The organism is Microbulbifer okhotskensis (assembly GCF_023895975.1).
Taxonomy (GTDB): Bacteria; Pseudomonadota; Gammaproteobacteria; order Pseudomonadales; family Cellvibrionaceae; genus Microbulbifer; species Microbulbifer okhotskensis.
The window spans coordinates 1-46,641 of record NZ_JALBWM010000029.1 but is presented as its reverse complement, the minus strand read 5'-3'; the positions used below and the strand labels follow the sequence as shown (position 1 = coordinate 46,641).

General features: G+C 46.0%; 30 protein-coding genes. 5 read left to right on the top strand and 25 right to left on the bottom strand.

Going from position 1 to position 46,641, the window contains the following annotated elements:
• Positions 1-183: 183 nt before the first annotated feature.
• The 5 genes from MO867_RS09090 to purU form a co-directional block, all read right to left on the bottom strand.
• Complete coding sequence (locus tag MO867_RS09090) at positions 184-1,596, bottom strand: glycosyl hydrolase family 18 protein (protein WP_252466050.1); 1,413 nt, start codon at positions 1,594-1,596, stop codon at positions 184-186.
• Between the two features lie 235 nt (positions 1,597-1,831).
• The gene (locus tag MO867_RS09085) at positions 1,832-4,639 is read right to left on the bottom strand and encodes a TonB-dependent receptor (RefSeq protein WP_252466049.1); all 2,808 of its coding nucleotides are present in this window, start codon (positions 4,637-4,639) and stop codon (positions 1,832-1,834) included.
• 383 nt (positions 4,640-5,022) lie between these two features.
• Positions 5,023-5,754: an AraC family transcriptional regulator gene (locus MO867_RS09080; RefSeq protein ID WP_252466048.1), complete on the bottom strand. Its 732-nt coding sequence runs from the start codon at positions 5,752-5,754 to the stop codon at positions 5,023-5,025.
• A 128-nt stretch (positions 5,755-5,882) separates the two neighbouring features.
• The gene (locus tag MO867_RS09075) at positions 5,883-6,296 is read right to left on the bottom strand and encodes a hypothetical protein (protein WP_252466047.1); all 414 of its coding nucleotides are present in this window, start codon (positions 6,294-6,296) and stop codon (positions 5,883-5,885) included.
• Positions 6,297-6,372: 76 nt separating this feature from the next.
• Complete coding sequence (gene purU / locus MO867_RS09070; RefSeq protein WP_252466045.1) at positions 6,373-7,212, bottom strand: formyltetrahydrofolate deformylase; 840 nt, start codon at positions 7,210-7,212, stop codon at positions 6,373-6,375.
• Positions 7,213-7,295: 83 nt separating this feature from the next.
• On the opposite strand from purU, the gene pepQ reads away from it, so the two are divergent.
• Together pepQ and MO867_RS09060 are read left to right on the top strand one after the other, a co-directional pair.
• Positions 7,296-8,597 (top strand): Xaa-Pro dipeptidase, encoded by a 1,302-nt coding sequence (gene pepQ / locus MO867_RS09065; RefSeq protein WP_252466043.1) that lies wholly within the window; start codon positions 7,296-7,298, stop codon positions 8,595-8,597.
• A 338-nt stretch (positions 8,598-8,935) separates the two neighbouring features.
• The gene (locus MO867_RS09060; protein ID WP_252466041.1) at positions 8,936-10,987 is read left to right on the top strand and encodes an amidohydrolase family protein; all 2,052 of its coding nucleotides are present in this window, start codon (positions 8,936-8,938) and stop codon (positions 10,985-10,987) included.
• A 70-nt stretch (positions 10,988-11,057) separates the two neighbouring features.
• On the opposite strand, the gene metE is transcribed toward MO867_RS09060, so the two are convergent.
• Positions 11,058-13,292 (bottom strand): 5-methyltetrahydropteroyltriglutamate--homocysteine S-methyltransferase, encoded by a 2,235-nt coding sequence (gene metE, locus MO867_RS09055; protein WP_252466039.1) that lies wholly within the window; start codon positions 13,290-13,292, stop codon positions 11,058-11,060.
• 168 nt (positions 13,293-13,460) lie between these two features.
• Here metE and MO867_RS09050 point away from each other — a divergent pair, with 168 nt between their 5' ends.
• A complete protein-coding gene (locus MO867_RS09050; protein WP_305884240.1) occupies positions 13,461-14,438 on the top strand; it encodes a LysR family transcriptional regulator in 978 nt (325 codons plus the stop codon).
• 206 nt (positions 14,439-14,644) lie between these two features.
• Entirely contained in the window at positions 14,645-15,184 is a 540-nt protein-coding gene (locus MO867_RS09045; protein WP_252466038.1) for a cytochrome b, read from the top strand.
• A gap of 94 nt (positions 15,185-15,278) precedes the next feature.
• On the opposite strand, the gene MO867_RS09040 is transcribed toward MO867_RS09045, so the two are convergent.
• From MO867_RS09040 to MO867_RS08950, 19 genes are all read right to left on the bottom strand, one after another.
• Entirely contained in the window at positions 15,279-17,042 is a 1,764-nt protein-coding gene (locus tag MO867_RS09040; protein ID WP_252466036.1) for a DEAD/DEAH box helicase, read from the bottom strand.
• 200 nt (positions 17,043-17,242) lie between these two features.
• Positions 17,243-18,484 (bottom strand): capsule polysaccharide biogenesis protein, encoded by a 1,242-nt coding sequence (locus tag MO867_RS09035; protein WP_252466035.1) that lies wholly within the window; start codon positions 18,482-18,484, stop codon positions 17,243-17,245.
• Positions 18,485-19,368: 884 nt separating this feature from the next.
• Positions 19,369-20,424 carry a phytanoyl-CoA dioxygenase family protein gene (locus tag MO867_RS09030; RefSeq protein WP_252466034.1) on the bottom strand — a complete coding sequence of 352 codons (1,056 nt, stop codon included), beginning with the start codon at positions 20,422-20,424 and terminating at the stop codon, positions 19,369-19,371.
• A 108-nt stretch (positions 20,425-20,532) separates the two neighbouring features.
• Positions 20,533-22,461, bottom strand: coding sequence for a capsule polysaccharide biogenesis protein (locus MO867_RS09025; RefSeq protein WP_252466051.1), 1,929 nt, complete (start codon positions 22,459-22,461; stop codon positions 20,533-20,535).
• Between the two features lie 104 nt (positions 22,462-22,565).
• A complete protein-coding gene (locus MO867_RS09020) occupies positions 22,566-23,495 on the bottom strand; it encodes a glycosyltransferase family protein (RefSeq protein WP_252466032.1) in 930 nt (309 codons plus the stop codon).
• Positions 23,496-23,501: 6 nt separating this feature from the next.
• The gene (locus MO867_RS09015) at positions 23,502-25,235 is read right to left on the bottom strand and encodes an SLC13 family permease (RefSeq protein ID WP_252466030.1); all 1,734 of its coding nucleotides are present in this window, start codon (positions 25,233-25,235) and stop codon (positions 23,502-23,504) included.
• A 109-nt stretch (positions 25,236-25,344) separates the two neighbouring features.
• Entirely contained in the window at positions 25,345-27,546 is a 2,202-nt protein-coding gene (locus MO867_RS09010; protein WP_252466028.1) for a glycosyltransferase family 2 protein, read from the bottom strand.
• A 111-nt stretch (positions 27,547-27,657) separates the two neighbouring features.
• On the bottom strand, positions 27,658-29,010 hold the full coding sequence (locus MO867_RS09005) for an alginate O-acetyltransferase AlgX-related protein (RefSeq protein ID WP_252466026.1): 1,353 nt from the start codon (positions 29,008-29,010) through the stop codon (positions 27,658-27,660).
• A 582-nt stretch (positions 29,011-29,592) separates the two neighbouring features.
• Positions 29,593-30,666 carry an alginate O-acetyltransferase AlgX-related protein gene (locus MO867_RS09000; protein ID WP_252466025.1) on the bottom strand — a complete coding sequence of 358 codons (1,074 nt, stop codon included), beginning with the start codon at positions 30,664-30,666 and terminating at the stop codon, positions 29,593-29,595.
• Positions 30,667-30,829: 163 nt separating this feature from the next.
• Entirely contained in the window at positions 30,830-33,661 is a 2,832-nt protein-coding gene (locus tag MO867_RS08995; protein ID WP_252466024.1) for a glycosyltransferase, read from the bottom strand.
• Between the two features lies 1 nt (position 33,662).
• Positions 33,663-34,730, bottom strand: a complete 1,068-nt coding sequence (gene rfbB, locus MO867_RS08990; RefSeq protein WP_252466023.1) for a dTDP-glucose 4,6-dehydratase — start codon at positions 34,728-34,730, stop codon at positions 33,663-33,665.
• A 59-nt stretch (positions 34,731-34,789) separates the two neighbouring features.
• Positions 34,790-35,683 (bottom strand): dTDP-4-dehydrorhamnose reductase, encoded by an 894-nt coding sequence (gene rfbD, locus MO867_RS08985; RefSeq protein WP_252466022.1) that lies wholly within the window; start codon positions 35,681-35,683, stop codon positions 34,790-34,792.
• Positions 35,684-35,819: 136 nt separating this feature from the next.
• Entirely contained in the window at positions 35,820-36,368 is a 549-nt protein-coding gene (gene rfbC, locus MO867_RS08980) for a dTDP-4-dehydrorhamnose 3,5-epimerase (protein WP_252466021.1), read from the bottom strand.
• A 138-nt stretch (positions 36,369-36,506) separates the two neighbouring features.
• Positions 36,507-37,445 carry a glucose-1-phosphate thymidylyltransferase RfbA gene (gene rfbA / locus MO867_RS08975; protein WP_252466020.1) on the bottom strand — a complete coding sequence of 313 codons (939 nt, stop codon included), beginning with the start codon at positions 37,443-37,445 and terminating at the stop codon, positions 36,507-36,509.
• Between the two features lie 294 nt (positions 37,446-37,739).
• Positions 37,740-39,374, bottom strand: a complete 1,635-nt coding sequence (locus MO867_RS08970) for a polysaccharide biosynthesis/export family protein (RefSeq protein ID WP_252466019.1) — start codon at positions 39,372-39,374, stop codon at positions 37,740-37,742.
• A 95-nt stretch (positions 39,375-39,469) separates the two neighbouring features.
• Positions 39,470-40,708, bottom strand: coding sequence for a KpsE/RkpR family capsule polysaccharide export protein (locus MO867_RS08965; RefSeq protein WP_252466018.1), 1,239 nt, complete (start codon positions 40,706-40,708; stop codon positions 39,470-39,472).
• A 9-nt stretch (positions 40,709-40,717) separates the two neighbouring features.
• Positions 40,718-41,428 carry an ABC transporter ATP-binding protein gene (locus MO867_RS08960; RefSeq protein ID WP_252466017.1) on the bottom strand — a complete coding sequence of 237 codons (711 nt, stop codon included), beginning with the start codon at positions 41,426-41,428 and terminating at the stop codon, positions 40,718-40,720.
• The gene (locus MO867_RS08955) at positions 41,425-42,216 is read right to left on the bottom strand and encodes an ABC transporter permease (protein WP_252466015.1); all 792 of its coding nucleotides are present in this window, start codon (positions 42,214-42,216) and stop codon (positions 41,425-41,427) included. Before MO867_RS08955 ends, MO867_RS08960 begins: the two co-directional genes overlap by 4 nt.
• A 1,661-nt stretch (positions 42,217-43,877) precedes the next feature.
• Positions 43,878-44,531, bottom strand: a complete 654-nt coding sequence (locus tag MO867_RS08950) for a class I SAM-dependent methyltransferase (RefSeq protein ID WP_252466013.1) — start codon at positions 44,529-44,531, stop codon at positions 43,878-43,880.
• An 836-nt stretch (positions 44,532-45,367) separates the two neighbouring features.
• On the opposite strand from MO867_RS08950, the gene MO867_RS08945 reads away from it, so the two are divergent.
• Complete coding sequence (locus MO867_RS08945) at positions 45,368-45,682, top strand: hypothetical protein (RefSeq protein WP_252466012.1); 315 nt, start codon at positions 45,368-45,370, stop codon at positions 45,680-45,682.
• Positions 45,683-46,641 lie beyond the last annotated feature (959 nt).

Below are 46,641 nucleotides of genomic sequence, written 5' to 3'. Positions count from 1 at the left end.
CCGACTACCAATAATCCACTAGCAAGAGCGGTTACACAGAATTATTTACACCCTCGCCAATCGGGCTGAATTCTTGTGTGCCAGTTAGAGATTGCTCACATCACTGCCAGTCTTAGCGTTAGAGCTTCCCCGTTTCATCAGATCACACAAGATTCCACGGGGCGCGCCATCATAGTTTTATATTTACTGAAGACAATTGGGTACCTCAGTAGTACCAGGCCATACTGTAGAAAGATAGCTGACAGAATCTTTAGTAACATTAAATATCATTGTGCCGCCACCCAGAGCGTTACTCTCATTGCATGTTGCGAGGGCACTCGCCGCAGTAGCACTATTCAAGACAGTAGAGGCCCCAACACCCAATTTGGATTTATCAACCCCCAGATTGATGTACTTCTGAATTCGAGAGGTGCAGCTTGAACCCTGCCAATAACTCATCTCCCAACCGTAGGTTAACTGATCACCCAACTTCTTACCGTTCCATTCCGCCTGAAATGCGTCGGTGTCACTCCAAAGTGCCTTGGAAATGATTTTATTGGGCATTTTTTCACGCAATGCGCTGGTGACCTTAACTAAGGAATCGGAGTAAGTTTGGCTGCATTGTGAATACTCATCATCAATATCAATGCCGTCCAGTCCATATTGGTCGACGGCCTCTTTCAATTGCTGAGCAAAGTCATCTGCCGATTGCTCATCTGCGAAGCAGGACCAGCCAGCGTTTTGTTGATTCCCGAGCACACTGAGGACTACCTGCGCACCCTTGGCCTGAAGGTCTTGCACTGCACTCAAATTATTGTCAAGTAGCTCCGACACCTGATCGTTGAAATGTAAAATGGCTTTCTGACCATCATAATTAATATTTGCCGCAAAAATTATGGCAATATCGAATAGTTGACTACCATCACTTTCTGTAAAACAACCGGCATTGGCAATATCATTATTATTAACTTCCACATAAGCCACTTTTGGTAGAGACTCACTTTGCTGAAGGACATCGGATTTACACAGTGTTGCGCCTAAAGTACGAACTTCATTTTTACGTGAACCACACCCGTATCCGCTACCATCCATAGAGGCATTACCAGCCAGATTAGCGATTTCCCAGTTGCCCAGTAGCGAACACAATTCGTCACTATAGATTTGCGCTTCAATATAGGTCACCGGATTTGTATCAGATGCACAGCTACTTCCACTAACAATATGTGGCGTAGAGGGCTGAGACTTACACAGCATTTTCGTTAGTTGACGACCATCGCTACCCGATAGCTGGCAACTTGAGATCACTTTCTCAATTGAAGCTCCGCTTGACAAGCCCACCACATCGCCACTGCTAAGCAAAGCACAAAAATCATCCGGATAATTTAGAGCTTCGGCATAACTCACTGCTGAAGCCGTTGAAGGACAAACATCGGAGTTAACCACTTCAATATTCGCATATGCACCGACCTGAAAGACAAGATAGACGCAAGCAACCTGAATCGTCTTTAAGCATTGTTGTTTCATATGAAAATCCACGTTTATTATATATTTGTAAGAAAAGATGATTTCTAATAACATCGACCATTGATCTACAATATAATTGTCAATTTCAACCAACAGAAAAATCTTTTATAATTGCAGAACGATAACAACAACTTCAAATAGTAATTTACCTTTCAACAGACACCTACACCCTCAGTCACACCCGGCCTTAACCAATAAAATTTGGAGTTAGGTGGACTAAAAGAGTATCAACATAATAGCTTTCTGCACTGACCGCCAGAAAATCAAAAATATAAAAAACGGACACAGTAGATAACTACCATGCCCGAGAAGCACGATCAACGAGGTATTAAAATTTATAATTAGCGCCGATATATAAGCGCCGGCCGGAGTAGTTATAATAGGTCATCCGGTTTTCCTGCTTCCAAAACCCCTCCGACTTCTCCTCCGTTAAATTAATAATAGATGCATTGAAACTTAGACTATCGTTAAAGCTGTAGCTGGCATTAATATCAACCTGACCATATGCTTTATCATACAAATTATAGCCCTGGTGCAGACCGCCAGCTCGATCATCCTTCCAGTTATAAGATACACGAACTGCATAAAAATCGCTCTCATAGTATCCGGATAAATTATACTGGTGCTCTGCTGTTCCAGGGATTTCCGCTTCCGTTTTTTCGCCATTACTAAGCACGCTCGAAGTACTAGTATCTGTGTAGGTGTAATTAGCTAGCACACCGAAACCACTCTCAAATCCATGCTGAGCAAATAACTCCAAGCCTCTAGAGGTTGCCTTTCCACCACCTTTTTGAGTAGTCATCTCGACTTCTATCGGACCATTGCAGCAACTGTGTGTACGCTCAACAATCTCAGTAACCGTAATAGGTAAGTTGCTAATATCTTTGTTGAACAAAGTCGCCCCAAGAGCGGAGCCCTCAGTGTAATACCACTCGACTCCCAGGTCATACTGGTTAGACAGCATGGCCTCTAACCCAGTATTCGCAGAAGTACCAGTCCCTCGACCGGTCCAGGAATCCGGAGAATTGATATTAACTGGAGGGCCATAGGACTCCGCCTGCCCTAGATCTGCGTAGCTGACCCGAGACATTGTTTTTGCCGCTGCAAACCGTACTACAAGATCGTCGGTCAGATCCCATGCGACATTCAAACTAGGCAGGAGATTTTCGCTATCAGCACTACGGTTGTTGGCGTTGGTCACATCTGTTTCTTGACCAAGGATGTCATCATATGTCGAGGTTGTTAAATCTGTATTGACATAGCGAACGCCAAAGTTACCGCGGAAAGCTTTCCATTCAAAGTCTGCCTGAGCATATAAGGAGAATATCTTTTCCTCAATAGTGTAAGTACCTGACAGAACAGGAACCACAGTACGCGTGAAGTTATCACTGACATACTTTTTTAGGGCATCTATATCAAAAGGTAAATAATCGATAGCACCGGTACCACCCGCACCGTTATCTATAACTCCATCACCAAGAAGAGTTGATGTATCGGGATGGAAGTCTGGATTGTGGAACCATTCAGACCCAGATAACCAACCACGGTAACCCCCGTTATCAGAGACTCCATCATCCCACAGGAATGTATCTCTCAAAGATTTGGCTTCATGATCACGGTACTTTGTTCCAACATACACCTTGTTGATAGCGCCCCAGTCGGTGTTAAAACTAAGGTCGAGCTGATAATAGTCCTCCCGGTCCCGATTTTGGGTAGCATCGGAGCTGAACCAGTCGTAGTAGGGGTAAGCCTCCTGATCAGAAGTGAGATCAGTAGAAATTTCATAGCTTGGTTTGCCATCGGCGATAGACCATAACCAGCTATTCACCGAGCCATAACGAGCATCCATGTTTGCCATAACTCGCTCAGAGACGCCACCCTTCGCTGAACTACGCCCAACATTGACGGCTGCAGAGTAGGAATCACCCTCGTACAGTACTTCGAAATCGAAGGTGTGAGACTCAGATTCCCCAGAACTATCCTGCCCCGTCAACTGTGGAGACATTAAACCACGGCGTACCGCCTCTCCACCGTTGACATCAGAGTCACCCCAATTGTCTTCGTTGAGTAGACCGTTATCTCCGAAGCCATAAGCAACTACGGTATCTCCCTCTAGCTCCACGCCAAAATAGGGGTTGTGGTTATCATTCCATTCCGCCAGTGTGAGATTTTGGCTGCGAGTGTCATATCCCAACTGAGAGCCGAAGTAATTAAAAGCAAGCTCCAGGCGCTCTATGGGTCGCCACTGGGTAGTGATCTGATAACCGTCCCGGGTTCTGTCCTGCTCGTGATTGCCGATACCCATTGCCCTGGGCGCCCACACATTGTTGTAAACCTCACCGGTATCTTGATCAACAATCGCGGGACGTTCGGCACCTTCTACGGTATCAGAGTGGAATCGCCAGTGGCTGGCATAGTTTTCAATTGAGGTAGCAGTTCTATCCTGTTTGGTATAACTGGCCAAAATACCAAAAGTTTCATCTTCATTTTTCCAAGAATAAAAAGCGCTGTACTGAGGCTCCCATCGCTCACTGGTATCTGAGTAAGTAGTTTCAGTCGTAATAACACCTTCACCTGCCTTCATATCCAAGGGCTTATTGCTATATAAAATAACAGTACCCCCAATACCACCTTCATCAATTCTAGCTTCCGGGCTCTTATAAACTTCTACTTTTCTGATCATGTTAGCGGGCAGTAAAGCGTAATTGAAACTACGAGATGGCGCACCGCCATCTGAAGTAGAAATATAATTTCCGTTTAATTGAGTTAAAGTCCAATCAGCACTAGTTCCGCGAATGCTAACACGGCTTCCCTCTCCTCCGCTGCGCGTAATCGTTATACCCGGCACCCTCTGGAGGGCGTCAGCAACATTCTTATCCGGGAACTTGCCAATTTCTCCTGCGGTAATCGCGTCTACAATAGCATTGGAATCTCGCTTGATTTCAATATTCCGAGTATTACTCTCGAAAATTCCAATTACCTCGATATGCTCCATCGGCTTATCCTTGTCGGATGATTCGTCTGCGATCACCATGCTACTCACGACCAACGAGATAGCAGAGACTATCGACTTACGCTTGAAACCCCGATGCCAAGTATTAACCCTTTTTCGGTTATTTTTCTTCAATATTTTCATAGCTTCCCAACTTTCTATTCTTCTTATTAAATTTCAAAAAGTGCCAGCCCCCAAAGAGGGCTGGCGAAAAACTGCCAGGGGGACCCTAAACCCCACATACACAGTTCATTTGTTGAGCACTAAAACCCTAAAAAAAAACCTTGTCACAGGGGTAATCAAAACTGGGACAGTAATGACACAAAATCGGCGTTTTGAAATTTCAGAAAAATAACAGGAGATCAAAGAGAAGCTCTCGACCAAAGAATCGCCTTTTTAGGACCAAAACCGAAAAAAGGTGAAAACAATATTGTCTAGATGAATGAAATAGGTGGCTTCTACTTGGTAGAAGAAGACTTTATCGAGGCGATTTTATGGGGCAGCTTGGAGAGTAACGTGCTTAATATTCAAATCTGAGACTGAACTTCATCACGATAACTGGCTGGAAGCTGGCCAAACATGTCCTTAAAATGCCGACTGAAATAACTATGAGAGGTGAATCCGACACGATAAGCAATTTCTGATACGGGGCTTTGTGTTTCCACCAGCATACGGCGGGAGTTTTCCAGCCTTACCTCCCGCACAAACTGCATAGGCGTTTTTTCCAGATATTTTTTAAAACGTCGCTCTAACGCGCTGACCGATAAACTGGCCACCTCGGCCAATTGCTCTACAGTGATCGGCTGACTGTAGTTATTTTTTATATACTCTACAGGCTTATTCAGCTTATCCATTCTAGAAAGTGTTTTAACCGTCTCCTTAAGGTCCCGCGCCACACCATAAGTCCCTATAACGATTCCATTGGGACCTTTCAGAGCGCGCTTTGAAGTTGTAAACCATACCAGTTCTCCGGATTTTCCAATATTAAGCTCCAGACGATCGGTAATCATCTCACCGGCTAACACTCTCTTATCATCGCGCATATAGTTTTTAGCAAGGTAAGAGGGAGAGAAATCCAAATCCGAACGACCGATGACCTGATGTAAAGACCGGCAACCAACATGCTCGATAAATTCCCGATTACAATGGACCACATAGCCAGACTCGTCTTTTATCCAAAAGATAATATCTGATATCAGATCAAAAACTGCAATTATCTGTTGCGTAGAGACCTGCTCCAACACTGACTTGTACTTCATTATTTCTATCTACGTATTTAAGCACCAAACCCACAACAGTACCAACTCCACACCTTGGCGAGCACCAGGACACATCCGTGAAATGAATTTACAGAGAATACTAAAAATCGAGATACATTGATAAAATACTAAAAAGCACCTTCCCGACACTCGCCACGCACTTCAGCACCATAGACGGAAACAACGCGTTCAATCTCAAAGTAGCCGCGCTCACAAAAGCCGGTTTCCAGCATTTTTTGTTCAAGCGCCCAATTGAAATAATCTTCGACTCGACGACTTGAAGCACCGCCTATGCCTCCGGCTCTTTGCTGCATCCGCCGCTGAGAACTGGGCTGTGATGATGCGGGCGGGGGGATATCACGCTGCTCTCGCTCAAGGGTAAAAGTAAAGCGCTTGGCACCATTCGGGGCAATCTCAGTAATAAAGGATTCCTTCATGCCAGGAATAGGTTTATTGCTGGAACATGCTGCAAGAAAAACAGAAAGCACCAAACAACCCGCAATGCGTGACAACAAATAAGGAACAGTTTTTTTATTATTCACCTAAACAACTCCACCTGAATGACAGCCATTGTAATTAGCAATATGACAGCCTACGTTTTCGCAATTACTTTATTGCTTACTTAAAGACAACGGTTTTATTGCCATGAATAAATACCCGCTCCTGTAACACCAATTGCAGGGCTCGCGTTAGCACCTGCTTTTCTACATCTCGGCCGGCATCCGCCATGGTTTCTGCCGAATAGGCATGATCCACATGAATCACATCCTGCTCAATGATCGGCCCTTCATCCAGGTCATCGGTAACGAAATGTGCTGTAGCCCCTATGATTTTCACTCCACGCTCATAGGCCTGCTGGTAGGGCTTAGCGCCAATAAAAGCCGGCAGGAAGGAGTGGTGGATATTAATAATACGACCACTGTAGCGGGCCACAAAATCGGAGGTAAGCACTCGCATGTACTTAGCCAGTACCAGGTAATCCGGATTGTACTCGTCCGCCAGTGCGGCCACCTGCTGTTCGTGCTCGCTTCGCTCCAGTCCCTCTGCCGAGATACAGTGGAAAGGAATATCAAACTTCTGTACCAATTTCCCCAAATCCGGATGATTGCCTATCACTGCAGCAATCTCTACATCCATCGCAGCGGAATAGCACTTCATCAGAATATCGCCCAGACAGTGAGGTTCGCGGGTAACCATCAGTACCAGGCGCTTCTTGCCCTCGGCGGAGACCAAACTCCGCTCGGCGCCTCGTGGCAAGGTCATATCCAGATCTTCGAGGAAAGTCTCATCATTGAAGATCCCTTCCAGGGCTGTACGCATAAAAAAGCGGCCCTGCTCCCGATCCACGAACTCATCGTTCTTGGTGATGTTCAACTGGTGCTTGTAGCAAATGTTGGTAATCTTCGCGATCAGACCCTTATCATCGGGGCAGTCGGTCAGCAGTATCTTCTTTTCCATGGTCAAAATTCAGGCCAAATATCCAGAAGCCAGACTATACACTATGCCGACTTAACGATTCAGCGATCCACTCCGGGGAGAACATGGATAAGAACCTTTACGCCGATCATATGGCCACTTTGTGCTACCGCTACGACGAAATACTCGAACAAAGCGGGTTTGATACCCTCAACGTATTCAGTGGTGCCCCCAGGGTGCAGCTCCTGGATGACAACTACTATCCCTTCAAGGTAAATCCCCATTTTAAGGCGCTGGCCCCCATCACTGACAACCCCCACAGCTGGGTCATCTACCGACGTGGGCAGAAGCCGAAGCTTTTGTTCTATCGACCTGTCGACTTTTGGCACTATGTACCGCCTGCTCCGCAGACATTTTGGAGTGAGTTCTACGATATCGAGCTTCTGAGCAAGCCCGCCGATGCGCAGGAATTCCTGAACGCAGAGAATGCTGCCTTTATCGGCGAAAGTGAAAAGCTAAAGGGCTGGTCCCTCGGGGACGAAAACCCGGAACTTTTGATCAACCGCTTGCACTGGGCGCGCGCTTACAAAACACCTTACGAAGTAGCCTGCTTGCGTGAGGCCAATCGCATTGCCGTAGCGGGTCACCGCGCCGCCGAACAGGCCTTCCGCGGCGGTGACAGCGAATTTGAAATCAACCAGGCTTACCTCGGAGCTACCGGTCAGGGCGAAAACCGTATGCCCTATGGCAATATCGTTGCCTTAAATGAACACGCTGCGATCCTGCACTACACCCACCTGTCCACCACTCGCCTGCCTGAAGCACAATTGAGAAGCTTCCTGATTGATGCCGGGGCCGATTGCAACGGATACTGTGCGGATATCACCCGCACCTATGCCTACGCCAACACCGAATTCGCTCAGCTGGTAGCGGCTATGAATGAGAAACAGTTGGAGCTGGTGGATGGGCTTAAGCCCGGCCTGCCCTACCCTGAGCTACACCGCCAGTGCCATTTGAACGTCGGTGAACTACTCGCCCGGTTTGGCATTATCAAAACCTCCGCCGAAAGCGCGGTGGAATCCGGCCTGACTCGCCCATTTTTACCTCATGGCCTGGGTCACTTCCTCGGCCTGCAGGTCCACGATGTGGGCGGTTTCCAGAGCGAACCCGACGGTGGCACTACACCCCCACCAGCAGAGTACCCCTTCCTGCGTACCAGCCGGACTATCGAGGAAAACCAAGTCTTTACCATAGAGCCAGGACTCTATTTCATCGATAGTTTGCTCGCGGAACTGAAGAACTCAAATCTCGCCACAGAAGTACATTGGGATAAAGTCGACAGCTTCCGTCCCTACGGCGGCGTACGTATTGAAGATAATGTGGTGGTGCATGCAACGGGCAATGAAAACCTATCCCGCATAGAGTAAGCCATATCCTGCAGCGATAGTATGAGCGAGTTTATTCAAAGACTCACTCCCTATCGGGTTGCCAAGAAGTCACTCGGCAGCTTACTCAAGAAGCTGCCGAGTACTGAATAGCTCAGCAACCAGAAGGGGGACTTTACCTTCAATCTGATTGCTGAGGACCCACAATAAAAATCAAAAAAAATCGATTGTTCGCAGACTCTTCAAACGCCCTACCGCTCTTACTTCTCCCTCTATCGAATCCCTCTAACCAACCCACTTTTCACTACCCCATGTCCCTTGCCTTAATATAAAAAAACATCCAACCTCCGCCACGGAAAATACAAAAAAAGGCAAATCCCATGAGAAAAAACATACTGGCGGCGTTGATCGCCGCCACTGTATTAACAGCCGCCAACTCTGTCTCTGCGAAATCGATCGAGTATGTTTTTTACGATAAAGAGGGTATTGCCGGCACTGAAATTATTGAGCAAGAGGGTTCGAAGGTTTCCGGCGAATTAAAACTCGGATGGAATAACCGCCGTCTAAACCTTAAAGAGAGCTTTACTATCGGTGATGCAGCGATACCCGAACGGTTATCCATCGAAGGTGTCAGTCCTTTCGGCGCTCCCGTCAGTGAAGAGTATTCTATAGAAAATGGCATTGCCCGCTGGCAGGGCTCCGATGAGCATGGCAGTGCAAAAACCTCCGAAGCCCAATTTTATATCCCCAAAAACAGTACTCTCGCCGTACAAGCGCAATTAGTCAAAGCACTACTTGCCGATGCAGACCAAAATATCAATTTACTACCTCAGGGAAATGCACGCCTGCATAAACTCGATCAATTAACCCTGCAACAAGACGGCGAGAAAAAAACGATTTACCTCTACGGCATTAGCGGCCTTGGATTTACACCCGATTTAGCTTGGTACGATGAAAGTGGGAATCTGTTTGCCGCTGATGAAGGCGGCTGGTTCGCCATTCTGCGTAAAGGCTGGGATAAATCACATCTGGAGGCACTGAAAACCCGACAAGTCGCAGCGGCAGACCAGTACCTGCAGGAGCTTGCCGAGAAACACACTCATACTTCAACCCAACCGGTCCTGATCAGCAATGTTAACCTGGTCGATATCAAAGCGGGCAAGCTGCAGAAAAAACGTCATGTATTAGTTGAAAATGGAAAAATCGCACAGATCAGTAAAAAGCCGATCAAGCTGAAAGGTGCAACAATTATTGATGCCCGTGGCCATACACTGATTCCCGGACTCTGGGATATGCATGCACACTTATCTCCCACCGATGGCACACTGAATATGGCCGCAGGTATTATCAATGTGCGCGATATCGGTAATACCCACGAAAATATTTCACGTATCTCCGGCCTGTTCGAGTCTGAGCAGATTATCGGTGGTGACCTGTTCCGCGCAGGCTTTATGGACCGGGAAAGCGAAAATTCCATGCGCATGGGCAAGACCGCCGATAGCCTTGAAGAGGCCAAAGAAATTGTCGAATGGTATGCGGAGCGCGGCTACCAACAAATTAAAACCTACAGCTCTATGGAACCTGAGTGGATCGCCCCACTGGCGAAACATATTCACGAAAATAATATGCGCTTATCCGGCCATATCCCCGCTTTTATGACTGCAGAAGAAGCGGTAGATGCCGGCTTTGATGAGATCCAGCATATCAATATGCTGTTCCTCAACTTTATGGGCAAGATCGATACGCGCAAGAAATTGCGCTTTACCGAACTCGGAGAACACGGGCACGAACTGGACCTGAACAGCAAGGCAGTAGCAGTTTTCCTCGATAAACTGGCCAAAAAGGGCACAGTAGTAGATGCAACTACCACCGTATTTAGCTCTATGCTGTTGCGCCAACAGGGCAAGGTGGACCCGGAATTCGCCGATATTACCGAGCATCTGCCGGTCAACATTCAGCGCCACTTTGTCGGTGCCGAGCTGGATGTTAAACCGGAACACCGGGATGATTACGACCTATCAGCAAAAGCCCTGCTGGAAATGATGCGCAAGCTGTATGAACATAAAGTCACTATGGTAGCAGGTTCCGATGGTATTCCCGGCTTCACCCTGCTGCGTGAGCTGGAACTGTATGCCAAAGCGGGTATCCCCAATATCGACGTGCTACGCACCGCCACCCTGGTACCGGCGCAAGTGATGGGGGCCGATCAATACACCGGCAGTATTGAAGTGGGTAAAAATGCAGACCTGGTGTTGCTGGAAGGAAATCCGCTGGAGGATATCACGGCATTACGTCGCACGGCATTGGTCCTTGAAGGGCAAAACCTGTATCGCCCCGATGAACTGTACACAGCCCTGGGTATTAAGCCTTTCCATCCATCAGTGCCTTTTGAGTTAAACAGCATTACAACGGTTGTGGCCAAATCCGAATAACAGGACAAATTAACTCAGCACAAAAAAACCGGCAATCAGAACGATGGCCGGTTTTTTTATCAAACGGCTATTAAGCCAATTCGGTGCGCACTGCGCGCGCAGCCTCAACCATATTCAGCAGGGATGAACCCACCTCGGCCCAATTACGGGTCTTAAGACCGCAATCCGGGTTCACCCAGAGTCGCTCAACCGGTACCACCTCGGCAATTTTTTTCAACCGTTCCACCAACTCCCCTCGCTCCGGCACATTGGGAGAGTGGATATCATAAATACCCGGGCCAATTTCATTGGGGTAGCCACCGACTTTTTTAGCAAAGGCACTGAGCAGGCGCAAGTCGGAACGGGCCGACTCGATGGTAATCACATCGGCATCCAGCGAGACAATCGCATCCATAATTGCATTGAAATTGCTGTAACACATATGGGTATGGATCTGTGTCTCCGCTTTCACCTCGCTACAGGTATAACGGAAACAACCCACTGCCCAGGCAAAATAATCCTCGTGCTCAGATTCTCTCAAGGGCACACCTTCACGCAGGGCCGGCTCATCAATCTGGATAATGCCTATCCCTGCCGCTTCCAGATCCAACACTTCTTCACGGAGCGCTTCGGCAATCTGTAAACAACTCTCACTGCGGTGAATATCCTCCCTTGGGAATGACCAGTTGAGAATAGTGACCGGCCCCGTCAGCATGCCTTTTACCGGCTTGCTGGTTAGGCTCTGAGCGTAACTGCTCCACTCTACCGTCATGGCCTTGGGGCGGGAGATATCAGCAAAAATGATCGGTGGCTTCACGCAGCGGGAACCATAACTCTGCACCCAACCGTTACCGGTGTGGACAAAGCCATCCAACTGCTCACCGAAGTACTCCACCATGTCGTTGCGTTCGGCTTCGCCATGCACCAACACATCCAGGCCGAGGATTTCCTGGCGGCGAATTGCTTCGCCAATCTCGGCACGCAGGTGCTCACGATAATCCTTTTCGGTAATTTCATTGTTGCGATACTTACGACGCACACCGCGTAAAAGGTCGGTTTGAGGGAATGAGCCAATCGTCGTGGTGGGCAACAACGGCAATTGCCAGCGCTGCGCCTGCACCGGCGAGCGTTCCAGGTAGCGCTGCTCACGCCAGGTATCCTGCAGGCAAGCAGCGACAGATCGGCTAGTTTGCAGAATTTCTTCATCAGACACGATGGCTGCCGCTGCCGCCTCCAGCTGCTGCTGCAAGCGGCCCAACTCTTGGAGCTTCTCGCGACTATAAGCGAGCTTTTGCCTCTGCTCCTTCGGCAGGGAAACTTCTGACTCCAAGTCCACCGGGCTGTGCAACAGCGAGCAACTGGCAGACAACCACAGGCGATCGCCCAATTGCTCTGCCAAAGGCTTTAAAGTGCGCTGCCATTTTTCCAGGTCGGCTCGCCATACGTTGCGCCCATTAATTACGCCGGTAGACAACACCAGGTGCTCCCCCGCTAATTGAGCGGCGGTCTCCAGTTCTTCCGGCGCGCGCACACAATCGATATGGACGCCGGAAACCGGCAGGGAGAAAGCCAATTGCAGGTTTTCGCGCAGGGGAGAAAAATAGGTGGCCAGCAGTAATTTCAGCTCTGCGGCAACGCCGGAAATTTTCTGATAGACACTATCAAATGCGCCGCGCCACTCATCTGGCAAGTCAAGGCCCAGTATCGGTTCATCCAGCTGTACCCAATCTACGCCCAACTCAGCGAGCTGAGACAGCAATTCCGCATAACAGGGCAAAAGTTTCGGCAGCAACTCCAGGCCGCTGTCTAAACCCCGTCCAAGCCACAAGTAAGTCAAAGGTCCAATCACAACCGGCTTGGCCTTGTGTCCCTGAGATTGGGCTTCACGAACCTCGGTAAGTAACCACTCACTATCCAGAAGAAATTCCAGATCACTGGAAAGCTCTGGCACCAGATAATGGTAATTGGTGTCAAACCACTTAGTCATAGCGCACGCCGCTACCGGTTGCCCCGAGGGCGCACGGCCGCGGGCCAGACGGAAATACTGGTCCAGCTTGTTGTCCGCAGCACCTTCAGCAAATCGCTCACCCACCACACCAAACATCAACGAGTGATTGAGCACCTGGTCATACCAGGCAAAATCACCCACGGCCACACAGGCCAGGCCGGCATCGCTCTGCGCCTGCCAGTTTGCCCGGCGAATCTCAGCGCCCACCGCCAGCAATTCCTGTTGAGGGATATCTCCACGCCAATAGGCCTCTTGGACCTTTTTAAGTTCGCGGTCGGCGCCAATACGCGGATAGCCGAGAATATGTGTCTGCACCATGTTCGTTTTCCCAAGTCCATTCCTGTGAGGGGCCCAACACCCCAAAAACAATCACCCGCACTTGCGATGACCGGGTCACCACCGTTTACGGAAGTTCTGACTTGATTGTGTCCGCACAGTGTTGTTCAATCAATTTCATATTTTTTGTATTAAACATGAATAAAACTCATGATGATTGAATTGCGTCATTTACGCGCATTGAGCCTATTGCGGGAAACCGGCAGCCTGGTGCGGGCTGCGGAGCGCCTTCATCTAACGCAGTCCGCCCTGTCACATCTGTTTCGCGAGATGGAAGACCGCCACGGACAAGAACTTTTTGTGCGCAAGTCACGGCCTTTGCGCTTTACCAGTGCTGGGCTTAGGTTACTGCAACTGGGCGATGACATATTGCCGAGAGTGGAAGTAGCACAACGCGACCTGGCACGCCTGGCATCAGGACAAGCCGGCAGGTTGAATATTGCGATTGAGTGCCACAGTTGCTACCAGTGGCTGATGCCCGCCCTCAACACCTATCGCGATGGCTGGCCCGAGGTGGAACTGGATCTTTGCAGTGGCTTTCACTTTGCCCCCCTGCCAGCATTGGTGCGCGGCGACCTGGATTTGGTTGTAACCTCCAATCCGGACCCGGAGCTCAAGGGATTACATTATGAACCGCTTTTCAGTTTTGAGATGTGCCTTGCCATAAGCCTCAAGCACTCTCTGCTACAGGAACTTAAGCGACGCTGGGTGGAGCCACAGGAATTAGCCAAAGAGGTTCAAATTACTTATCCCGTAGAGCGGGAGCGGCTGGATATATTCCAGCACTTCCTCGACCCCGCAGGCGTGGAGCCCGCCGGTATCCGCACCGCAGAACTCACCGTAATGATGGTACAGCTGGTCGCCAGTGGCCGTGGGGTTTGCGCCTTGCCCAATTGGGCTCTATACGAGTATCTGCAAAAGGGATTTGTCGCCCAATTACAGCTCGGCAGAGAAGGCCTCTGGAGCACGCTTTACGCGGCGGTAAGGGAAGATCTGCGGGAGCAGCCCTACTTGGCTGATTTCCTCAAAACCGCGCGCAATACCTGCTTCGCCAATCTGCAAGGTATCCGCACCGCCAGGGCCAGGGCCAGGGCCAGGGCCAGCCCAACAATGACTGAAGCCACTTAATAGGCGCCCACGCCTTACAAAAGTTAACTGGGCAGGGAAAATCAACCCATGAATAATACGAAAAGCAGGCACAACACCATTCGATAATTCACACAAGATCAAACTTTTGCAATACCCGGCGAGGCCGGTAAAACCACTCGACAAATAAGTACACGTAATACTGGCTGACTGCCAACCAAAGAGTAGAATTTTGTAGGAGACGCTCTATGTCAAACTCAGTGAAACGATGGAATCCGGTGAGCAAAGGGCTGCATTGGCTTTTTGTATTCCTTTTAATTTCGGTTTGGGGGGCTGTCGAACTGCATGAGTTTTATGAAAGGGGAGACCCTATGCGCGGCTGGTTTATGCAACTGCACTTCTCGCTGGGCATCGGAGTCTTGCTCTTACTGACCCTGCGCCTCTACTGGCGCACACGGCACAAACGCCCGCAACTTAAGGGCAATCAATGGCAAAAAGCACTGTCCGGCTTAACCCACTGGGGGCTTTACCTGCTAATTATTGCCATGCCGGTATCGGGCATCGCTATGCGCCAGCTATTTGGGCGGAGTAGCGAATTTTTTGGGCTTTTTGCAGTGCCTGAATTACTGACAAAAAATCCAGATTTGGGCAAACAGATCGCCTTCCTGCACAAAGAGGTTCTGTGGCCTTCGCTACTGATATTGGTAGGACTTCACATCGTCGCTGCACTCTGGCATCACTTCGTGATACGCGACAACACGCTTAGTCGCATGCTGCCCCAACGATAAAAGGAGCTTGGAAAGGGAAAAATAAGAAAGGGGCGTCACATTCCTGTGCGCCCCTCCTGAATCACCTAAGCAGCCTGTAACAAAAGACCCTAACTCACTTGTCGCTATTGCCACGAGTGAACTTTGGCTTACCTTTTGGCTTACCTTTTGGCTTGCTCTTGGGCTTGCCTTTTGGCTTCACGCCCGCCTCATCAAAGCGGGTGATTTTCATCGGTTTGCCTGCAACGCGCACTTTCTTGAGGTGCTCGAAGATCTCTTTTGGCATTCCTGAAGGCAAATCTACGGTGGTGAAATCCGTGTAAATTTCAATGCGGCCAATGTGGGAACTGTCCAGATCTACTTCATTGGCAATGGCACCGACAATGCTACCGGGACGCACCCCCTGATCGCGCCCCACCTCAATCCGAAAACGCTCCAAGCCCTCATCGGGGGGCGACATCTTACGGTCCTTCTCGAAACTTTCCTTCTTGCGGCGACGCCCATCAAAATCTTCGTCCCGCTCGCGTCTCTCTTTGCGCGGCCGCTGCTCATTTTCTTGAATCAGCAGAGGCTGGTCTCCCTGGGCCATAGATGCCAGCGCTGCACCAACGTCTAGTGGATCCACGTCGTTCTGAGCCAAAAATTCCTCAACCAATTGACGGTAAGGAGCCAAATCGGTCTGGCCTTCCAAGGTCGCCGTGATGCGCTCGCGGAAGCGTTGCATACGGGCGCTGTTGACCACCTCCGCACTGGGCAGCTCCAACTTTTCGATAGCCTTTTTGGTGGCCTTCTCGATCACGCGCAGCATACGGCGCTCACGCGGCGCCACAAACAGAATCGCATCGCCCTCGCGGCCAGCACGGCCAGTACGGCCGATACGGTGGATGTAAGCTTCGGTATCGTAGGGAATATCGTAGTTAATTACGTGACTGATGCGCTTCACATCCAGGCCGCGCGCCGCTACGTCGGTAGCCACAACAATATCCAGCTTGCCTTTCTTGAGTTTATCGATCACTCCTTCACGGAGGTTCTGTGCCATATCCCCGTTCAGCGCGGCGCTGGCAAAACCTCGAGCCGCCAGCTTATCAGCCAGCTCTACGGTACTGTTCTTGGTGCGAACGAAGATGATCGTGGCATCTACCGGCTCCGCTTCCAGAATACGGGTCAGCGCATCCAGCTTGTGCAAACCACCAACCGGCCAATAACGCTGGCGAATAGTCTCCGCAGTCTCGGTCTTAACCCGAATTTTCACCTCTACCGGATCGCGCAAATGCTCACGGGCGATCCGGGCAATTTCTTTGGGCATGGTGGCAGAAAACAGGGCGATCTGGCGCTCCTCAGGAATCTGCTCAAGCACCCACTGGACATCGTCGATAAAGCCCATGCGCAGCATCTCATCGGCTTCATCCAGCACCAGAGTACTCAGGTTCGACAGGTCCAGGGAGCTGCGACGCATGTGGTCCATCACCCGCCCAGGTGTACCCACAACCAACTGCACGCCGCGCTTCAACTGCTGCATCTGTCCGCGGTAATCAGCACCGCCGTAGATCGGCGCTACATGAAAGCCCTTCAATTTTGAAGCGTAGGACTGGAAAGCTTCGGCCACCTGGATGGCCAATTCACGGGTCGGCGCCAGCACCAGTGCCTGAGGGCGGCGGTTGTTGAGGTCCAGCTTGGCCAGTAGCGGCAAAGCAAAAGCTGCTGTCTTGCCAGTACCAGTCTGGGCCTGACCTAGTACGTCACGCCCCTCCATCAGGGACGGAATTGTCTCAGCCTGAATCGGGGATGGGGTCTCGTAGCCGAGCTTTTCGATGGCACTGAGGAGTTCAGGCGGCAGACCCAACTGGTCAAAGCCGGCCGCTTTAGGGGTATCGGTCATTTCGGAAGTCACTTGAAGCCAAAGTCCCAATCGCGGGACCGGAGCGGTAGGTAAAAGGCCGCGCAGTCTAACAGGTTAGACGTTCCAGATCAGCCTATTTTTTAAACAAAAGGTAGCCATACCAGATGGCAACCTACAAACGCCCAGGCCCAAAGCGAAGCCTGGGGCTAACAGGACGTAAGACAGCTTAGACCACAAAGCTAGCTTGCATCCTTACTACTGGCGCCGGATAGCCCGAACAGGGATCCCCCCACCGCAACACCCTGCAAGCGTTTTGCCACCCCATCAATTGTGAGGCGCGCAGCCCGAGAAAAGCTGCCATCTACCTGCGTTTGCTCATAAAGGTAGGTATGGAAACGCTGGAACAAGGTGAAATCTACCGCCGCCGGCTCAGACCAAAAACTCGAAAGCACACCTTGATGGGTCAAGCCAGGCATATCATACAGCGCCCGACCAAGCACTTTGGTCGGCACTTTATGTAACAGCGCAGAAATACCGACGGTGCTATTGATAGTCACTACACCGAGCGTGTGGTCGAGCAACGTGGGCAGGTGCAAATCATGACAGTAGATTACCCGGCCCTGAATGCTATAGCGCACTTCCAAAATATCGATCAGCTTTTGATAGTGGCAAAAACCGCGATCCATGGGGTGATGCTTTATCACTATCACCGCATCATTTGGGGCATTTTCAGCAAAAGATTTCAGCACCCCATCAATCGCATTCTCAATTGAGAGTAAATCAGAGTGTTCTCGCAGCTGGAAGTCATCGCGTGTTTGCAAGGGAAACAAAAAGAAGCGCCGGCTAAATTCGCCAACTAACCTGGGGGTCAAAGAGCGCTCCGTCGCTTTATACAGCGCTTTGCGAGCAAAGCTTCGCAACCAGCAAATGGCCTCAGCTTTCCAATCCCGGTTGCGGTGATGGTGATACTGCGGGAATCTCGAATTCGCTAAACGCATTGCCGCGTAATAGCCAATCGCAAAGCATGCGCGATGCCAAAACGTTTGCCCCACCGGTAGCCCAGGCTGACGACCACTTGGCTCGTACCTTTCTATAGCCTCTCGAGACCAATTCACTTCAGAAAAAGCATTGACACCACCCCACTCCAGGGTCACAAAATCTGGTCGCAAATATCCTTCTTCGAACACAGCAAAAGCAATGTTCAAAGACTCGCAAACAGCGCGAGCTTTAGAGTGGTAACTGCGGCAATCACCATAAACAAATACCGCCTCAACGCTGTGCTCTAAAAGGTAAGCCCGAAAAAAGGATGACCAGTCACCCTCGCATCCACCGAAGTCACTCTGAAAATCTGCCCAACCAAAATAGCGATCGCCACCATTGAGGTTAATTTTGTGCGTAATTACGCCCCGCTGTGAGAGCCTCTTCGCTAACTTCGCGAAAAACGGACCATGAGGTCCCTGTAAAAAGACTGCCACAGACATGGTGTGTCGTACCCCTGGAGTTCAGTTATCTGGTGCATCGCGACTTGAGCATGCATGAAAAATGGACGAAGAAAAATTGCTGTCCTCCACACTTTGGATACCGGACTCACTGACGCAGCGGAATGCACCACTTCCTTATCCCGGCAAAACCAACTGGAAAGCCCGACAATTAAGTCAGAAACAAAAAGCACAGGGGTGCCAGTTGGCGCGGAATTCTACCAAATAGAATTATATTCTTCTACAGTAACAATCTCTATCTAGCATTACTGGTACCAACCAGCATAAATCCGCCATAAATATCGACCATCAAAGATTAATCAGGGAGGCCCCTCATACATATAGAGCATCAAGCAAAGAGAGTACGGCTTAAAAAGCCACTAGCATCTATAACGTACCAGATACCGACCAAATTTTAAGCGCCTCATGGTATACGAAGAAAAAAAATATGCCAGCCTAAATAACCACGCTAGATACGCTCAATTTCACTAACAGACAAACAGTTCCCGCCCTGGGTACATCGCAAAAATAAAGCTAGGCATCCGATCTATTAATATCTTACAGGGCAAAAAAAGCACCTTTGCAGGACTGAAATTCTCATTAAGGCACTTTAGACACCTAGCTGTAATCGCCCCAGGTGAGCCGATCTCTTCCCCACCAAACCCAGATACCGGAAAAAATCCAGTCAGCAAATCACAGATAATACAATGGGAGCAAATTTTCGCTTATCCACTTGAGGTCGAGGCGTATATATTTCTGATCATAATAAATAACACCGTGAACCGGCATAATAAGACCCATAGTACTCATCAAAAATAATTTACAGAAAAGACATAAACCTCGTTTTAAGAGATGATCCCTCCTGTAAATTCACACAAAATGTCTAGCTAGTCGACCGTCTCTTCCTCACGAAGCCGAGAAAGACGGCCATAGTAGTTACGCTGCTCTCCACTCTTCACCTTCCCCCGGTCAAGCCGGGTTAACGCCTTCTTCCAAACCCCCTCAAAGGCTTTCGCGGTTATCTTGGGAAATGGAGTAAACAAGGGGTTAAATGGATTATCGCGAGCCTGCATCCAAATTGTCATCCGGTTAGATTTTTCAAGTGCCTCTCCACGACAATGAAAACCATAGACATTCCCCACCACCAGAGTATTACCCGGAACAGACAATTTCTTAACCTGGCAGCCCATTTTATCAAGGTCTTCTTTATTTATTCGAAAGGACCCATCCCAATAGCGTCCAGATGCTCGCTCAACCCCTTTCTTACAGGCTTCAAGGCTCTCTTTGTACTCCCACGTCAACCTTTGCCAGGTAAGCCGCTGAGAGCCTGATACGTAAACGTAAGAACCATTTTTGTCGCTGGTATCATCTATATAGAGCCAAGCCTTTACGCAAGGATGAAAAGTATCTGCATGGAGATCGCGTTGCGGATCTGGCCGTGGGTCCACATTTTCATGATTACAAAGATTTTCAATATAGAATAACGGTGGACGGTTCTTTGACGAACAAAATCGCATTAACCGATCCAGTTTTTCATTTCTCACAAATCTCTGAAACTCAGGTGCTCTTTTCCTTTCTTCGAAATCCATGAAAATTCTCTGAGTGACCGTTGTCCCCTCAATTACCTCCCTAACCGGCCCCTCAAATTTATTCAGTTCCTCAACCAATCTAGTAAATTGTACTTGCGGCAAAAAATTTTCTTTTAGGATATAACCATTATTAATGAATTCTCGACGACACTCAGATGACACCAAAGGCGAAAGAAGAAGCAGGCGGAATCTGAATAAAAAATGAGCCAACAGCACCCTGAAAACATGCAGGCCGCAACGATTTAGCCAATAATTGCCTAAGATAGGATTGTTCTTGAAGCTCTTCCCCCAACTAAGTAATTCAAATAACCACTTTGGTATTTTCCAAGTCAAATGTAATATGGACCGCAGCATAACTGCCTCCTTAAAAATCCAAAAGAATATTTATGCTCGCAGGTCAACCAAGGGGATTAGCATCTAATCTAACCCCAGATGTAGGCAGCGGGAATAACCACCCTGCTATCAATACTGTAAAAATTTCCTTCGATACCAATAAAAAAACTTAATCAAAAGACTCTTTCGGCGTTTCGAAGCTCGCTCTCTTTCAAGTAACTCAACCGTAGTTTTCGCATCAATGTAATCGCCAGACGTATTATCCACATACACCGGATATAACAGTAAGGTGCCTGCTATTAGCTGGTCTAAAGTGAGCCTGCGCCCTCTACGGGCACTGAAATCTTCAAGGTCTGCTTTTATCTGCCCTCGCCTGGAAAGCAAGACGTCATGGGTCAATCCCCAGCCAGCATAAAAAGGCAAACCGTAGGTTACAACCTTAATTCCACGCAACAGGGCTTCAAACCCAGCTAGTGAACTCATTGTGTGTACTTCATCAACCCGGTCAAGAAGGAGAGATATATCCCCTTCATTGACGAGCGTGTCATAAACTGGCTTGGCCCCTGACGGCAATGCTCCAAGACGAGCACCGGCGACAACATCAGGGTGAGGTTTATAGACGATATATGCATCCGGATTCGCCTTTCTTACCTGCTCCAAAAGAGATAAATTACTCTTTACAACAGGAGAGCCACAGGCAATAGATGCATCACTTTCCACTTGTCCAGGCACTAGGATAACGCACTGGTTATTGGGAAGAGGCAAGCAAACAGCCCCCGCCATATTGTACTTGGTCACTCGCTTACTCAGCAGCAACGCGTGTAAACTTTGAGCTCTACCCAGCAGCGAGGCACTAAAAATGGTCTCGCTTAAAATAACTTCAAGATCACTCGGGGATCTGGCATCAAAATAAATACCACGCCCGTCAAATACCAGAGAGGTAGGCGCCACTAAGTCTGCACCCAATCCCGCCGAGCGTAAAAAGCCATCTTCTACATGCCAGAGTTTCTGCTGCAACCGATCAATTTTTGTATGTAATAAATCAGTAACCCGGCTCGCCCATATAAAAACATTCGTTCCCGCAGGAAAACGTGAGATCTCTTTCTGTTTTTTAACAAAAGCAACTTTAGTTTTATTGGCGAGAAAACTAGGGATAAAGCCCCGCTTCCAAAGTGAAAACCCTACGCCCAGCCAAGTACCCTCAAATCTCAGCCACTGCCTCTTTTGCTCAACAATTAAAGCAACAGTATCCTCGAACTGACACTTGTCACCGGAATAAGGATTTATATATTGACTATACCTGAAATAAGCTGCTGCAAACACATGGGGTAAGGTGCGATTCAGACTGCGACGATCAGATCTTTGGCGATCCCGGGTTAATCCCCAACCAGCATAGAAGGGGATTCCAAAACAGTGTACTTCTTTACCTGCTATTAATGCGTCGAAACCAAGCTGGCTAGTTACCACATAAACCTTATCGACCTGATCGAATATTGCCCAGGGGGAGATATCCTCAGCAATGATTCTGCACCCCTTTCTTGAAGCCAGCTCCAAAAGATATCCACGCTTCTTCCCAGCTATGACATCGGGGTGTATTTTAACGCATATCTCTGCATCCGGATTTTCTGCAATGGCCCTGTCCAACATCTCCCGAAAATGTCTCTCCGACCCCTGCCCAGCAGTAACAGACACATCGCCAAAAGTCTGGTCCACCACCAAAACGCCTGGACGCTTAGCCGGCCAATCCAGTGCTTGATCTATGGACTGGTTATACTTACAAAGCCGGTTGAGCCGCAATAATTCCAGTCCCGCTTCGGCACGCTTCAGTTCTGAAGGGGAAAAATCGCCGTCTTTAATCAAGGTTTCCAAATCGCTGGGCCTTGAAGCGTCGTAATAGATTCCTGTTTTATCCACCACTAAACTATGCGGCTGCGCGCCTTGAACCCCCAATCCCAAGGAGCGTAAAAATCCATCTTCGATACTAATGAAAGGAAGATCTGATCCAGTAGCAATTTTCTTTGCCTTAACGGCCGTTGCTTTCAGTCCCCAGCCGACCATACAGCTTATAGAGCTACCTGGTCGATAAAAAAAATATTGGCAAGGAGCTCCCAGGAAATTTTCCAGGTTATGCAATCGGCGTAAACCCAGGGAACAATGACCAATTACAGACATTTTCTGGCCTCGACCAATAGACTTTCTCGAAGTAATTCATTCTCAGCCAAACCAAGAATTCCATCTACCCATATCGAAGCTTGCATAGGTAACAATAAGCCGTTTTCACGATGACGAACTACCTTGCTATAGATGTCACCTTCAGCATAGATACCCACAGCACCACTCAAAGTAATATCGAAAAATTTCGTGTGTGATCTGGCCCGATTAAACGGTGAATCCAGTAGTGGCGCCAAGCCTATGGTGCGGCCGGGCCCCTGGAGCATAGATAAATAGGTGGGCCACTTCATGGGATGCAACACCTTGACTCGAGGTATATTGCAAAAGAGACGATTGACACTGGTATTCCCAATGATCTCGAAAGTTAGCCTTGAATTCCGCTCAAGAACCTCTTCAATAACAGGCAATAGCCAATGGATATCGGCCTGATGCGATGCCGAACCGTGATAAAAAACATTCAATGCCGGTTCGGAAGCTGCCTTTAGGGGTCCAGCCTGCAGTAATTCAGGAGACCAATCAGAATACTTTTGCTGCAAATAAGGCGTTGATACCCAAAGCTGCGCACCCACTGATTTCAGCCAATGCTGTTTTGACCAGCTGTAACGTAGAATCTTGGCCTGATATCTGAGCGGCATCGCAGTAAAGGCACGCCAATCAAACAGATCATCATCCATGAAAAAATGGATCTTAGAAATTTTAGCCAAATTTTGATCCAGTAAGGATTGCCACTTGCTAGGGACATACCGCACAAAGATCACCTCAGCCCCCTGCAGTTGTCCCTCTGCCGGAAGTTGATCAAAAGTTAAACGCTCGGCATCGACCCCCAATTTTCTCAGGTATGGCAAAATAAAATAATCCGTGGAGGGATTTCTTCCTTCCTCCACAATCAGCCAGCGGCTAACTCGATCCAAACCAGTCACCTGAACTCAACTCTCAAAGGGAAATACAATCGGTAGCAGCACTAAAACCGTAATCGAATAAGCAATGGTGAGTGGCAAACCCGCGCGCAGGAAGTCGCGCAAGTGATAGCCACCGAGGTTTTGCACAATCAGATTGGTCTGGTAACCAAACGGGGTAAGAAAACTCGCACTGGCCCCATAGGCCACAGCCATCACAAACGGCATCCAGCTTACACCGAAACTCTCGGCTAGGCTCCACGCCAGGGGGAAGGTCAGTGCTGCGGCTGCATTGTTGGTCATGAGTTCAGTCAGCAAGAGGGTTAGCAAAAATACTCCCACTACGCCAGCAAATGGGCCAGAATCCCATAAAACTAACCGCATTGACTGAGCCAGGGTATCCGCCAGACCGCTGCCAGAAAACGCCTCTGCCAATACAAGGGCGCTGGCGATAATCACCCAAATTTGAAAGGGAAAACGCCGCTGGAGTTCCGATGTTGTTACGATATTAAGCGCCAACATACCCCCCAGTAATACCACCAACCCCTTTAACAACGAAAAAAATCCCAGCGCAGAGCCCGCAACTACTGTTGCAAATCCAACTCCAAGTAACCAACTGTTTTTCTGGGAAAGCTGCCGCTGCAATTGAGCGCCACTTATTACAAAAAAGTTCTTATCGATATTACGGTGATGTTTAAAGTCCTGACCCACGGCCAGCAATAGCGCATCTCCAGATTGTAACCTGATCTCTCCGAATTTACCAGAAAGCCGATCGCCCCCGCGACGTATGGCCACTACCGCCGCATCAAACCGAGTTCGAAACTGACAGCTTTTTAAAGTTTCACCGATAATGCTTGAGTTTGAAGTTAATACCACTTCAGTTAAATCCATATGGAGAGCATCATCATCCAAGGCAAATAGACGCAGCCCTTCGATAACCCGCAGCCTTTCTAAATCGCGAATGTCTCCACTAAAAATCAGCTTATCCCCACTACGTATCACTTCGGTAGGCGCAACGGGACTAATACTAAGCCCATTACGTACAATCTCTACTAAATATAGTGTTTCAAGCTGACGGAGATTGTTGTGCTCAACACTGTAACCATTCAGAGAGGAATCATCGATAACCTCTGCCTCCAGTAAATACCGAGCAACCTCCTCCTCAACTGTGTCGCCAGTAGGAACTAGATGGTTGCACGTAAGTAGTATTGCGAGCCCAACTAAAACAGCTCCAATACCTACAGGAAGGAAGGTAAAAAACTCTAATGGAGCCTCGCCCTTATCTAGCACAAAACTGTTTACAATTAAGTTAGTAGACGTCCCGATCAGGGTCAATGTCCCCCCCAAAATTGCAGCGTAGGAAAGAGGTAATAACAACTTTCCTGAAGGGTGACGTCGCTGTGCCTTGACACTAGATGATAGAGTTGCAACAACAGCAGTATTATTTAGAAAAGCTGAACTTAAAGCCGTAACACATATCAATTTAAATAAGGTCACCTTGAATTTTCCGCCGATAAGCCCGTCAGAAATAGCCTTCAACCAGCTCGCTTTTTCAAGTCCAATTGAAATAAGGAGAAGCATCACCAGAGTGACAAGGCCTGGATTAACAGCCTTCTGTAATACTAACTCAGATGTAACCAAACCACTCAAAAAGCAAAGTGTTGCCGCTGACACAAAAATTAAAGACGGCCTAATCCTTGTGAAAATCAAAAACACAATGGTCAACAAAAAAACGATAGATACAAAAGTCTCCATCAGAGTCATAAAAAAATTTCCGCTAACTATACTATCGTATTTTCTATTAACACCTTAACTCCCCCCCAACAACCCAGATGAAAAATGGTGTATACATATACCGACAAAAAGTCAACTGCTACCTAACAATTGGCACATTATTGTATTCATTTAACCCCAAAGAAAAATCCTCCCTCAAATGAGTCAGAAAAGGACTATAACAGGGATCAACCTCTAAATTATTCACCCAAATTTCTTTTAGATATTTTGCTTCTTTTTCAAACCGGGCACGTTTTTCTCGAGTATCATCCATACCTCGACTAACAGATTCATGATGATAAAGTTCAGCATTTGGAGTCCACAGATTTCTGTAACCGGCTTGCGCAACTTTTAGACAAAGGTCTACATCATTAAAGGCTACTTTCAGCTCTATTTCATTTAACCCACCGACTTCTTCAAAGACTTCCTTTCTAATTAATAAGCATGCAGCTGTTACAGCGAGATAGTTTTGAGTAGCTTTCAGGCGCCCCATATAACCATCACTATCTTCTTCGTGAAATTTGTGAACATGGCCAGCTAGTCCACCCAGGCCGACAACAACACCAGCATGCTGTATACGCCGATCATTATAATAAAGTTTTGCACCCACACAACCAATTTCCGGCCTTAAAGCGTGTCCTACCATTTCCGTCAACCACCCGGGAGTTATAACCTCAACATCATTGTTAATTAACCCTACAATACTCCCATTAGAATTGAAGACACCAAAATTATTAATTTTCGAATAATTAAATGGCTCATTAAAAGGTATTACTCTAACCCGACCATCAAAAGATATCTCTTTGAAGAATTCATGAATATTTGGGTCATCGCTCTGATTATCCAAAATTATAATTTCATAATTTGAGTATGCGGTCTTACCCAAAATACTTAATACACATTTTTTAAGGACATCCAGCTGATTTCTGGTTGGAATCAGCAAGCTAACAAGTGGTTCCGGCTTTGGGACTTTCCATAAAATATCAAGATGACTTCCGCTATCGCCAATACAGACGTTTACATCACTATTATACGAACTGGAAATATATCTATAAACTGTCATCTTAGCAGAATCAATATATCCGGGCGAATGCTTCAACGAAAAACGGTGGTACAAGATTCTGGGGACATGCAATATATTACAATTTCCTTCCGGATTTCCAATCGCAGTCAGAAACAATGTTAAGTCCCACGCAGTATCACTCACAATATTTGGCGTGCCGGCACTCTGTAATACTGATGCTCTAAACAAAACAAATTCACGAATATAGCTAGTTGAATATAATAAATCTGGATTCCATGCCGGCTTAAATATTGGTTTTCCTCTGCGGCCAGATTCATTAATAAGGTCTTCATCGGCATAAAAAATATGCCCATCTGGGCGTGCAACTATAGCATCATTTAAAATGCTCAAAGCATGTTCAGACAACAATGCACGCGGAGGGAAAACTAAAAAATATGAGTTTTGATTAGTGGAAGTACACTCCCTCCAATCAGAAATATTTTTAATACGTAACTTCTTGTTACACTCAGAAAACTTATGTAGTTGTAATGAAGTCTCAGTAGACACTCCATCCGATAATAAAACAATCAAATTCCAAGACTTATAATGTTGAGCATATATTGAAGCTATAGATCTCATAACTCTATTAATTTTATCTAGCGGCCCAACTGGCATTAATATTGAAATTACATGCCCCTCTTTAACACCACTCGAATAGCTCTGTAGTAATTTGTTTTCTAAATCTTTAATCCACTTATAATAGTAAATGCGAGCCCCCCCAGCTCGGAAAGTAGAGTTATATCGAACCCATAACCTTTCTATATCATTAGAAGAGTCCAATTTTCTTCGAGACAAATGCGATTTCATTCTATCCATTGCGAAGATTCGAGATACTCTTTTGATTAAAAGCTTATTGAATGTCAACCTGGTGTTAGCCGAATTAATGGAGATGCTTAAAGTCTCCCCCCCCCTTGGTAGCCAAATTAGTCGTTTAGCCAATCTTCCACTTCTAATTGGAAAAAATTGATCAATTGCTTTCCTTGTCCCACTATGTTCCAAAGGAAAATTTAGATCTAAATAACTTTGACTTGAAGTAGCAAAAAGCTCTAGCATATACCACCCTTTGGGCAAGGGCACGCCAGAAAAATTAAAGCTAGCCCCGCTTGGGCCAGCAGTTAACTCATTATCACCATAACCAGAAAAGCTATTCTTGGAATATGGAATAAAATACCTCAAATCAACACTGTATAAGTGAGGTATTTTTAGGAGGGAGATCTTTTTTTTTAGAAAAGAAAACATTAAAAAACAACTTATTGAATTCAGTAACAAAGATTAAAATTACGACGCAAGTCATCAGAAAATACAATCAGGCGACCTGAATCAATAGGCGCAACCTATTGATATAAACTATCAACTGGAGCAAAGATGGTATTCTTTGTTTATTCTATCAAAATATGTAGAAAAACCAACTTTTTGCGCTAACCTCTTCCCTTGATTTTTAAGAATATTTTCCTTGGCTTTCATATCCAACTCAGCCCACTTCCTTTTAACCTCTTGAAGAAGATCAAATTCCGTACTTGGCGGCTTGATCACAAAACGACCGTTCGTTTGAGCTACAACAAAATTTGGATTTTCTGCTTGAATTACACTTCTGTCAATGTTGCCTGCAGAGTGTACAAAGATAACATCTGTAAAGACACGACAAACATAATCAAGCATTGTGTAACTCGAAGAAGAACCAAAGATTATTATTTTCTTCCGGTACAGCGAATTCTCGTTATGAGCAACTATTATTCTACCCATATTGGGTAGATGGTTATCATAACTTACATGTTTTCGATAATTAACTCTCAGCAGGAGTTCTTCATATGCGCTTCGAGGTGGGAATATTTTATTACCTAAATCACCACACAATAAATACTCTTTATATTCATCGCTTTCGAATAATGAATACACAATTTGCTCATCTAGCTTAAGAATTTTTAGTATTTCCATAAAACTACACCTGGCTCCCTTTGGAGTCCAGTGTGAATCACAAACTCGAAAGGGGCGCTTGCAGAAATCTTTTAGCTGCGAAACTGGATGTATTAAATTATGCTCATTTTTTGAAATTGCTTCAACCTCGTCAACAGGTGTAATTTTACCTCTTTTATATGGGTAGTATTCAGGTATTACCATCTCTTTTGATGGGGCAATTAATACAGCATGTCCGAAATTATTCGAAGTTGCCAGACTGCCAAATGAAGTTAAGTAGGACCTCCAGGCATATTTTTGTTTTTCGCTTAAACCAAGTTCGCCCTTAAACTGCAAAACGCTATTATTAGAATCATTATCTAAAAAAAGCCAGCCGGCCTTACCCTCTAAAACTTTCAGATCCCCTTCAATAGAAAATTTAATTACATCATATCCCCTCCCTTGAATTTCAAAACCAAAAACTCCACCAGGGGAATTAATAGGGATTTTTTCCCCGAACCCACACTTGTATTGTGCACGGCAAAGCTGCTTGGATTTCCCAACTCTTTCAATAACGTCTACTCTATCTTTATTGAGACTAAGGTATTTTTTGTCTCCGCCATGTTTCACGTAAGGTATGGCTCGTAAATTTTTATTTGTTAATACCCAGCCCTGAAAAAAAAATCCATTTTTCAGAACTTCGCCACCTGCCCCCAACACTCCACTCTTGGGGAAGTCTAGGCACCAACTCACAATTTCAGGTCTTCTCCCGGGAATCTGAGTAATAAATAAATTAAACATATTAATCAAACAAACACTTTATTTTTAACGGCCAGTATTGTCTGGCGATATTTAATCGTAAATTTAATATCATAACGAAACACGCCTATAAAAGATTTGACGTGCCAAACTACACCCCAACCTTACTATTTAGCCCTAATATGGAACTGCTCTTGTCAATTTTTCTACCCACTAATAACCTACTTGAGTATCAAAGTATAATTAGGCTATAGGTATAGTCCAACAACAAAGAGATATGCCCCAAACATTAATAAAATAGCCCTTCCCAGCAGATCATATCCTATTTCTTCAAATAGGTGTAAGTATACAGAATGCCATCTTCGCTAGTCATTTTCAGTTAAACTTGATCAACACAGAAAAAATTATATGGGCAGTTCCGAAGCAAGCTGCTAATATAGATTATTGAAAGTTTTTATCACTTATAAACCTTAGAGTGATAGGGAGGCTGATTAAGTGAAAGATATATTTCATACTACTCACTTAACCAGCAAGCACCTCTATGATCCAAAATATTTTTTAGACTCCCACCCTATAAAAGCTATGTAGTGCCTTCCTTTTCTGAACCAATCGTAATAGCTAAGTTTTCGGAAGTCATTTATAAATATATTTTTCAAGCCTTTCAGCTATTGCTGAATTTAAACTATAGATTTTATTGTATACCAACTTAATGTATTCCACACCTATTTGGTTAAACTGCGGGTTGGTAGCCAGCCGTTTTGAAAAATCATCGTTAGTCATTTTTGACATGGTATCAGCTAAAACTTCCACACATAGTTCCACTGTCTGGTGGGGTATCAATGTAAAATTCCTAACAACATCTTTCTCATTAAAAGCTACTCCTGACAAAAATTTAAGTGCGGCGGTTTGGCTATAGTCCCATGACATGTCATCGGTCGGGGGAAGTATCATAAAACGCTCTCTTGGCAAGCTTACGACGTATTTTATTCCCAGCTTATTGACTAGTTCCCAGTCAATACTTTGCGTCCATATTCGGTATACTAATGAAAACTCGGAGCAAAAATAGTTAATAATCTGAGATGAAGAGGAGCCGCCAAAAATAATGATACTTCTTTTCTTTTCAGAATTTCCTTGATATACAACTGTATTTGCAACATGAAGGATACCATTATCAAATATTTTCTCACCTTTTAAGTCGTTTGGTAAGAATGGGACCTTTCTTGTATCTTCTCTATTTGACAAATCTCCTACATGAAGTCTCCAGTTAAAGTTTGAATCAATTAACTTCAAATCTACTTCAAGATTAAACTGACCCATTATATCTTTAAATGCTATATAAGCACCAGAATCACTCCAGTGAGTATCATTTCTATGAAATGTAAATTCATCGCTGAATTTTTCAGGAAGGTAGATAACCGATTCCAAGCATTCTTCCTTGACCCGAGAGGCCAGGCGTTGCTCACTTATAACTACGTTTTCTGGTAAAAAATTTTCAAAGGTGCAATGCTTATTTGGTACGATATATGTTACATAATTTAAATCTCTCTCCCTCGCAAATCTCTCTCTGTTCTTAATCAAATCTACCCATTTTTCCGCAGCACTTACCGTCTGTGGATGCCTTCCTGTAATTTCATCTATGACTTTATTGGTATCATTGTGTAAAAACAACCATGATTCTTTACCTTCAATATGGTTTGGAAGGGTCATAATTTTTCCTAAAAAACTTTATCAACAACTAACTAACTAACTAACTAACTAACACCAAACAATATTTAAGTGTTCGACGAAAACAAATACATGGCAACCATTCAAAAGTCACTTCTATCACTCTACCCTAAATAGGTCATAAGGGAAATAGTGCAGGGAAGAATTATATCTCATAATAATTCCTCAAAATGGAGCCATAATTCGTCCCGATGGACTCATTGAACGACTCCTTAGTACAATTTACATTGCCAGATATTATCTTAAGAATGTCTGCTGGGTTACTCCCTACGGGAATAATGATTTTATTTCTTGACCTTTCCGGAATTGCTCCCATATCGAATGTAGCAGTTTGATAGCCTAATAATGATAATTCACTGAAAGTATAACTATACGTCTCAGGCCAAATACTTGATAAGAAAAAAACATCTATTTTGTGTTCTGCCAACAACTTTGGGAGATGCTCCTTCCTATACATCCCTGTTATTTTGACGAAGTCGTATTGGTCAAAATATGCATTGTCACTTGTATAGCCGACCACAGTTATTCTATGAGGCAATCCTTCCTTATGGATTTCATTCGCCAAGCTCTTGATAACACCCAAACCTTTGTGAGGGCCAATAGCGCCTAAAAATCCGATACTTAACGAATTGTTACTATCAGTTAACACTGGCCTTATATTGACCGTGCGCCTGGGTTCAGGATGGTACTGTGCATAGATATTTTTGAGCGGTAAATATCTCTCTACTCTTTCCTTTGTGTCTTTACTCGGGGTAATTACCTTTCTTGCGCCTTTCAGATTGCTTAAAAAATAATTTCTCCAATCTGATATGTCTACCCCAATATCTGACAATTTCATTCTCGAAGAATCATGGACTCCATATGACTGCAAGCAATTATTACAGTCGCTCTCCTTGGGCTCCCCACAATAGGCCTCGTCACCTGAAATAAAGTTTACTCGTGGGCAGATACTGTAATAGTCGTGCAGCGTTACGTCATATTCACAACCAAGTTCTTTAGGAAGCTCCCATATACTTTTGTCAAACTCTAGCACATGATGGTAGTGAACATGCCAAACATCCAGAACCTTAAGAAAACTAATTAATTCATCTCTTTCACTACGAATATCAAATTCTGCCTTGGCATTACTAACATGGCTCGATACGTTCCAGATGGCACCGTCTTGAGTTGACAGCATAAATACAGCCTGCCCCTCACCCTGTAGCAAAGCAGCCAAGTCATCTGTTGCCACTTTTGTACCGCCGCCAATAGTTAAGGAGACAAATAGTATAGATCTCCCCTTTACTGCACCCGCCAGCTTAACGCTATTAACTTCTCTCCGGAGGATTTTTTCCCCTAACTCTCTCCTCAATTTTCTAACAGGATCATCATGGATAAAGCTCTCAATTAATTTAGGATAATCCGGATATAGACCATTCAATTTCTGCAAATTTGCAGCAATAAAACCTTCCGTATCTTCTGCAAAAGACACGCTCCCTAAATGTTGAATATAGGTTTTATTTGTTACAACATTTCGCCAGCCTAATTTTGCAGCTCTTAAAGAAAAGTCGTTCTCTTCTGCATAACCCTTGCCCCACTTTTGTTCATCAAAGTATCCTACCTCATCAAGTACAACTCTCTTAATGTACATACAGTATCCATGGGCTGTAGGTAAATCTATCGGATCACTAATATTTGTTGAGCAGATCTCGGCAAGCTCATCAACCGTATATCCAGACACCACTTCATTGTCCAAGCAAAAATCTGGATAACTACAAATGGTGGCATTATTTGATATTGGAGTAACTGTACCTATAGAGGCATTACCATACGCCTCGTCTCTTAATGTTCGGAGCCACCCCTTTGAAGGAACTGTATCTGAGTTTAAAAGAACAACGTCATGCTTCTCAGCGAGCTTCATTCCACGATTTACTGTACCAACAAAACCCATATTTTCTGAATTATGATAAAGCTCGAAGTCTAACTCATTGGATAATTTTTCTAATGCTGGCTGCATTGTCTCTTCTGGACCACAATCATTAATTGCTATAAGCCTAATTGGAAAGTCCTGTGCCCCTTTGATCGCATGTCTAATACAGTTGCAAGTCTCCACAACCCCCTTATAAATAGGCACTATAACCGCGACTTCATCCAGGAGACTCAAGCTTGGACTTTGTCGAAATTCAGCACATGGTACACTCCTAGTTTCGCGGGCTTTCTCTATGATCCCAGGGATGATTGAGTGTGTCAGCTGAAATGCTTCAGGTGACCTGCTGGAGTATGATTCCTCTCTTAAATATTTTTGCAATTCGGTAAGCTGCTTTAGTTTACCTTTAAAAGAGAAAATCATTCTTTCTTCAGCCAGAATATGGATGTCTCCATACTCGACTTCGGCCCTAACTTTGAAAAAATCACAACCTTTAGATAAATTCAAAAGGTCGATATGAAAACCATGAAAACAATCGGTTAACCCAATTGATGAAAGATCAGGCCTCTCTAGTTTAGCGATAAATTGTTCTTTGAAAACATCATCAATATAAAGATTTATTTTAACCTGCGAGAACTCATTATTTTTATCAACTACCCAGCCAGCAAGAAGCTCATCATTATAGACATCCACCCCCCAAATCAACTTCGGTTCAGAAATAACTCTAGGAGAACTTGAAAGCTCTTTTCCTGTCTTTAAATCTTTAATTCTTAGTACTGCATTTTCCCCAAATTTGCTTAAGACATCCTGAATATCCACAGGCTCAAAAAAGGCAAACTGACCATCTCCAACGCCAGCGTCCACCAGATCCTGCCGAAACTTATTGGCCTTAAACGTTTTTACTCGATCCTCGTTAACATATAAAGCTAGATCCAAAGCATTGCCTTGACTATCAGAAGCCCACCCCCAAATTTCTTTGCCGTTATACCCATCAAAGTGGCCATTGATGTCTTTTTGCTTGGTTTTTCGTGTGGTTGAAAACTTGCGCAGATGCTTCGCTAAATATTCCATTTTAGTTCTCTATTAACTCCTTCCACCACATTTCATTATCTAAATACCAGTTAATGGATCTGACAATTCCAGTTTCAAAACTCTCTTTTGGTTGATACTTTAGCTCGATATTTGATTTTCGTGGATCTATTGCATAACGTCGGTCATGGCCAGCTCTATCGGCAACAAAACATATCAATTCATCCGCCTTGCCTACGATTACACTTCTTGCGCCCGGGAACTGTGCAGCAAGGCTTGGGTTATCGCCAAAGTATTTATTCATAAGTCGGCAAATTAATCTAATAATATCAATGTTTTTCCACTCATTATTTCCCCCAATGTTATAACATTCACCTACGCGTCCATGAGAAAGTACTTTATCAATCCCCCTTGCATGATCCTCAACATAGAGCCAATCACGTACCTGTAGGCCATCACCATAGATGGGCAGTGGTAGATTACGCACAATATTAGTGATAACCAGCGGAATTAGTTTTTCCGGAAAATGATAGGGGCCATAGTTGTTTGAACAATTACTTGTGGTTACCTCGAGCCCATAAGTATGATGGTAGGCTCGCACTAAATGATCAGACGCGGCCTTACTGGCTGAATATGGGCTATTTGGGGCATAGGCTGTAGTTTCACTAAAAGCCGGGGCATCTGGCTCTAAAGTGCCATACACTTCATCAGTAGAAACATGGTGGAAACGATGCTTCCCTTTATTAAGCCCCTCGTCCAACCAGACTTTTTTAGCTGCCTTAAGCAAGCTATAAGTACCAATAATATTTGTCTGAATAAAAGTATCTGGTCCAGTGATAGACCTGTCTACATGGCTTTCTGCCGCGAAATTAACCAAAGTATCTATATGGTGTTCTCTAAGCAATGTTTCCACCAAGCCAGTATCACAGATATCACCCTGGTAGAACTTGAAATTGGCATGATTTTTTACTGGATTTAAACTTGCGAGATTGCCTGCATAGGTCAGTGCATCCAAGACGACTACGGTATCATTCGGATAATTATCCATCCAATAGTGCACAAAGTTGGCACCAATAAATCCAGCGCCGCCAGTTACCAGTATATGTTTCATATTAATATCGCTATCAGTCACAATTTCTTTAAAATAGGCCCGAAGTTGTCTTCGGGGAATTAATAAGCTTTAAGTTTTTGTGCTTTACTGGAGAATACCTGCCTAAGAGATTCCCGCCAGTTTCTCAAGTCAACATCCAGATCATTAAGTAATCGGCTTTTATCCAGCACACTGTACGATGGCCTTTGAGCGGGAGTTGGGTAGTCTTGAGTGGTAATCGCTTTAATGGCCAACTCTTTATTGGCAGGAAGCAAACCGTTACTTTTCCCCTCCTCATAGATCGCCACAGCAAAATCATACCAACTAGCTACGCCAAGATCAGTACAATGGTATATACCTTGTGCTTGCTCTTTTCTGGCCAGGGCAAACAACACCTCCGCAATAGTTCCAGTCCAAGTGGGTGTACCCACCTGATCAGCCACCACTGCTAGTTCATCTCTCTCTGCCATTAGTCGAAGCATTGTATTCGCAAAATTATTACCATGGGCTGAATAAACCCAGGCTGTCCTTACGATTACAGACTCGGGAAGTATCTTTTGAACGACAGCCTCCGCTTCCGCCTTACTCGCTCCATACACGCCAAGAGGGTTTCTTTTATCTGACACAATGTAAGGAGAGGACTTCTTTCCATCAAATACAAAATCAGTAGATACATGGATAAAACGCGCACCGACCTGCTTACACGCCAAGGCAATATTTTCTGCTCCTCTTGCATTAACTGAAAATGCGGCTTCTCTTTCTTGTTCTGCTCTATCGACAGCGGTGTAGGCCGCTGCGTTAATAATAATATCAGGCTGTGCCTGCTCAACTGCTTTGAGGACCGCAGAACTATTGGAAATATCCAACTCTTTGCGAGCCATGGCTACCATTTCAAACTCATCAGGGCACAAATTCTGCAGCTCACAGCCAAGCTGTCCATTTTTTCCTGTGATCAAGATTTTTTTAGCTGTCATTTCTTATTGCCCATAAATAGTAATACGGCGCTTTAAATGCGCCGCAAAATTTGAAAGTTGACTTGATCAACGAGCGGAGTTAATGCCTGGAGGAAAGGTAGTATTGTTTACTCATTAGAGAAACTTTTGCACTCCTTTAAACGAAGTACACAGCATCCTTAAAGCAGTTGCCATCACGGTCTTTTTTTGACAGTTGCGGTTGCTGACCTTCAACAAGCGGCCACTCTATTTTCAAATCTGGATCATTCCAGAGAAGTGACTGCTCATACTGCGGTGCATAGTAGTTCGTGCATTTATATACAAACTCAGCCGATGCGCTAGTCACATAAAAGCCATGGGCAAAGCCTTCGGGCACCCATAACTGTCGCTTATTTTCAGCTGAGAGAGCCACTCCGACCCACTGCCCAAAAGTTGCTGAACTCTTTCGCATGTCTACAGCAACATCGAAAACCTCTCCTTGAGTCACACGCACTAATTTGCCCTGTGTCTGCTCCATCTGGTAGTGCAGACCACGCAAGATCCCTTGAGAGGATTTACTGTGATTATCTTGAACAAAGATTCTCTCGGAGCACTCGTTATTGAAGACATCATCACGAAAAGACTCAAAGAAAAAGCCTCGCTCATCACCAAATACTTGAGGCTCTATGATTTTTACATCAGGAATTTCAGTTTCAATAATATTCATACAACTTTGGTAATCTGCTGTGGCCGCAGGTGCACTACTTAGCAATCAACGGCTCATAAATAAGGGGGCGGAAGCATCCATCCTTGGACATGTTCTAGCTGAGACTTCAAATAGGCCAGTTTAGTGCCAGTGGATAGCCTATAAGCTGGAAGCGTATCGACGCGCATTCAGAGATGAAATCTCACCACTCTCTACCAATAACTGCATTAGGTATTTACCGTAACCACTCTTCATAAGTGGATGCACCTGAGCTTCCAGCTCTTCGGCACTAATAAATCCTTTGCGGTAGGCCACTTCTTCCGGACACGCAATCTTCTGGCCCTGACGGCGCTCTATAGTCTGTACGAAGTGAGCAGCATCCAAAAGATTGTCATGGGTGCCGGTATCTAGCCAGGCACTTCCACGCCCAAGGCGCTCTACATCCAGCTGCTCTTGATTTAGATACACTTTGTTGATGTCGGTAATTTCCAACTCACCACGTGCACTGGGCTTAATATCTTTAGCGATATCACAGACTTGTTTGTCATAAAAATACAAGCCAGTAACCGCGTGATTCGACTTGGGATTTTCCGGTTTTTCTTCCAGGCTGACCGCTTTACCGTCGGCATCAAATTCTACAACGCCGTAAGCGCGAGGATCAGCGACACGATAGCCGAATACCGTAGCGCCCCCCTCTCTTGCATCAGCTTGCTGAAGTATCTGGCTGAAATTGTGCGCGTAGAAAATATTATCACCCAGAACTAAAGCGCTATTGCTATTACCCACGTGCTCTCGGCCAATCAGAAATGCTTGGGCCAGACCATCTGGAGAGGGCTGTACTGCATAAGAAATGTTAATTCCCCACTGTGTGCCATCTTCCAGTAAGCGTTGGTACAGAGCCTGCTCTTCCGGGGTTGTGATAATCAGGATATCTCTGATTCCAGCCAGCATCAGTGTTGTCAAAGGGTAGTAAATCATTGGTTTATCGTAAACCGCCATTAACTGTTTACTAACCCCTTTTGTGAGTGGGTACAAGCGTGTGCCAGACCCCCCGGCCAATATTATTCCTTTTCGATTAGAAGATCCTTTTACAACCATTTCCCCAGCCCTTAAATTCATATCTTGTTATTGATCTAGCTCAACAAATCCCATGTTAAAGTTCGCCCCCCCTCCTCCCTCACATTTAGCCAACTATCTGAGTTGTCAAAAGCTCTATCAAGTCATTGTCGACGTGAATAATTACATACAACTCTTAGAAACGGTATGGCGCACGCCTTACAACCCATCACAGTCACCGATTTATCATCTACGGCGAAAAAAACCTGGATACTGCATTACATTCTGCAAAATTAAAGCCAAGCTAAAATCTAATTACCATCCATTGGTAGCAAATCAGAAAGACAAAACAGCGGCTGTACCCACTGCAATCCGGTAAAGTATCTCTGTAATATCTTTGGTTACTTGCAATTCACTGGAGTGGATCTTTGGCATTACCATAATCTCATCTCCCGGGCGCAAACGATCTCCCAAACGGTTATCAAAATCACCATCATCAATGCGATTTATGGTCCCATCAAGATGCAGAATCACTAATTCCTTGCGATTTGCATTGTTGGCAAAACCGCCGGCCAGCTCAACATAATCCTCCAGTGTGCGTTTCTTGTTATAGACCAGCGAAGTGGGGAAGATGACCTCACCTACGATTGACACCGTAGAGGCTTTCAGTGGTACCACAAGTTCATCGCCATCTTCCAGCAGCATACTTGCCGCATTGGGATTATTGGCAATCACTACCTGGCCTCTTGGTTCCTGCTTACGAGCCTGTTTGATAAAATTCTGGATCATCATTGCATTATCTTTTTGCGCGGCTTTCTCCAGGTCTGTATTTGGCTGACGGGTGAGAACTTCCATCTGCAAAGCGTCAAGGGAGCGATCCAATGCCACCCGCTGCCTTTCCGCAACACTCTTTCGGTACAATTGAATAGAGCTTTTATCCCCGTTACTGCGGAAGCTAAGTTGAACCAAAAGCTCATCAAGTGTTGCACCATAGGGAAGAACATAGGTTTCCGGTCCGTCTAGCTCACCGGAAACCCGGATCGAAATAGACTGCACATCGTTGTCACGCACCAGCTCTACCTGAGCCCCGGGATACAAGCGCGCAGTTAAGGCTTCCTCTAGGGGGAGATAATTAGCCTGCTGGACACCATCAATAACCTGTGTAATTCGGGCGAAGTTGGCCTGGGGGTCAGGCTTGCTAACCAAGAGCATTTCTCCCAGCTGGGTATAAGGCCCGGAAAATTCCAGTTGCGCGGCCTGTTGTACGGCCCCCTCTACGGTAACCGAGCCATTGCGGGCGCCTACCACTACTACATCGCCATTGCGTAATTGAAGAGCTGGCATCTCCCCTTTTACCAGGAAGTTATACAAATTAACTACCTGAATAGAGACCCCCTGGCGCACCACCTTGATGCCAACAAAACTGCCACTCTGTGCGTCTATACCACCAGCACTATCGAGATAGTACAAAATAGAATCAGAACTAAAACCGTTGTAGAGGCCGGGATTGTTTACATATCCAGTAACGAACACTTTAACTGGCTGGCTGGCTTCCAAATTGGCGTAGGCTTGTACATTGTTTTTGAAGACGCGTTTTACGTGCCGTAATACAAAATCATTAAGCTCACCATTTTTAACACCCGCCACATGTACCGGCCCCACTTCAGGAATAAAGATATTGCCCTTGGGATCCACCGGCAAAGAGGCACTAAAACTATAAGCCCCCCAAAGCTGCAAGTTGATTTGGTCGCCAATTGTAATTCTATAGTCCGGGTTGAAACCGCTAAACGGTTGATCTTTGAACCCTCCCTGAAAGAGCGATTGACCAAATACGGGAACGCCACTCTGCGGCATCTCAGAGGAGGCCGTCTCTTCCAATAGCTGCGTTTCTAATGCTGAGACCTGTATACAGGCAACCGAGGCTAGCAGCCCAAGGCCCAACCCAACGCTCTTTATTTTTCCTGTAATCATTTGTGCCAATCTTTCTAGGTGGAATTTTATCAGTAGGCAAGGATGTTCAGCCCTGCTGTTACATTGTGTATTGCAAAACGACTACGATTTTCGTCCTACATTCTGTGCTCACGAATAGTGACGACGAGCATCTTCCCAATGCCATATAGCATTAATAGAATGACTGCCAGGCTGGCAAGATTGTAAAGCTTATGTGGATATTCCGCTTCCTCTGCCATCGATGGCTGTGTTACCACCATTAAGTGCTTTAGCTTACCGGAAGCCTCCATACGTGCCGCTTCCAATGCTTTTAGAGAGGCTCCATAGGCATCCGTCGCGAATTGCAGGTCCAGCTCCAGATTCTGGAAGTATGCACCCAGGGTGTTAAGTCTCTGCTCCCCCTCCTCCTCACCGATACCTACCAAGCGGACCCTCTCCAGTTCAATTTGACTGCCCAGAGCGTCAATGTCCGCTTGCATTGAGATTATCTGCGAAGACCCAGCATTCAAGTAGGTCTTTGCTGCCGTAAGCTTTGCCCGCTGCTCCGCCAGACGCACTTCCAACCCTTGGATAATAGTGCTGATGCCTTTAGTTAGCTCTTCTGGGCTTACTAGCTTATGGCTATTCTGAAAGTCGAGGATTTGCTGCTTGGCAGTGCGCAATTTGCCTTGTGCCAGCTCTACCTCACTCTGGACAAAGGCAACCTGCTTATCCGCCAATTGGTTACTTACCGCATTGACAAAGTCCTCGGATTTTTGGGTGACCGTTTCTATAAGCTGCTTCGCAAAGGCAGAATCAAAGGCCTGCATTTCTATTGTAATGATTCCTGTGACTTCATCGTGGCCAACGCCAATACGATCGCGGTAATACTCCAGGTAATCTTCCTGAGTAGCATCTGCAGGCAGGCGTGAAAAGAGATCATGGTCGGTGCTTTTGTAGTACTCGGCCAACTTCAACTTTTCATTCAAATACAGGGCCATATCCAAAGACTGGATATAGTTCACGACCAGAAAAGCATCCTGGTTATCCCCCCCCATGCCTGGGAGTAAAAAACCTAATGCCGGCGAGGCCGCCTGGGACGAGGCACTATCCTTCACTATCAGCTGTGTACTGCTCACATAGCGCTCAGAAACCCAGAACAGGTAGTAAGCACTTACCACGAAAAGAGGCAACACAACGATCAGACCAATGCCCACCAGGCGCTGGTGGCGATTTATTAGCGAACCCTGCCCCCCCCCTTTGCGGATTAAATTCCCGAAAGGGCGCAACGCCTTCGCATAAAAATTCTCAGGGTTATTCTTGTCGGTGCGTTGAACTTGTCTTTGTTCTTCGACGAGCCGGTCTTTAACGTCCATAATCAACTCTTATGCATTCACAGCAGGGGGGGTAGTAGCCCCACTCCGAGATTGAGGCTTGGGTTGTTCACCCTTATATAGCTCGATAGCCTCATCCACCGTATCAAAAATTGTGAGGCCACCGGACTCCAGATAAATACCTACATCACAATTTTTCCTAAGTAGCGGCATCGCATGTGCCACAATAATAAAGGAGGAGATCTTACGTTTTTCCGCGATAATTTCTTCGCACTTTCTTTTAAAGTGTGCATCCCCCACTGACATCACCTCATCTACCAAATAGAGATCAAAATCTACCGCGATACTAAGGCCAAAGGCGAGGCGGGAGCGCATCCCGGACGAATAGCTCTTTACAGGCACATCGAAGTAGTTACCTATCTCTGCAAAATCCTGGACCCTATCCATTACCCTGCGTTGCGCCCTCCCCCAGATACCATGGATACCGCAGACAAAAGCCACATTCTCACGCCCCGTCATACTGCTCTGGAAACCGCCAGACAGCCCCATAGGCCAGGAGATTCTCTGATCCGTAACTACCCGCCCCGAATCTGGATAATCAATCCCCCCCATAATACGCAACAGGGTTGATTTGCCCGCTCCATTGCGACCCAGAATACCGATATTCTTTCCCTCGGGGAAAATCGCATTCACATTCTGAAACAGCACTTTCCGGCCATGCGGGGTTCGGTAAGATTTTGTCAGATTCTCTAACTTAATCACTGGCTTCTTACCAGATCGCGCCAATAAGCTCGGTAGCACAGCAGACCAAAAGCGAGCGTCGATACCGAAGCAAAGCCCAGATAAGCCAGATCGCCAAACATCCCCTGGTAGTTGGTAAATAACCCCTCCCGGGTCAGCTCAATCACATGCAGCAGCGGGTTCCATACCAAGTAGGTATGATATTCCTTTGGCACCTGCTCCAAAGAAAAGAACACTCCCGACATAAAGTACAAAGGCCGAATCAGCATTGGTGAAAACTTTGCCACTTCGGGAAACTTCTCTCCTACAACACAGAGCGCCAAACTGAGCCCCAAGCAGAAGAAGAAGAAGAAGAAATTTACTGCCACCAAAAGCAAGAAATTATTGAAATCGGTTGAAACACCAAACCATGCCAGCACACTCAATAAAGCCACAAGCGCGGCTAAATAAATAGCAAATTCCAAAAATACACGGCTTAGGACAGCATCAAAGGGCCTTAGCTGGCGATAATTGAATAGCCCCCGGTTTGACACTACAGCCGCCAAGCCCTTACTGAAACAGTGACTAAAAAAGAGAAAAGGCGCAATACCCCCGAGCATAAATAGAGCGGTAGGCACGCCAGGATAAAAATCATCCCTAATTAGGCTGAATATTGTCACCAACACCATAATATGCAACGCTGGCTCAAGCAGCACCCAGGCATAACCCAGTCGCCATTTACCAAAGCGGGTTTTCATCTCACGCACCAATAGCGCGTAGATTACATCTCGCTGGATCTGCCATGCAGAAGGTTGAACGGAGGAACCCATAACAGTCTATTTCTTGGGAATATGTGAACCCGTCGCTTCCATAACTAAAGAAGAAACTGGGACAATTAGTTCAAATTTATCCGGGAGGGTCAATTTTTCAAACAAAGCTGGCGTGCCTGGTCATTCCACAGTGACTACTGCCGTGGACCAAATTTCCTATACGCGAATTCGCCTCAATGCGCCAACGCTCACTATAATCAGCGCCGCATCCTATCGCAGCCCATTTGTGGCGTCATTCCCAATCAATTACGTGCCATTACGTTGCCCCCAGCAGTTTAGCAGATAGCGCCCCATACTAAACAATACCCTCAGCTCTCCCCTCCAGGATTGGTCACCATTCAGCAAAAACTCTGATTCCACAGCCGCGTCAGAAATATAGGAGCAACCAAGCGCCCAATAGGGGTCATATAACAATCAACTTTTCACTGTAAAAGTCAGGTGATTCTGGTGGGGCTTGGCCAGATCAAATCGCAGCGCCCAATAACCCCCACCAAATAATAATATAACCCATTGAATTATAAGCAAAAATGTATATTTTTCGCAACCGCCCACCCAATTGAGGGCAAGTAGTAGTCAAGAAAATTAACCACTGGGGGAACTCCAGTACCACTTTACCAGCGAACACATTCAGGCAAGCAGTGATCCACAACTGTGCACCAGCAAGGCCTCTCATTCACCGAGACTGCCTCCTTTCTACACAGGTGCTCCGAAACCACATGACCGCCCCAGGCAAGCATTAAGATCAACTCCCACAATCCAATATTGTCTTCTGATGACGGGCTTTCATACCCTCCCACAAAACCGCAACTTGCAAACAGTAGCTCTCTGGATTATTTACTATCCGGTAATGCAAAATGTGGTTCTATTTCGACTTTCCAAATGTTGGGCACTTGGGACATCCAGTACCCTCGATTTTTGGGACCAAGGCAACACTAGTCGATCTCGTTGCGTTGATTAGTAACGCCACAAGTTTCGAAAATAGACAAGGTTCGATTTCGGCAGGGTGATTGGCATAGGGTGTGACATGGCTGGGCTCCTCAAATCTGATGGCATGATGTAGTTGAACTACCGCATCCTTTGCTATTAACCCCCTCCTCTTATAGGCCAGCAGCTAACATAGTAATTCAGGCAATACGACCACCGCGCAATAGAAAATCGCACTCAAGCAAGCCAAGCAAATGTCGCTCTTCTACAGAAACCACTGGAGACAAGGGCGCGCCAAAAGTGAGCAAATAGGCTCGTAACGATTACCCAAACTGGTTTGTACTGCTTGGCTGCCTCACGCATCAGGCCGTTATCACCTTTACCCAGATCGCGCTGATCCACTCCCAGCCAGAGAACTGATTGGCTTTGCGGCCAAGGTGCCGGAAAGGATCATTCTGCCCCAGCCTTGAATTTTCTATAAAACAACGTACCAAGGTACAGTCTTGCTGCCCACCGGGCGTCAGGTATGACCTAGGTCATAGAGGTGGTCCAGACCGGGGACAGCTTGCGACGAAATTCCCATTTGACGAGATGGTCGGGGTACCGGCAGGATATTTTGAAAAGGGAAGCTTTAAGTGGAGAACGTCCTTGCAAATTCCTCCTTAAATCCCACACCGAAAAAGATAGCACAAAAAACGTACAATAAAGATTCAGTGGATACGTATACTATGCTACCTCTATGATTTTTTTGCCACCAGGATTACAGAATCGACAGCTATCATAGTATCTCCAAAAGGTGCCACTCCCTCCTCAAAAATCATGGATTCGATAGAAGTAAATCCAGCCCTATTCATGTGTAACTCAATCTCATCGGTACTACGAACTTTAAATCCATACTGAGTGAACGGAAGTCCTTTTAGTGCTTTGTCAGAGCGAACCGCAAATACTGCCCGGCCATCCGGTTTCATCCAGTCGATTATATGCATGAAAAATTTAACCGGATCCTCAATAAAGTACAGAACATTTACCCCCATAATGCCATCTACACTTCCAGACTCTAGCTTTACCCCTAGGCAGTCATCACAAACCACACCCACACGGCATGGCTTGCCGGCCAGTGTTCGATGAAGTTCAGCTGCCATTGTTTCTGACAATTCAATACCCAAATAATGACCATCAACTCCCAAAGCATCCAGCATTGACACGGAAAGAGAGCCATTGCCTGGTCCGATTTCGACGATTGATTCAGACTTCTTTGCTGATAATTTCTCAATCGCTTTAGCCGTAATAAATTGATTGAGTTCGTTCATTTTATTACCAAAGTCAACCCCTGCGTCGCCTTTGGGACATGAAAGCTGACTTGCCATAGACCGTAGTTCTTGCTCTTGCATCAATATTCACCTTATTGCAGCTATATGGAGTCACCCTGCAGGGCGAGAAATCCTTTTCATTAAAAAGTAAATTGAGCCCCCTCTTCCATGTCCAAGCTTTAGCTTACACTGGTCACCCACGGGGAGCGGTCTACTCACCGTAAGCACGGGGATTACTTTATATTAAAGCGGCACTACTTCAAATTACTACGCAATAACTGAAGTAGAGCTATTGTCAATTCTGGTGCATTCATCCCGCGCTCTTTCAGTTTGTCCAATACGCTTTTCCAGCTGAGTGTCGATTCGTGCTCCCCATCTTCAATAGCAAGAAAGTGCTTCCTAGATTCCCGCAACAACCGACACACTTGGCAATAGCGAAGGAGGCCAGCTGGTAGGCTGGTTAGCTTCCACACAAACAAGCCAGGAACCCCATGGGAACCCATACCAGCCAGCTGACCCAGAAACAACGAGACCAGATCGAAGTCCTCAGCGGACAGAGCTATTCAGCCTGAGCCATTTCACAACAGCTCAATCGTTCCAACAAAACCGTTTCCCGCGAGCTAAACCGCTGTAGATCTTACAGTGCGGAAAGCGTTCACCGACAGATGCTGCAGTGGCGGCACGGAGCGCGGAGTTATAACCAAATCTGGTGTTTAGGAATTTGAAAAAGAGCGACGTATCTGGTTGATTTGTTGTCGCCAAACAGTCAGCTAACCAAGGGATATGCCACCATGGACAAGAATACCATTGTCGAGTTTTCAGATGGGAATGAGATGATCGATCCGCTAACCGAAATTCTATGCAGGGGAGCACGATAACTACTTCAGCAGACAGTAGAAGCTGAATTATCCACTTTTATGGATAGTTTCCGTGAGTATCGTTTAGACGATGGCCGCGCGGTTGTTGTGCGCAGTGGCCACCTACTTGTGCGCGATATTCAGACTGGCATTGGCCCGCTTGTGGTGAAAGTGCCAAAGGGACGTAGTAAAGACGGCAAGCCTGTAACCTTCCGTTCCGCATTAGTGCCGCCATATGTGCGTAAAGCTTGGACCCTGGAAGATGCCCTGACAATTCTGGCTGGCCCGGAAGCGAAAGGCTCGTCGGCCAGTAACGTGTCACGCTTAAAAGTCAGTGGAAGCAAGAATACGAGGCACGGCGGAAGCGGGGGCTGAATATAGATCGCTGGGTTTATTTTTGGGTAGACGGCATATATCGCGGCCCGCGTTCAGAAGAGAGTAAGCTCTGTGCTCTGGTTGTCATTGGCGCAAACGCACAAGGTGAAAAGTTACCTAATAGCGAAATTATTCGCTCACAAAGAATGGGCTGCAATAGCTTAATAGGGTTTCTCTGAAGTAGAGTAAACTATATCAAATCATCAAATCATCAAATTATCGCTACCTACTAAGCCATATACTCAAGTTACATTGCTCAGGAAAAGTCAAAGACCATACATGACAGGGCTAGTTTGTCAACATAAGCGACTCTCGTTTACCCACCAAAAATTCCAGCGGGTAACAATTAATTAAAAGTTATATTTCTCGAACCAAATCCAGGAAAAGCAATAACAAGCTTTAGGAAACTGAAAGCGGTACAAAGGCGCACCAACCACTAAAGGGCACCCTATAGCTCTTGCTGCACGAAGGACAAAAGGCCTGCCAGGCAATAAAAAAAGAAAAAAGGACGTATAAGCGTGCCACCAATTCAACTTTCACACAGAGAATTAGGAGTAAAATAAAACTTGACGCCCCTAGCTTAAGACGACAAAAGCACCGATAAGGCTCTCTTCTTATACCCCTGAATTTGTGTACGGGCTTACGTGCACAATAGTAGGATTCGGCCTCCCTTCCTCCGCAACCCTTGAGAAATTTAGTGGAGTTAAGCGGGATCGAACCGCTGACCTCAACACTGTCAGTATTTCGCACACAAAAATGTAACTTGCTGATTTATAATGAAAATTACTTTTCCCCAATCTTGCGCCCTTAACTATCCCCGATGATACCGCACTGACGTCTTAACCATCCCCTCCACAATCAGCTCCTGCCCCCCTAGGCAGGTATCTGTCTGTCCGTACCTACCAGAGTTATAACCGAATCTGGTGTTTGAGGGTTTGAAAGAAAGTAGCGTATCTGGT

Bases quoted from the DNA above. Each gene is read 5' to 3' on its own strand.
- metE (WP_252466039.1), bottom strand. From the start codon at position 13,292: ATGGTGCAGACACATATTCTCGGCTATCCGCGTATTGGCGCCGACCGC.
- MO867_RS09010 (WP_252466028.1), bottom strand. From the start codon at position 27,546: ATGTTTTCTTTTCTAAAAAAAAAGATCTCCCTCCTAAAAATACCTCAC.
- purU (WP_252466045.1), bottom strand. From the start codon at position 7,212: ATGGAAAAGAAGATACTGCTGACCGACTGCCCCGATGATAAGGGTCTG.
- MO867_RS09050 (WP_305884240.1), top strand. From the start codon at position 13,461: ATGATGATTGAATTGCGTCATTTACGCGCATTGAGCCTATTGCGGGAA.
- MO867_RS09060 (WP_252466041.1), top strand. From the start codon at position 8,936: ATGAGAAAAAACATACTGGCGGCGTTGATCGCCGCCACTGTATTAACA.
- rfbC (WP_252466021.1), bottom strand. From the start codon at position 36,368: ATGAATATTATTGAAACTGAAATTCCTGATGTAAAAATCATAGAGCCT.
- pepQ (WP_252466043.1), top strand. From the start codon at position 7,296: ATGGATAAGAACCTTTACGCCGATCATATGGCCACTTTGTGCTACCGC.
- MO867_RS09035 (WP_252466035.1), bottom strand. From the start codon at position 18,484: ATGTCTGTGGCAGTCTTTTTACAGGGACCTCATGGTCCGTTTTTCGCG.
- MO867_RS08995 (WP_252466024.1), bottom strand. From the start codon at position 33,661: ATGGAATATTTAGCGAAGCATCTGCGCAAGTTTTCAACCACACGAAAA.
- rfbB (WP_252466023.1), bottom strand. From the start codon at position 34,730: ATGAAACATATACTGGTAACTGGCGGCGCTGGATTTATTGGTGCCAAC.
- MO867_RS09080 (WP_252466048.1), bottom strand. From the start codon at position 5,754: ATGAAGTACAAGTCAGTGTTGGAGCAGGTCTCTACGCAACAGATAATT.
- MO867_RS08955 (WP_252466015.1), bottom strand. From the start codon at position 42,216: ATGGGTTCCTCCGTTCAACCTTCTGCATGGCAGATCCAGCGAGATGTA.
- MO867_RS09040 (WP_252466036.1), bottom strand. From the start codon at position 17,042: ATGACCGATACCCCTAAAGCGGCCGGCTTTGACCAGTTGGGTCTGCCG.
- MO867_RS08950 (WP_252466013.1), bottom strand. From the start codon at position 44,531: ATGCAAGAGCAAGAACTACGGTCTATGGCAAGTCAGCTTTCATGTCCC.
- MO867_RS08970 (WP_252466019.1), bottom strand. From the start codon at position 39,374: ATGATTACAGGAAAAATAAAGAGCGTTGGGTTGGGCCTTGGGCTGCTA.
- MO867_RS09015 (WP_252466030.1), bottom strand. From the start codon at position 25,235: ATGACTCTGATGGAGACTTTTGTATCTATCGTTTTTTTGTTGACCATT.
- MO867_RS09045 (WP_252466038.1), top strand. From the start codon at position 14,645: ATGTCAAACTCAGTGAAACGATGGAATCCGGTGAGCAAAGGGCTGCAT.
- rfbD (WP_252466022.1), bottom strand. From the start codon at position 35,683: ATGACAGCTAAAAAAATCTTGATCACAGGAAAAAATGGACAGCTTGGC.
- MO867_RS08965 (WP_252466018.1), bottom strand. From the start codon at position 40,708: ATGGACGTTAAAGACCGGCTCGTCGAAGAACAAAGACAAGTTCAACGC.
- MO867_RS09000 (WP_252466025.1), bottom strand. From the start codon at position 30,666: ATGACCCTTCCAAACCATATTGAAGGTAAAGAATCATGGTTGTTTTTA.
- MO867_RS09030 (WP_252466034.1), bottom strand. From the start codon at position 20,424: ATGCTGCGGTCCATATTACATTTGACTTGGAAAATACCAAAGTGGTTA.
- MO867_RS09025 (WP_252466051.1), bottom strand. From the start codon at position 22,461: ATGGTCGGCTGGGGACTGAAAGCAACGGCCGTTAAGGCAAAGAAAATT.
- MO867_RS08945 (WP_252466012.1), top strand. From the start codon at position 45,368: ATGGATAGTTTCCGTGAGTATCGTTTAGACGATGGCCGCGCGGTTGTT.
- rfbA (WP_252466020.1), bottom strand. From the start codon at position 37,445: ATGGTTGTAAAAGGATCTTCTAATCGAAAAGGAATAATATTGGCCGGG.
- MO867_RS09085 (WP_252466049.1), bottom strand. From the start codon at position 4,639: ATGAAAATATTGAAGAAAAATAACCGAAAAAGGGTTAATACTTGGCAT.